Source organism: Haloarcula sp. H-hyl2, assembly GCF_056934385.1.
On record NZ_JBRIIJ010000001.1, the window covers coordinates 497082 to 550811 of the forward strand.

Genomic DNA, 53730 nt, shown 5'->3' on the forward strand with positions numbered 1-53730 from the left:
GACGGGCTCGCGATCGGTGCCGGTGAGATCGATCTCCAGTCGACGACGGAACTGCTCGACCGGCAGTTCGAGGGGACGGTCGTTCTGGAGGTCATGCCTACAGACCAGCGAGCGGGTCGGCATCGGATTCTCGGCTGGCTCCGGTGATCGCGAGCGGTAGCGACGGGTGCAGCCGGTCGCGGTCAGGCTCAGTCCGTCAGCGTCTCTTCGAGCGCCGGACAGCCCTCGACGAGTTCGGGCGGCAGTCTGTCGGCTGCATCCTGGAGGATTTCGACCACGGCACCGACCTCGGTAAAGTTCGGGCCCCGGCGGACCGTGAAGGGATCCTCGTCCCACTCGACGTAGCCCGGATCGGCCAATACGGGGAGATGACAGTGGCGGAGCTGTATCGTCACTGGTTCCCGGTCGGTCGACTCCGAATCCCCGATAGCGGCGTCGGGTAAGGGGAGACGTCTATCCGGTGGCGCGTCCAGTAACGAGATGATAACCTGCCTCCGGGGTCGGGCTGCCAGTCGTTTGAGCACCCGATCCCACCGGTCTGACGCAGGTGTCTCGTCCCCACGACGGTGACTGGTCATTAGATGTTTCTCAATTTTAATGTATACTGTAATCAAACTATCGGGCAGTTACCAAACTTGCGAACGCGCCTCGTGTGGTCGGTGACACACCGTCGGAGAGCCGTGAGATGTTTGCCACTGGCAGTCGATTCTCACGTATGGAAACCGACTTCGACAGGTTCGATCACGACGCGCACATGGCACGCGCGTTCGTCCTCGCACGCGTCGCCGCCGAGCGTGGCGACCGCCCGTTCGGTTCGGTCCTCGTCCGCGACGACGAGATCGTCATGGAGGCATCGAACCGCGTCGTCACCGAGGACGATGTCCGACGCCACCCCGAACTGGACCTCGCACAGCAGGCGCGACGGGAGATGACCGCCGAGGAACGGGCGGCGACGGTGATGTACACGAGCACGGAGCCGTGTCCGATGTGTGCCGGCGGGATCCGCCATGCGGGACTGGGGCGGGTCGTCTACAGCGTCGGCGGTGACGAGATCGGGGAGTTCACCGACCAGTCGGCACCGGTCCGCTCGGCCGAGATCCTCGACGGCGTCACCGAGGTCGTCGGGCCGGTACACAACGCGGCCGGCCGGGAGATCCACGCCGACTACGACTGGTGAGCTACCGCTGCCACTCGTAGAACCACCAGACCGCTCCGAGCAACAGGAGGCCCGCACCGAGTGCCGAAGTGGCGGGTTCGGGGATCACGAACAGGATGAACCCGATCAGTGCCATCGTCGCCGGTCCGATATCGTCGAGATACGCGTCGAGTCCCATGGTCGGTTCTCGTTCCGCCCCGTCAAAGAGCTTCGGCAGACGCGCCGAAATATTAGATGGCAGAGGTGCCCGTACAGATATGACGGGCCGCCTCGACCATCCCCACAGGGCCGACCGGCCCTGTGTACGACTCATGGACTCCGAAGACTTCGTCAACGCCAACGACCCGGCGCCAGGCGGCGATTCGTTCTCACTGGAGAACAGCAAGATACTCGCGATCGAGATCGACGACCCGGTGTTCACGAAGGTCGGCGCGATGGTCGCCTACACCGGCGATATCTCCTTTGGGGGCCAGTCCTCGGCCGAGGGCGGGATCACCGGCTATCTGAAGGACGCGGCGACCAGTGAAGGGACCGACGTGATGAAAGTCGAGGGCAGCGGGACGCTCTACGTCGCGGACGCCGAGAAGGAGATCCAGATACTGGAACTCGGCGCCGACGAGGCCATCTCGGTCAACGGTGAGGACGTCCTGGCGTTCGATTCGGACGTCGACTACGAGATCCGGACCATCGACAGTCTCGCCGGCTCTGCGACCGGCGGGCTGACCAACGTCTTCCTCGAAGGCCCCGGCTACATCGCCATCACGACCCACGGCGACCCGCTGGTTCTGGAACCGCCGGTGACGACAGACCCGGCCGCGACGGTGGCCTGGAGCAGCACCGTCTCGCCGTCCAGCAGTGTCAACAGGAGCCTCTCGGATATGATCGGCCAGTCCTCCGACGAGACCTACCAACTGGAGTTCACGGGCGAGGGGTTCGTCGTCGTCCAGCCCTACGAGGAACGCCAGCCGTGAGGACCTATACGCGACCCGCTGCGGCCGTGAGGTTCGCGGCTAGCCCGAACAGCAACAGGACAGTGCTGGAGGCGTAGTTCGCGACCGGGCTCGCGGCGAAGAGGGTCGGGAGGGCGCCGGTCTGCATCGCGATGAGGTTCGCGACGCCGCCGACGACCAGTACCAGGCCGAGCAGTCCGAGCGAGACGCCCCGGAGCGCGCCGAAGCGACCGCGGCTCTGGCCGAACTCCTGCTCGTCGAACGCCGTGGTGACGGCGCTCTCGACGCGGCTGGCGAGTGTCTCCTCGACGTCGCCAAGTTCGTCGCCGACGTACTCCCGGAGGGTGGTCTCCACCCGGTCGAGTTCCTGGGCTCGTTCGTCCAGTTCTCGCTCGCGTTCGTTGAGCGCCGTCCGGCGATCCTCGAGGTTCTCCTCGAACTCCGCGAGTTCGGCCTCACGGTCCTCCAGTTCCTCCCGAAGGTCGACGGTCTGTTCGCGCCGCTTGAGCGTCTCCTCCTCCTGCTGGTCCAGTTCCCGTGCGCGCTGTTCGAGTTCCTGTTCGCGCTTGTCCAGTTCCTGTTCGCGCTGGTCGAGTCGTTGTTCCCACTGGTTGAGACGCTCCTCGCGTTCGATACTCTGGCCGCCGCCACCCGGGAGGTCGCCGTCGGCCGGTTGGTCGTTCCCGTCGTCGGTGTCCCCCTCACCGAACGGTATCTCGTCGTCCTGGGGACCGTTATCGTTACTCATGACCCTTCAGCACGGAGTCTCGAAGCCGCGACACAAGTAGCTTTTCGCCGGCCCCTGGCGACGATGGCGGGTTACTCCTCGCGGAGGATGACGTCGAGGGTGGCGTCGTCGATGTGACGCCCCTCGCGACCCGCCGTGTAGGTCTTCGCGAGGGCGATGACGCGCCCGGTGTGGGAATCGCCGATATCCGGCGAGAGTTCCGACTCCAGCAGGTCGGTCGTCCACGCGCATTCGGCGTAGTCGATGTCGCCGCGCACGAGGCCGAGACAGAGCGAGACGACGACGCTGTTCATCGCGTTGGTGATGTAGTTCGAATTGGCGCCGCTGACCCCGGACAGCGATTCGATGTCGACCTGCGTCCGGCTCACCGTCGCCGCGAACACGACCGCGCCGGCACCCAGTTCGGCAGCGGTGTACTCTGTGTCGCTCTCAGCGGGGTCGTACCGTTCCAGCGAGCGCAGGCTCTCCTCGTGGACGTCCTCCGAGAGGCCGAGTTCCTCGACGATGGTCTCTACGAACTCGCTGGCGTCGCGCCGGGGAATCTCGACGTCGACCGTCTCGTCGAGTTCGTCGAGCCACTGGTGGACGACGCGCGGTTCGAACTCCCGCAGGTCGGCGACCTGGATGGCGTCGACGTCGCCGTCCTCCATCCGGGAGGCACCGACGACCGTCGCGCCGGCGAGTTCGGCGGCGTCCTCGACGTCGACGTCGTCCGCAGCGTCACTGACCATCCCGCGGGCCAGGAGCCGGGTCGACGCGCCGACGTCGAGTTCCTCGACCAGGGCGTCGATCTCCGTCTCGACGGCGTCGACGGTCAGGTCGGTTCCGACGCCATCCTGTTCGGCTGGTACCCAGACGACCACGGAGCCGGCTCGCTTGCGCTGCAGGACCCCGTCGGCTGCCAGAGACTCCAGCGCGTCGCCGACGGCCTCCTCGTCGGTGTCGTGAGCATCGGCGACGCTCTCGGTCGTGGGCAGTTCGTCCGGGTACATCGACGTGACCGTCTCCAGGTACGCCTCGATGTCGACCTCTGTATCCACGGAGTCGGCGTCGTCGCCCGATTCGGCCCCTTCGGGCTCGGCGGTGCCGGCACCGTCGGCGGCAGTCGACTGGTCGCTCGACGCCTCGGCATCGGCGGTCGTCGCGACCTGATATCGCTCGGCCTGAAGCTGATCCTCGCCGAGCAGTTCCTTGAGTTCGCGACAGCGGTTCCGGACGGTCACCTCGTTCGTCCCGGAGGCCCGACCCAGCGACTCCTGGTCGTACTCCTCGCCCGCGCCGTTGACCAGCGCTGCGAGCGAGAGGACGGCTCCAGCTGTCGCCGCCGGTGAGGGGCCGCCCGCGACGACGGTCGGGTCAGCCTCGAAAGAGTCGTGGAGGAGCCGGTGGCCGACGTTGACGAGTTCGTCTGGCATGTCGACCGCCTCGCCGAACCCCTGGACGAGCGCGTCCGGATGGGGCGGGACGTCGCTGATGTCGAGATACGAACCCACTGCTTCGAGTTGCTGGTGCGAGATAGCGATATCGCCGTCGCCGTTGAGCCGTTCTGCCCACGCCTTCGCGATGTCGTGTTCGCTGACCGGCAGCCCGTCTTCCCGCGAGGAGAGCGCCAGCGCCGCCGCAGCGACATTGTCGAGGCTGTCCGCGTCGACGTCCGGCTCGTTGCTCAGCTGGTTCAGTCGAACCTGTGTGATCTGGAGTGTGTTGTTCGGAATCTGGAGTTGTTCGCCCACGTGGGCCAATCGACTTTCCACGCTATCGTCTGAGGTGCTCGACATGGTAGCACCATTCGAGCGTCACTGTCTTAACTGTTGGATACTCCTCAGGTGACGAGTAGTAGGGAGTGACTACCAGCCCCCCGCTGTCGGTTCCGGCGGGGACAATCGTTCCGCCCTGCGTTCGGCCGTCTGCTGGGGGGCGCTGGCTGTCGTCGGCGGTGGCGGCCGGCGCTGTTTCCCTGCTTCCGGCGACGGTTGCGTCGACTCGGCGCTCGTTCCGCGACCGTGTCAATTGAAACTACCCACACACCGATCGCACTGCACTCGTGTGATCGAGTGTGTATTCGATGGCTACGATAGTCCGCTCGACCCTGTCTATCTCATACCGGGAGACAGTCGGGACGGCGGCCAGAGTGTTCTGTGCCGTATAGCGGTGGGTTTTATGAGCGACTGGAATGAGCTTCGCTCGCATGAAACACATCCGAGCGACCGCTCGCGTCGATCCGGCCGACGCGCCGGAGTTCTTCACGCTCCTGGCCCATTCTTCGGAGGTCGACGAGGCCCGCGTGATCGACGTGAACACCTCTATCGGCGGGACGGAGACGATGCTGATCGCCATCGACGGCGACCCGACGGCGTTCGCCGACCGGGCGGCCGAAACCACCGGTGTCGACTCCGTCGAGGTCGTCGAGAGCGGCGACCGGGCCTACGCGTTGCTCGTCATGCGCCCGCTGGAGACGCCGATGTTCCAGGCGATCCACGAGTCGGGTGCGGAGGCAGGGTTCGTCATCCAGACTCCCATCGTCTATCGCGACGGGACGATGTACGGCCGGGTCGTCGGCGACACGGAACCGCTTCAGGAGTCACTCGACAGGGCGCCAGACTCGCTCGACGTTCGGATCGACGAGATCGGCGAGTTCCCCAGCGCCGAGCGCGAGCCGACGGCTACGCTCTCGGACCGCCAGCGCGAGGCCATCACCGTCGCCCGCGATCTGGGCTACTACGAGCAGCCACGCGAGGTGACCCACGAGGACATCGCCGCGGAACTGGGCTGTGCGCCGACGACCGTCAGCGACCACCTCCAGAAGGCCGAAGCGAAACTCGTCGACGCCGTCCTCGACGAGTTCGGGCCGAGCGTCTGAGGGGCCGGACGGACGGCGACTGTACTGCTCGGGAGCAATTCATAGACGACTGTCCACCAACGGTACCCAGTTGGCGCGGGCTAACTGGGGCCTGCTCCTGTCGGAACTATGTCTGGCCACGCGACGGCGCCGAACGTTCTGCTGGTCGTGCTCGATTCGGTCCGGACACAGAACTGCTCGCTGTACGGCCACCGGCACGAGACGCCGCCGTTTCTGACCGCGCTGGCGACCGAATCGACGGTGTACACGCAGGCACGCGCCCCGTCGAACTGGTGTCTCCCGAGCCACGTCTCGCTGTTCACCGAGAACGGCTTCGTCGCGAGCCACGAGGTCGGACTGAAAGACGCCTTCGAGACGGTCGTCACGGTCCCCGACGACTGTCCCGACGAGTACGATACGGCCGCCCTGAGTCCGGGCCCGGACGGTTTCTATTACGCCGACGCCTTCGAATCGTAGCGGACCGACCGTGATGGGCCGTGGGCTGCTGTGTCAACCTCATGGACGCCCACCGCCCCTTCGAGCCACGCGGGGTGCGTTCGGACGGGCCGCTACAGCTATCGGACAGTCGTCGAATCGGTGATGTGGTACCATCGTGGTTCCGGGCTGGTGGGCCGCCCGCGAATCGCTCCCGCCTGCTCGTGCAACGTGTTTTTCAGTGGGACGATAACGCTCGTGTCCAGACGCGCTCTGCGAGGCTCGGGCCGCCCCGGACGACTACCGGACGCGACTGGCGGCCCAGCTACCGATCCCGGCGAGCAACACCAGGATTCCGAGCAGCGACGTGATCGGTTCGGGAACGAGGAACAGTATCGCGCCGGCGACGGTGAGCACCGACGTCACGGTGCCGCCGGGAAGCCAGTCTGTGACTGTGCCTGACGAATCTGTGGTCTCGGTTGCCATGCGACTATTCGTCCGGGTCTGCTGGGAGTAGGTACGCTGGCTGCGCGTGAAAGCCACTTTTTACCCCCCGGATACGGTGGCACGGTACGACTCACTCTGGAGAGAACGGCCTCGGCACTCATAGGGCTCGTCGTCGCCGGGGAGTCACCTCGGCTCGCGCCCGTACGCTCTCGTCATCGGCCACACGGAGGTACAGGCTCCGCGTGCAAGACGGTTCTCAATCTGGGCGGGATATGGAACAACGCATAAACGGCAGGGGAGTCTCCGGGAGCGTATGAACAGACGGCGCTTTCTCGGACTCGCGGCAGCGAGTGCCGTCGCCGGAGTAGCGGGGTGTGGCGGGAGCGAGAGCAGTGGGGAGTCGATCGCAGACCACCCTGCGGCGGCCGACCTCGACGCCCAGCCACATCTGGGCTCCCTGGACGGACACGTCGTCCTGACGTTCGAGGACCCGTCGTGTCCGACCTGCCGGGACTTCCACGAGAAGACGGTGCCGGAGATCCGGTCGAACATCGTCGAACCGGGCAAGGGCGCCTACGTGGTCCGGAATTATCCGGTCATCTACCCCTGGGGGAAGCCGGCGACGCAGGCACTGGAAGCGACGTTCGCCCGCGACGCCGACGCCTTCTGGTCGCTGCTGGCACACTACTTCGAGACTCAGTCGGCGTTCTCGACGGACAACGTCCTCGAACGGACGGCCTCGTTCCTCGACAGTGAGACCGACCTCGACGGAGCGGCCGTGGCCGAGGACGCCCGGAACGAGGCGCACGACGACAAGGTCCAGGCCGACATCGCGGCCGCGGAGAACGCCGGCCTCGGTCGCTCGACCCCGATCATCCTGCTGTTCGAGAACGGCGAGTTCGTCACGAAGGTCACCGGCAGCGTCAGTTACGAGATCGTCGCCCGAGCGCTCGACGAGGGGAGCTGATGGCACGGACAGACGGGCGTCAGTCACGGCGCGGCCGTCTGCGCGGCGTGATCCGCCTGCCGACCCGCAGGGCCGACTGGCGGCTGATGGCCCGGACGACGCGGCTGGTCCTCACGCTGCCGACCTACGCCGTCGTCGCCGCGTTGGTGTCGATGCTGTCGCTGACCGTGTTCGTTGTCTCGCTGAACGTCACGCTCGTGCTGGATCTGGTCGTCGGCGGCTCGCTCTCGCTTGCCGACAGGGCTATCGTCCTGCTGGAGCTGTATCCCTTCGTCGGCACCTCGTTCCATCCGATACAGGGCGTCCTTCTGGTGGTCGTCGCGCTGCTGACCGGGGTCGACATCGCGCTGGCGACGTACCACTTCCGGGAGCACGGTCTGGCGGTCCGGCAGGGCGGGGCCGGCGCCGCTGGCGTCCTGCTGGGGACTCTCGGTGCGGGGTGTGCGGCCTGTGGCTCGGCGGTCCTGCTGGGGCTGCTCTCGCTACTCGGCGTCTCGACGTCGCTGCTCTTCCTCCCCCTGGACGGTCTGGAGTTCGCCGTCGGCGCGCTGGTCGTGCTGACGCTGTCGATCTACTGGCTGGCCGAGGGGATGCGCGGCGGCGAGATCAACGGCTGTCCCGTCGATATTTAAGCGACCGGCGGCCAACGACTCCGCATGGACTCGGAGCTTCGCGTCCCGCTGCCGGACTCCTCGACGGTCGTCGAGGCGGCCCCGGCGCTGTTCGACTCGCTCGCTATCGACGACCTTCACGTCGCACGGGCGATGGGCAACAACCCCGAAACGTTCGCCGGTCTGCTGGAGTATCTGGACGTGCTGTACGCTGCTCTCGCCCCGCGGACACGGGAGATCGCGATCCTCGCTGCCGCGCGTGCCCTGGACGCTCGCTACGAGTGGCACCAGCACGTCTTCGAGGCCCGCGAGGCCGGCCTCTCGCTGGCGACGATCCGAGCGATCGGACGGGACGACCGGGACGCGCTGGCCGACGACGCCGCGGCGCTGGTCGCGTACGTCCGGGCCTACTGCGACCGGACGGTCACCGACGCGGTCCACGAGCGGGCGACCGACTACTTCGAGACCGACGAACTGGTCGCTATCGCGCTGCTGGTCGGCCACTACGTCGGTACCTGCCTGTTCATCGACGCGATGGGGGTCACACCGGAGACGGCGTTCGTCGGCTGGGAACCGACCGAGGAGGCCGTCGAGGCCGGCGACTGAGAGAAAGATTATGTCGGCGCGGCCGCAACGACCGGATACCCGCGAATGACCGACACCGCCTCCATCTCCGCTACCGACACCGACGAGTACGAGCACCTCCGTCGCAAGAAGAAAGAGACGAAGGGAACCGTCGAGTTGGCCGAGATCGTCGACGTCTGGGTCGGGGCAGACGAGGTCGTCGTCCGCTGTCAGTTCGACTGGGCGGCCCAGGCAATCCGACTCAGCTACGAGCTGGACAGTGACCGTGACGTCGCCAGGCTCGAACGGCTCTGTGAAGCAAACGGGTTGGCCTTCGAGCAGGCCGACCACCTGGAGGGCTCGCTCGTCGAACTCCAGTACAGCGGCGAGCGGTGGATCCCTGCCGCCGAGGCCGGCTACGAACAGGGCCAGGGAACCCTCCGCGAGACGTTCCGTGCGGAACTGGAACTACTGGCCAGAGAACTCGCCGGGTCCCCGGCGTTCCTCCGCCGCGGCATCCAGCGGATCCGCGGGCTCTCGATGACACAGACCATCATCGCCGTCGTCCTCGTAAAGAAGCTCCTGATCGTCGTGTTGATCGCCTACCTCGTGTTGTAGAACGCGCCAACGGCTATCTCAATCGTCGTCGGTCATCGCCTGCGCGCTGCTCGCATCGACGTCTACCATCTGCGTCTCGCTCCCGGTCTCGAACTGCGCCAGTTCTGCTTCCAGCGTGTCGGCGTCCTCGACGAACGATCCGACGGAGTCGACCATCTCGGCGACTGTCCTGTCCTGCTGAGCTGCGGTGTCGGCCACGTCGTCGGCCTCGGCGGCCGTCTGGGCGGCGATGTCTCCGATGTCGTCGATGATGCCGACGACCTGCTGGGCGCTGTCGGCCTGTCGGTTGGTCGCCTCGTCGATCTCCTGGATGCTGTCGTTGACGTCGACGGTCGCGTCGACGACGTCGTCCAGCGTCGTGATCGTCGCGGAGATGGTGTCGCTGCCGCGGTCGACCGCCGACTCCATGGTGTCCATGGCCTCGACGCTGTCGCCGACCTGGCCACGGAGCGTCTCGATGAGTTCCTCGACGTCGCCGGTCGCGTCCTGAGTCTCAGCGGCCAGTGACTTGATCTCGTCGGCGACGACGGCGAAGCCCTCGCCGGCCTCCCCGGCGCGTGCGGCCTCGATGGAGGCGTTCAACGCCAGCATGTTCGTCTCCTCGGCGATGGCGTCGATGACCTCGACGATCTCGGCCATATCCTCGGCGATCTCGTCGAGTTCCTTCACCTCCGCGGCGGCCGACATCGACTGGTGACGGATGGCGTCGACGGCGCTCTGGGCCTCCGAGGAGGACTGCTGGGCCTCGCGTCCCAGTTCGGCGGCCGTGTCGCTCCGGTCGGCGATCTCGGCCACGGAGGAGGCCATCTCCTCGACGGTCGCGGAGAGGTCGCTCAGTTCGTCGGCGGCGTCGTCGAGCTGGCCGCGCTGTTGGCTCGCCCCGTCGGCGATGTCCTGGACCGACTCCGAGACGGTGCGGACCTCTGTGCGGACCTCGGTTCCGGCCTCGGCGACGGTCTCACTCTCCGAGGCGATCCGGTTCGAGACGGTCTGGCCCTTGTCGACGGCCTGTTCGAGGGCTGCCAGGGTGTCGTTGATCGCCGCGCCGACCGCTTCCATGGCGTCACTCATGCTGTCCGTGTCGACGCGGGCAGTCAGGTCGCCGTCGGCGGCGGCCCGGAGCGCGTCGCCGTACTGCTGGGCCTTCAGTTCGAGGTGGCTGCTCAGAGCCTCCATCTCCGTCCGTTCCTGTTCTGCCTGCTGGCGGGCCGCCTCGGCTTCCTCCCGTGCTTCCTCCGCCTCGGCACGGGCTTCGTCGGCTTCCCGTATCGTCTGTCCCATCGATGCTGCGGTCCGCTCGATGGTGTCGTAGGTCTCGCCGATCTCGTCGACGCGGTCAACCTCGAACGCGATGTCGTAGTTGCCGCTGTCGATGGCGACGACCTGCTCGTTGATCTGGATGAGCGCCCGGTAGAGTTCGCAGTACCCGAGGAACCCGGTTACCAGGACGATACCGGCAGCGAACGCCACTGCGGGCAGCGCCGAGGTGAACAGCGTCGCGGCGATCGCCGGTCCGATGACGACGGAGATGAGCGCGAGCGCGAACAGCCGTGCTCCGAAGTTCGCTCTGAGTGGGCCGGGCAGATACGGCTCGACGCGCATCGGGATCACACCGACGGCGGCGAGGAGCTGTCCGAGACGACGTTTTCCGGCCGTCGCCGTGCTCATCTGTCCCCCTCCGGTGGCGACCCAAACACGTGATAGCCAGCTGTGTACCAGTCGGTCATGGGTCCACGTAGCTGACTGACGAGCAAAAAGGTGGGACCCTACGTTATCAGGACTGATACGGGTCGATACCGGACAGAGCGAGACGGCAGGAAGCGATCTCAGTTCGTCGTGGTGATCTCGACGACGTCGCGGTGATCGAGTTCGGTGTCGGCGCCGACCTGGCGACCGGAGCGGACGTCGTGGGCGTGGAGGAAGCCCTCGCCGATGTCGGTGTGCAGGAAGTACGCGAAGTCCTCGGCGGTCGAGCCGTCGGGCAGGACGAAACAGTCCTGCAGGAAGGTGCCGTCCTCCTGGGGCTTGCGGGCGCCGGGGAAGACAGCGATAGCGCCCAGTTCCTCGAACAGTGCCGTCTCCAGGACGTTCTGGACGCCGGTGCCGCCGAATTCGGTGACGAACGCACGGATCTGTTCGAGGCCGGCGGCCTTCTCCTCTGGGAGGTCCGCCGTGACCTCGAAATCGTCGTCGCCGGGGCGGTAGTCCAGTACGCCCTGCTCGTCGCCGTTTTTCAGCGCCTTCTCGGCGTGGGCGGAGACGGGAATGAACGTCAGGTGCTCGTACTCGGGGTCCTCGATGATGGTCTCCCAGTTGGCCTGAGCGGCGGGCGTGTCCATCTTGTTCGCCGCGACGACCATCGGCTTCGTCCGGATGCGGATCTCGCGGGCCAGTCGCTCGCGGTCGGCCTCGTCCCAGGTGTCCGGGTCGAGTTCCAGATCCAGTGCCAGGACGACCTGTTTGATCTCCTCCTCGCTGATCTTGAACGCCGACATCTGCTCGGCGAGGTCGGCCTCGACGTCCTTGTCCTCGCCGTGGTAGCCCGAGCGGTAGCGCTCGATGCCCTTCTCCAGGATGTCGAGGTACCACATGTCCAGTTCGTTCTCCAGGAAGTCGATGTCCTCGCGGGGGTCGTGGTCCTCGGTGGGCTCCCCTTCGAGGTCCGTCTCGCCGGTGAAGTCGACGACGTGGACGAGCACGTCGGCCTCGTTGAGGTCCGAGAGGAACTGGTTCCCGAGTCCCTTGCCCTCGTGGGCGCCGGGGACGAGGCCGGCGACGTCGACCAACTGGGTCGGGACGAAGCGGATGCCGTCCGAACAGTAGCCGTGGTTGGGCGTACAGGAGTGCTCGAACTCCGGGGCTGCACAGTCGACCCGGACGTAGGCCTCGCCGACCGAGGGGTCGATGGTCGTGAACGGGTACGCCCCCTCGGGGACGTCGTTCATCGTCGCCGCGTTGAAGAATGTGGACTTGCCGACAGAGGGCTTGCCGACGAGTCCGATCTTGTAGCTCATTGAGCACCTAGAGACGAATCGGCGGCTAAAACGTTGTCAAAGCGAGCGAGAGCGTGTGTGAGTGCCATGCACGAAACGACGGGTCGACACTCACACCGGACCGAAGACGATCACGGCCCCCTCGATGGCACCATCAGCGTCGTAGAGGGGCGCGCCGTGGACGACGATGTGGAGTTCAGACCCGTCGCCCGTCTCGCCGACGTACTCGACGTCACGGAGCGAGTCGCCGGTGTCGATGACCCGCCGATACGGCAGGCGGTCGGGTGGCACGACCGTTCCGTCGGGTTCCCGGAGGGTCCAGGAGACGTCGGGATAGGCGGCCGCATCGAGTTCGGAGGCCGGTGCGCCGAGGATCGCTTCCGCCCGGTCGTTCCAGCGGGAGACGCTCCCGTCGAGGTTGTGGACGACGATTGCCATCGGTGTCGCGGTGAGTATCCGATCCAGCCGGCGTTTCTCGCGGCCGAGTTGGTCGACGGTGCGACTGTGGTCGACTGCGTTCACGATCCGATTGGACAGCAACTCGAACTGTTCGAGCCCACGTCCCTTCTGGAGGTAGTCCGTGACGCCGGCCGAGATGGCCTCGCTCGCGACCGCCTCGGATCCCTTGCCGGTGAACAGGACGAACGGGACCGCGGAATCGCGCTCCCTGACGGCAGACAGTAGCTCCAGACCGTCCAGCCGTGGCATCTCGTAGTCGCTGACGACGGCGTCGAACGACTCATCCTCGAAGCGTTCCAGCGCGGCCGCCGGATCGGTCTCCGTGACCACGTCGAACCCGTGCTCTGCTGCCAGCGTGGTCTGTGCCAGGTCGAGGAAATCGGGGTCGTCGTCGACGTGGAGGACGCGGATCGAGTCGGTCACGGGCAGTTCACACTCGGTAATCGACGGCCACTGGAATATACTCTCTCCCCGAACCGCGTCACTCGCCGACCCGCTCGCGGGCCGCGGCAACGACCAGCGGGAGCGTGATCGTCGCGTCTGCGTACACCGAGACGTTGCGAGCGTCCTTCTCCAGTTTGCCCCACGATCGGGCCTCGTCCAGCGTCGCCCCGGAGAGGCCGCCGGTGTTCGAGGGGTCCATCGTCAACTGGACGGCGTAGTCGTAGGCGTCCGGCGAGACCAGCATCGTCTGGAGGACGTAGTTCTTGGGGACGCCGCCGCCGACGACCATCGCGCCGGCGCTGTCGGCCTCGTAGGCGATATCCGTGATGTCGGTCATGTCCGCCAGCGCGTCCAGCGTGAAGTCGCTGGTCTGTGAGTACATCCACGCTTGCAGGCCAAGTACCGAGTCCTGCACTGCGGGACAGTAGACCGGCACGTCGTTCTCGTAGGCCGCCGCCAGCACGCCCGCGTCCTCGGCGACGTCCTCGCGGTCGTTGACCTCGCTGTTGGCCCGCCCCAGTTCCTCGGTCATGCGCTGGATGGAGACCGCGCCCTCGGCTTCCAGTTCCGAGAAGACCTCCTCGCGGAGGTGGGACTCGAACAGCGCGAAGTGCTCCTGTGGGAGGTAGACGTTGTAGATGCGGTCGACCCCCTCGTCGCGCAGCGTCTCGTCGTGTTCGCGCTCGGTCGTCTCGGGCGGCGTGACCTCGCCGTGGTGGTGCTTGCCGCCGATGGCCTCGATGCTGTCGTGGGTGCAGTTCGCGCCCGTCGTCACCAGCACGTCGATGTGGCCGTCGCGGATGAGCTCGCTGACGATGGCCCGCATCCCGGTCGGGACCATCGCGCCGGCCAGGCCGAAGAACGTCGTCACGTCGTCGTCGAGCATTTCGGCGTAGACGTCGACGGCCTCGTGGAGGTCGTTCGCGCCGATGCCGGCCTCGCCGTAGCTGTCGGCCAGTTCGCCGACGGTCATCCCCGCGCGGGCCTCGGCATGCCCGATGGGGTCGTGGTGGAACGTCTCGCGGTCCTCGTGGTCTGTCATTACCGGCCTCTCCGCCTGCCGACGCTTTCAACGCCGCGGTTCGGTACGGCGGACTGATCGGCCGCGGGAACACCGTGTCGTGAGGACAAACCACATACGAGTGGGGGCCTACTGGCGACCAATGGGAGTCGAGACTGTCGCCGGTCGCCTCGACGCGGAGACCTGTCGGCGCCTGCGCGAGCGCGTGACGACAGTGGACGACCGAGCGGCGCGCTCGGTCACGGCGCCGTACACCGGGGAACACGTCGGGAGCGTCCCAGAGTGTCAGCCCGCCGATGTCGCAGCCGCCGTCGACCGCGCTCGGGCGGCACAGTCGGCGTGGGCTGCCCGACCGATCCAGGAGCGTGCGGCGGTCCTCGAACGGTTCGCCGACGCGGTCCTGGAAGAGCGCGAGCGACTGCTCGACGTCGTCCAGGTCGAGACCGGCAAGACGCGGCTGGACGCGCTGGGCGAGGTCCTGGACGTGGTCCTCAACGCCGACTACTACGCCCGGAAGGGGCCGTCACACCTGGCCGCGACCCGACAGTCCAGTCGGCTCCCCGGACTCACGCGGGTCCGGACACATCACGACCCGGTCGGCGTGGCGGGGTTCGTCGAGCCGTGGAACTATCCGCTGACGCTGGCGATTTCGGACCTCCTGCCGGCGCTGCTGGCGGGTAACGCCGTCGTCCTCAAACCGGCCGAAGAGACCCCCTTCAGCGCGCTGCTGGCTCACGAACTACTCGTCGAGGCGGGGATTCCGGCGGACGTCTTCCAGGTCGTCACCGGCGACGGGGCCACGCTCGGCGAACCGCTCGTCTCCAGGGTCGACCAGATCACGTTCACGGGCAGCACCGCGACCGGCCGGGAGATCGCCGCGCTGGCCGGCCAGCATCTCGTCGACGCGTCGCTGGAACTGGGCGGGAAGAACCCGGCTCTCGTCCTCGCGGACGCTGACCTCGATGCCGCCGTGCGCGCCCTGGTCTGGGGGAGCTACGTCAATGCCGGACAGCTGTGTATCTCCTTCGAACGGATCTACGTCGAGGAACCCGTCTACGAGGAGTTTCGGGACCGCTTTGTCGATGCCACCGCGTCGCTCTCGCTCGGAGCCACCTTCGAGTACGGCCCCGACGTCGGCTCGCTGGTCAGCGAGGCCCAGCGTGCGACCGTCGAGGCCCACGTCGAGGAGGCCCGCGACCGGGGCGCGACGGTCGAGACCGGCGGCCGTCGCCGCGCAGACATCGGCCCGCTGTTCTACGACCCGACGGTGCTGACCGACCTCCCTACAGAGGCGACGGCTGCGACCGAGGAGACGTTCGGCCCGGTCGTCTCGATCACCCCCGTTCCGGACGGGGTGACTGCGATCCAGCGGGCCAACGCGACAGCGTACGGGCTCCACGCGAGCGTCTGGACAAGCGACCGCGCACGCGGGCGGGAACTGGGACGTCACATCGACGCCGGCACCGTCTCCGTCAACGATGCCTACGTCGGGATGTGGGCCTCGACCGACGCGCCGATGGGTGGCGTCGACGAGTCGGGAATCGGCCGGCGCCACGGGGAACGGGGGATCACGAAGTTCACCGAGCCACAGACGGTCGCGACCCAGCGGGGCCCGCCGTTGGTCCCGTTCGATGTACTGCCGACCGAACTGGTCGCGCGTGGCGCGACGCTAACGGTCCGTGGTGTCCGTCGACTCAGACGCCGCTTGCCCTTCTCGGACTGACCGGTCGCTCAGCCGATTCGCTCGGCGACGGCGCTGTCGAGCGCGTCGAGTGAGACGGTCGGAACTCTCGTAGTCTCCGCGCGCTCACGCTCGGTGAACCCCGTCCCCGTCGCGACGAGCACCACGTCGTCGTCTGGCGCGAAGGCGCCGCGGTCGGCGAGTCGGTCGGCGCCGGCCAGCACCGTCGCGCAGGCGGACTCGACGAACAGTCCCGTCCGCTCGGCCAGCGTCTGTCGGGCGTCCAGGATCGCCTCGTCGTCGACCGCGAGGACACCCCCGTCGGTCGCTCGTGCGGCCGCGAGGACCCGATTCCCGCTGGGTGGGTCCGGATTGGCGATGGAGTACGCCACTGTCTCCGTCGGCGTGACCGGCCTGACAGTGTCGGCACCGCGGTCCCAGGCCTCGGCGATCGGTGCGCAACCGGCGGCCTGGACGAAGAACAGGCGGGGCCGCTCTGGAATCGTGCCGGCCGTTCGGAGTTCCTCGATACCCTTCCAGATGCCGCTGGCGTGGCCGCCACTGGAGACCGGAGCGACGATGGCGTCGGGGACCTGGGGGGCGAACGACGCCAGGATCTCCAGGCCGGTGGTCTTCTGGCCGGCGACCCGCAGTGGAGAATCGGAGTTGACGACCGTCACGCTGTGATCGTCTTCGAGGCGGCGGGATTCGTCGTAGAGGTCGCCGTACGCTCCCTCGACACGAAGGACCGTCGGGCCGTAGCTGTCGATCAGTGTGAGCCGTTCTGTGGGGATGTCCGCCGGGACGAACACGAGACAGTCCAGCCCCTGGCTTGCCGCGTGGGCGGCCATCGACCGGGCCATGTTCCCATGGGAGACGGTGGCGACAGCGTCCCGCGCCGTGGCGACGGCGGCGGCTACACCGACGGCGCTCCCCCTGTCTTTGAACGTCCCCGTCGGGTTCCCACCCTCGTACTTGACGTGGACCTCTGCGCCGACCGACTCGTCCAGCCTGGTGGTCCTGACGAGCGGCGTCCCGCCCGCCGCCGACCCGAGCCCGCTCGGGGTCACGTCCGGTAGGAGGTCGCGGTACCGCCACATCGAACAGTCGCCATCGGTCGGCCAGTCGAACCCTGCCGGCTCGGTGTCCATCCAGAACGGTTCGCCACAGGGACAGCGCTGCCGGTCAGTACCGGTCGCCGTCGTGCCACAGGCGTAACACCGGAACGTCTCGTCCATACAACAGGTTCGGCCTGTCGAACCGTAGCGCTGACGGCGCTCACTCGGCGGTCGGGCTGTCCGACCGCACGGCGAGCGCCAGTCCGAGCGCCAGTATCGACAGCATGATGAGGAACAGTGCGACCGCCGAACGGAACGCCGCCGCCGACGTCTCCGGCGGGGCCACTGCTGGGACGACGAGGTACCGGGCCGCGATGGCCACCACGACGGCGACCCCGAGCACGAGTCCTGTCCCGGTCACGTGGACGAACTCGCTGTCGGTTGTGCCCGCGTCCCGTCCGAGCTGGAGGCCGATGCTACTGGCGTGGGCGCCGGCGTCCCAGACCACCAGTGAGGCGGCCGCGCCGGCGATGACGACGACGGTCGGCACGCCCAGTTCTGCCGCGAGGACGATCGTCAGGAACAGCAGCGCACTCCCGAGCGCGAACCCACCGGCAGGCTGGGGGAGGAACTCCCACTGGTCAAGCATGGGGACTGCCGTCATGACGAGCCCAACCAGCAACACGGCAGTCACGAGGCCGCCGAGGATGATCGCTGCCGGCCCGACGAGCCCGGACATGCTGGTGGTCCCGCCGAGGAGCGGGACGCCCAGCAGCGAGAGGGCCGTCGTGGCGACCACCGTCGTGACGACCGCGACGATGCCGCCGGCCTGCAGTGAGAGCGTCGTCGCCGGGTTGTCACCGAGCCAGTCGACGACCCACCGCTGGAGCCCGCTGGCGGCCAGGATACCGATCAGTCCGACCCCGATCAGCACGAGCGGGATGTGGAGGATCCCACCGAGCAGGATTCGGAGTAGCGGACCGATGACCGGCGTACTGGCGAGGAACGCGTTGAACATGAGCTGTCCCTGGGGGAACAGTGCGACGAATCCCTCGACGGCCAGGACCACCCAGACGGCGACCGGGACGTCGTTTCGCGACAGCCCGACGTCGTCCAGCGCGTCAAGCGGGCGGTTCTCCTCGCCCGGGTCCGGCAGCCAGTCCTCCAGCACCGGGACGACGCGGTTCAACAGCAGGAGCACCGCGACCGCACCGATCTGGAGCGTCACGAAGCCGACGAACGGGGTGATGGCGGCGATGCCGGCGACGCCCAGGACGACTCCGCCGAGGACGTTGTACTGGGCGTTGATGCTCAGGACGACGGCGAGCACGATGCCGACGAGCAGTGCGTTCCCGCTCTCGCGCAGGGCGTCGCTCAGTCTGTTCTCGCCGCCGGCCGATTCCGTGACCGCGTCGACGAGGACGTACAGTGTCCCGATAGCGAGCCCGAGGTAGGCTGCCAGCTTGCTCCCGCCGGCGGCGAACACGACTGTGAGCGCGAACGCAGCCACGCCGGCCATCGTCATGATACTCCCGGCGGCGAGGCGGGCGTTCGATTCCTGCCCGAGCGCCCAGGTCCCACCGGCCAGCAGCACCGCACCGCCAACGCTCGTCAGGACCGGGATCGGGTCTCCGATACTGAGTCCGACGGCGAGCGCCGTCACGACCGCCAGGACGCCGGCCAGACTCGCCGCCGAGCGCGCCGGGCGCGTGTCGAGGCCCACGTCGGTCGTGTCGAAGCCGTCCTCGCTCATGCCGACCACCGTCCCATGGCCTGCAGGAGTGCCTTGGATAGCGGCTGGTCGGGCTGCCAGTCGACGACGCGCACGGCGCTCCGGAGGTCGTCGACGCGTTCGTCCCTGTCGAGCGATTCGAGCGTCGCGCCGGGCGTGTCACCGCCGGTCACGTCCGGAGTCACCAGCGTGACCTCGTGTCCGTAGGCGGCGAAGCGTTTCGCTACGTCGGCGGCCGTGTCGTCGAGGAGTGGGGTACAGAACACGAGTTGGGCCTCGTCGGGGATGGACCGCGTGAGCGTCTTGACGGGTTCGCCGCCGTCGGCGACCCCGTAGCGCTGTTCGATCTCGTCGATACCCTGGAAGAACCGCTGGCCGTCCATCCGGCCGACCGACCAGTCGGCGTCCCTGGTGTGGTCGCGGTAGCCGTCGCTCTGGCCGATCTCGTCGAGCAGGAACTCACGCACGCGGCGTGCCTGCACCCTGTCGGCCGACGGGCGGAGGTACGCACAGGAGTCGTAGACGGCCGCGCCCACGTGGTTCTCCTCCTCCAGCAGCACCGTCGCCAGCCGCTCTGCGGCGTACGTGCAGTACTGGACAGCGTTGGGTGCGCGGGGCTCCACGGCGACCGGATGCCGGGCGTCGACCAGCAGGACGACGCTCGCCGCCTTCGTCTCCTGGTACTCGACGGTCGCCAGTTCGTTCGTCTTCGCGAACCGGTTCCAGTCGATTCGGCTCATCGGGTCCGCGGACTGGTACTCGCGGATGGCGTAGAACGCGACCCCTTCGCCGGCCGCGTCCGCGTCGACGCGGCCCGTCTGGGGCAGCGTCTGTGGCGGCAGTTCGAGCCGTTCGGCCTCCGTCGAGCAGTCCAGGTCCGTCTCGACCGTGGCGGTCGTTCGGTACTCCGCGCCGCCGGTGAGGTTCCGACACACGACCGTCGTCTCGTCGAAGGTGTGTTCGCCGCGTCGGGCGCGGATGGTGTAGCTGTACGAGACCGACTCGTCGACGTCCAGCGTCGTCCCGAAGCGGGGCGACCCGTCGACGACGCGGAGCCGGTCCGGGACGCCGTCGACGAGACGGACGTCGGGGAGGTAGTCGAGGCCGTCGTTCCGGACCGTGACCGTCACCTCGACCGTGTCCCCCGGAAGCGGGGCCGCTGGATCGAGCGACCGCGAGATCGTCAGTTCCGGTTCGGGCACGCTGGCCGCGGCCTCGTAGGCCGCGTAGACGAGGCCGACCACGGCCACCATGAACACCGCCGTGTTGCCGGTGACGACACCGACCGCGCCGGCGACCAGCGCAACCCAGATGCCGATATCCCGCCGCGCACGCTGTCTGTCGCTCACTGGAGATCACCCCGTTCGATCCGCCGGATGGCGTCGAGTGTCGCCTCGACCTTCCGGTCGAAGGACTCGCCGGACGCCCAGTCTCGGAGCTGGATACTCAGCGACGGCTCGGCAACGGTCTCGTCGCCGAGGAACGATGCGGCCCGCTGGTCGTCCGTCCAGCGCCCGTCCGCGATGGCCTGGCTGGCCGTCGCGGCCGGGACGCCGGTGGAATCGACGAGAACTCGTTCGGCGGATTCACGGAGTTCCCGCCGGATATCCGCCGCGTAGCTCGCTTCGAGCCCGTTGTACGGATCGACGCGCCCGTCGATGCTCTCCAGGAGGCCGTCGATGTCGCTCCCGACGACGACCTGTTCGCGTCCCTGGGTGGTCTCGTGGCTCGCGGCCGGGAGCTCGACCGTCTCGTCGCTCTCCCAGTCGATGGCGTCGTGGCGCTCGTAGAGCCCGTAGATCCCCAGTGCGCCGACGACGGCACCCAGGAGCGGTGCGGCCGACCGGATCTGCCTGACCGCGTCGTTGCTCGCCGGGAGTGGGAGCAGACTCGGGAACGTCGCGACGACCACCGCCGCAGCGAGTGCCGCGACGCCGGCGAACGTAAACACCAGCCAGAGTCGGCTGTTGGGTTCCCGTTCGATCGACGCGTCGATGGTCGCCTGTGGCTGGTCTGCCATCGGCGTGGCCTTCGCCGTCGCGGGCTCCCCGGCGGTGTCGAGTCGTTCGTCGTCCGCGACCGTCACTTCCTCTGTCGTCGGCTCGACGACCTCCTCGGTCGTCTGTGTCTTGCTCACTGCTCGTCACCTCCGTTCCGGATGCTGTCCAGTGCGTCGCGGGCGGCCTGGGTCGGGGAGCCGGTCGGGTCCGTGCCGCCGTACTCGACCGCGCGGAACAGTTCCGTGAGCCGACGGACCGGTCGCGCCGGCAATCCGATGTCGATGGCCTTGCGAGCGTACTCCCCGGGCGTCGTCGCGTCCGGGTTACGGACTGGGACCAGTTCGACCATCGCCTCCCACGCTTCCCGTAGCGTCGGGGGCTCGGCCTCGCCCTGGTCCGTCGGCACCTCGCCAGACGCACGCGCGTCCTCCGTCGTGGGATCGTCCGGCTCCATGAACTCCGGCCGAGTGATGCCACCACGCAGCGAGGACAGGAGTCCGCCGGAACTTCCCAGCGATCCCAGCGCCGACAGCGGGGCGCCAGCCAGTGTCCCGAGCGCGACGGGAACGGCGCCGAGACTCCGGCCGAGCATCTGTCCGAGCGGACCGAGCCCGGCAGCGATACCCCGACCGACACCGGTAATGATCGTTCCGACACTGGTTGCGACCCGTCCCAGCAGCGTCGCACCGCCCAACAGGACGGTGGTGGTCACCTGCGGGATCAGCTGGAAGAATCGCCCGAAGGGGATTGGGATCGACGGCAGTGTGAGCCAGTCCAGCGAGAACCGACCGCCGCCGAACTCGATGTCCGACGCTCTGAGCAACACGAACGCGACGTAGAGCAAGCCACCGAGGACGACGAGCCCGAACAGTTTGGGGACGAGTGCGAGCCACGCCAGGTTGGGGTTGGCGTCGCCACTGTCGGCATCGTCGGGCGGGATGGCGGTGTCGGTCGGCGTCGGTGTCGGTGTCGGTTCCGGTGTCTCCGTCGCCGTTCCCGAGTCGGTATCGGAGCCGGTCGGCTCACTCCCGGCTGGGTTCGTGGCGTCAGACCCGACTGTCTCCGGACCCGTCGGCTGGAGTTCCACGTCAAGCGCGGCGGGGAACAATGCGGTTCCGAACACCACAGCGCCGGCACAGAGGAGGGCGAGGGCGGCGCGGATGAGACTGGAAGGCACTATTACACAGTATAGCCTGCCGAATATAAAGTATTGTCATTACTCCGACGCTCGCTGTACCGTCCGGACCACCAGAACTATTTTCACTCACTGACAGCTAGATTCTATACGCCCTATGGGGAGAGATACCCACCTCAATCGACGGATCCTGCTGACGCTCGCGCTCCTGCTGGTCGTCGACCTGGCTGTGGTCGCGACGGCCGCGTACCTCCTGACGCCGTGGCTCGCGCCCCTCCGTGACGCCGTCGCGGCCGTGCTGCCGCTTGGACCGCTGTCCACGGCGGCCGCGTGGTGGCTGGCAGTCCTGCTGCCGGCACTGACGGTGTTCGTGTGGGGGCAGTTACGCTACACCCGCGCGCGAACACTGGCGAAAGTCGACGCCACCGAGGTCAGCCAGCACGAGTACCCCGACCTGAGCGAACGCGTCCGCCGGCTGGCACAGCTCGCAGACATGAAAGAACCCGGCCTTGCCGTCGCGAACTCGTCGGTGCCCAACAGTTTCGCGGTCGGCACGCTCGGCAGTGCGACGGTCGTCGTCAGCGACGGGCTGCTGGAGACGCTGTCGGGCGACGAACTCGACGCCGTGCTGGCCCACGAACTGATGCACATCAAGAACCGCGACGCGACGGTGATGACGCTGGCGAGCTTCCTGCCGGCACTGACCAACGGCGAGCACGGCCTCGTCGACGACATGTTGCCCGGCCAGCGCGGGAGCAAACTCCTCGTCGGCGTCCTCGCGCTGTGTGGCGCCTACGTGTTGAGTGCGCGCTTCCTCGCCGCCCCCGTCGGGAGCCTGGAGTTCACCGCCAGTTTCCTGTTCCTGGCGGGGACCACCGTCGTCCTCGGCGGTGTGTTGCTCGGCGTGTTCACCGCGCCGGTCGTCGTGTTGAGCCGCTCGCTCTCGAAGTACCGCGAGTACGCTGCCGACCGGAGCGCCGCGGTACTGACCGGTGATCCGGCCGCACTCGTCACCGCACTGGAGACGCTCGACAGCGAGATCGCCGCGACCCCCGAAACCGACGCCCGCCGCGCCTACGAGGGCGTCCGTGGCCTCTGTTTCCTCCCCGGCGGGTTCGACACCGGTACCGAGACCGACCGCTTCCACGTCGAGACGCGCTCGCACCCGCCGACCGAGGAGCGGATCGACCGCCTGCGGGACGTCGAAGCCGGTTCCTGACCCCATACCCGACACCGCGCCATTCCAAACCGTTTATGCCACAACAGGGGTAACCCGGCCGTATGGCAAGAGAGCAGACCGAAGTTCGCGAGCTCGACGAGGGTAGCTACGTGATGATCGAGGACACGCCGTGTAAGATCGACTCCTACAGTACGGCCAAGCCCGGCAAGCACGGCAGTGCGAAGGCCCGCATCGACGCCCGAGGCGTCTTCGACGGCAAGAAGCGCTCGCTCTCCCAGCCGGTCGACGCGAAGGTCTGGGTCCCCATCATCGACCGGAAGCAGGGCCAGGTCGTCTCCGTCGACGGCGACGACGCCCAGGTCATGGACCTGGAGACCTACGAGACGTTCACGATGCTGATGCCCGACGACGTCGAACTCAACCCCGACGACGAGATCGAGTACCTCGAGTACGAGGACCAGCGCAAGATCACGCGCACGTAATCGCCCAAAGCAGATGTTTCCCGGTGCGAACGCAGACCGCGACCGTGCCGACTACGCCGTCGTCGGGGCGCCGCTCGACGCCTCGACGTCGTTTCGGCCGGGCGCGCGCTTCGGTCCGCGCCGGGTCCGGCAGTTCTCCGAACAGTTCGACGACTACGACCACCACAGCGGCCAGCACTTTACGGATCTGGCCGTCTACGACCACGGCGACGTCGGCCCGACCGCCGACACGGCCGAGTACCTCACCTTCCTTCGCGGCACGCTCGGTGACCTCGCCGACGAGGGTGCAGTCCCGCTCGTCCTGGGTGGCGAACACACCGTCACAGTCGCCGCCGTCCGCGCGGTCGACCCCGACGTGTTCGTCTGTCTCGACGCGCATCTCGACCTCCGGGAGTCCTACGCCGGCGACACGCTCTCGCACGCGACGGTGACACACCACGCGCTTTCGGTTGCCGAGAGGGCGGTGATCCTGGGCGCACGTACCGGCAGCGAAGCGGAGTGGGAGCGTGCAGCGAGCAACGACGTGACGGTCGTCCCGCCGGCCGAAGTACCGGACTGGGGCCCCGATCTGAACGGCGACCGTGTCTACCTCTCGGTCGATATCGACGCTGCGGATCCAGGGTTCGCGCCGGGGACCGGGACGCCAGAGCCGTTCGGTCTCGACCCGGCGACGATGCACGACGTCGTCCGCGCAGTCGCGCCCCACGCCGTCGGGTTCGACGCCGTCGAGGTCAACGACCGCGACGACGGGCAGGCGGCAACGCTGGCGGCGAAACTCCTCCGAGCGTTCGTCTACGCGCACGCGTCCTCCAGGTGAGGGTCGTAGACCGTTGGATGGCCAGCACGCCTCTCGATCTCGGGACGACGATAGCTGACCGCGCCTCGTTTTAAGACCGCGGGGACGTATGCTGACGTATGGACCGCCTCTCGTCGTGTTACTTCTGCGGTACGGCACTGGATGCGTCGCTGTCGGAGTACCCCGTCGTTCCGCGGGCGCTCCAGACGGGCGACACGAGCGACCGGACCGTCGTCCTCTGTCCGACCTGTCGGCGGAAACTCGCGACCATCGTCGAGTCGGTCGTGGATGCTGCCGGCGACGAGGACGTCGAGGGAAGCGTCACAGGCGACGCGGCGACACTCCCGAGCGGGGCCGACGACGAGGACCTCTCGGGGATGTTCGACGAGTCCGGGATGGAACCACAACCGGACCCGACGGAGATCAGTGACGCGAACGAGACGGCCGACGACGAGGCGCCCGCCGAGGAAGCAGGCGCGGAGGCCGGGACCGGCGAGAGCTCGGCCGGCCCAGGACAGGACGAGAGCAGCGGCTTGGCTGGAGCGAACGGTGAGCGAGCGGCTGACGGATCGACGATGCCTCGTGACACACGGACGGGGGCCGACGAGACGGTCTCCGCGGACGACGGCTCGTCGTCGGAGACGACGGGTGGATCCGCGAGCGGATCAGGGGGAGACTCCTCCCAGTCCGCAGACGACGACGGCCAGTCACTCACTCGACTGGAGTACAACAAGGTGATGCGCCTCCTCCAGAACCGAGAGCTCCCGGTCGAACGCGCTGATATCCGGACCGTCGCGGTCAACGCCTACGAGATCGAGCCCGCGGAGTTCGACACCATCGTGGACGCGGCCATCGACCGGGACCTGATCGCCGAACGGGACGGCCAACTCGTCGCGCCGAGTAGGAAAGACTGACGACCGGGGCGACAGAACCACCGCGCATGGACGCCAGCGACATCGCGACACGGCTCGACGAGCGACTGGCTATCGAGGACTACGCCGACCTGGACGCGAGCCCGAACGGGCTCCAGGTGGGGCCGGGCGACCGGAGCGTCGACCACGTCGCCGTCGCCGTCGACGCCGCCGTCGAGACCATCGAGCGGGCCAGCGACGCGGGCGCGGACCTGCTCGTCACCCACCACGGCATCGTCTGGGGGAACATCGAGCGAGTCACCGACCGCAACTACGACCGCATCGCGCCGCTGATCGAGCACGACCTGGCGCTGTACGTGGCCCACCTCCCGCTGGACGGCCACCAGGAACTGGGCAACGCCGCCGGCGTGGCCGACCTGCTGGATCTGACCGACCGTCGGCCGTTCGGTGCGATGGGGCCGGAGTACATCGGCCAGGCGGGGACCCTCGCCGAGCCGCGCGCGGCCACTGCGGTCGCGGAGACGCTGGACGCGTCACTCGACACGGGTGGCCAGGAGGTCCAACTGCTCGATCTGGGCCCAGAGACCGTCGAGGACGTCGCTATCGTCACCGGGAGCGGCGTCGACTGGCTCGACGAGGCCGTCGACGCGGGCGCGGACCTGCTCGTGACCGGCGAGGGCAAACAGCAGGTCTACCACGAGGCCCGCGAAGCCGGGATCAACGTCGCGCTGGCGGGCCACTACGCCACCGAGACGTTCGGCGTCCGAGCGCTGGCGGGACTCGCAGAGGAGTGGGGCCTGGAGACGACGTATATCGACTGTCCAACCGGGCTCTAGGATGGCGCCGCCGAGCTACGACAGCATCGACACCGACGCGGACCTGATCGCCTGGTCACGTGCGTACTGCCGGACGGTCCGCCGCGAGCGCGGCGTCGACGTCCGGTTCGATCTGGTCGACTGGACGGTCTCGACCCGAGCGAAACGCCGTGCAGCCGCGGTCAAACGGCCGAAACTCCCGGACGCGACGGTCGGGGAGCCGTACGACTGGGACAGCGTACCCGACGCCAGCGGACGGCCGCTACCCTGTACGCTGTCGCTGACGCGCGAGGCCTTCGAGGCGTTCGACCGCGCCGAGTGGGAAGCGACGCTTCGCCACGAACTCGTCCACGTCGAGCAGTACCAGCGCGACGGCACCACCGACCACGGGTCGGCGTTCCGTGAGCGGGCCGCAGCGCTCGATACCGACGTCCACTGCCCGGTGTTCGCGGACCCGAAGTACGTCCTGGTCTGCGAGGCCTGTGGCGGACTGGTCGCGCGCCGGTACCGGGACTGTAAGCTCGTCCACGAGCACGACCGGTACCAGTCCGACTGCTGTGGCGCGGGGCTGGTCGTCGAGGCGGGTCCGGACTGACCCGGTGGCCGACGGTGAGCGCTCGCACTCGGGTGGCCTTTTATTCCACGGGTGCCAACGACGGCGTATGCTGAACGGAGTCAACGTCGTCCTCGGGGTCTCGGGCTCTATCGCGGCCGTGAAGACGGTCGAACTCGCCCACGAACTCCGCCGCCAGGGCGCGAGCGTCCGGGCCGTGATGACCGGCAGCGCACAGGGAATCGTCCACCCCTGGGCGCTGGAGTTCGCGACCGAGCACGACGTGGTGACCGAGGTGACCGGCGCCGTCGAGCACGTCGAACTCTGTGGGACCGAGGGGTGGGGGGACGTCCTGTTGCTGGCGCCGGCCACCGCCAACACCGTCGGGAAGGTCGCCGCCGCCGTCGACGACACGCCGGTGACGACGTGTGCGACGACCGCCCTCGGGGCAGGCATCCCCGTCGTCGTCGCGCCGGCGATGCACGAACCGATGTACGACCACCCCGGCGTGCTGGACGCCATCGACCGCGTGCAGTCCTGGGGCGTCGGGTTCGTCGACCCGCGCGTCGAGGAGGGGAAGGCGAAGATAGCGACCGAAGAAGCGATCGTCACGGAGGTTGCCCGCGCGGCCGGTGACCGCCCGTTGGCCGGCGAGCACGTCGTCGTCACCGCCGGCGCGACGACCGAGTCTGTCGACCCCGTCCGCACGCTCTCGAACCGGGCCTCGGGTCGGACCGGGCGTGCGGTGGCACGGGCCTGCTACGTCCGCGGTGCCGACGTGACGCTCGTCCACGACGGGCCGACGGTCCCGTACGCGGCCGTCGAACGGGTCGAGAGCGCCGCCGAGATGACCGCCGCAGTCACCGAGGTCGCCGACGGCGCCGATGCACTCATCTCCACTGCAGCCATCTCCGATTACACGGTCGAGACTGCCCCGGAGAAGATCAAGAGTGGACAGGCGACGCTGACGCTGGAACTGACGCCGACGCCGAAGCTCATCGACACCGTCCGCGAGGCCCACCCGTCGCTCCCCATCGTCGGCTTCAAAGTCGAGAGCGAGGGCGACGACGACCTCCTCGTCGAGCGTGCGCGGGCGCTCCGGGACCGGGCGGACCTCGCGTTCGTCGTCGCCAACGACGCGAGCGTGATGGGTACGACAGAGACGCGTGCGTTGCTGGTCGACGCCGACGAGACGAGCGAGTACGTCGGCGAGAAATCGGGGCTCGGGTTGCGAGTTGCGGACGAACTGGCCGCCGTCCTCGGATAAGCGGCCAGTGGATTGCGAAATAGTTTTGCGTGTCCCGTTGCTCGAAGGTGGTAACGACAGTAGCGCTCGTCAGACATACAGATTCAGGATTTTCAAGGAACTATCGTGACCGTATCTGACGCCCGCCGTCTACTGGTGCCGGTCGCCGACTCCGAGACGGTCCGCAATACCGTCGCCTACGCCGTCGAACAGGCACAGGTGGCCGCGAGCGAGCAACCGCGACCGGTCGAACTCCACTTCGTCGTCGTCGCGAGCACTCGCGCGGTCGACCCCGACGCCCCGGCGGAACTGGGCGAAGCGACCGAACTGCTCGACCGCGTCGACGTCTGGGTCGAGGAGGATGTCGGCGACGAACCGGTCGACGGCCTCACCATCACGGAGGCGGTACTGGGAGCGGATCGGTACCTCTTCAGTCCCGGTGACTACGCCGACGCCATCATCGACTACGCCGCCGAGAACGGTATCGACCGGGTCATCCTCGACCCCGAGTACCGCCCCGGCGGCGCGGCACCGATGTTGCGCCCGCTCGAAGCAGAACTCGCACGCGGCGAGTTCGAGACCGAACGCGCACCGGTCGAGCGGGCAGCCCGGCCGACAGTACTCGCCCGCGCTGCCTCCCTGCCGAAGTACCTCACGCTCTTTGGTGCCTCGTACGTGTTCTACATGCTGCTGAGCGCGTACACGCTGTTCGACTTCCTCACCGGTGCGATCACCGCGACACTGGTGACGGTACTACTGGCGCCGATCACGTTCAGCCAGCAGCCGTCGGTGACCCGGCTCCCGATCCAGCTGGCCCGACTGCTCGTGTACATCCCGTATCTCCTCTGGGAGATCGCCGTCGCCAACCTCCAGATCGCCTATGTCGTCCTCCACCCGTCGCTGCCGATCGACCCCAAGATCGTCCAGCTCCGTGCCGCTGTCTGGGGGGACGCCGCTGTGACGACGCTCGCGAACAGCATCACCCTCACACCGGGGACGCTCACCGTCAGCGTCTCGGACCAGGCGTTCGACATCCACTCGCTGACCGCGGGTTCGCGTGATGATCTGTTCGGGGGAAGTCTGGAACGGGCCGTCCGGTTCGTCTTCTATGGCCGCGAAGCGGCAGCCATCGCCTCGCCGCGCGAGCGTGGTGACGACCGGGTCGACAGTGCGAACGGGACCCGCCAGGAGGAGGTGATCGACGATGACTGAATTGGCGACGATCATGCTGGTGCTGGCCGGGGCGTTCGTCATCTTCGCCGGTGTCGCGCTGTACCGCGTCTTCGCCGGCCCGACGACCCACGACCGCGTCATCGCGGTCAACGTCGCAGGGACCAACACCGTCATCGCCATCTCGCTGGTCGCGGCGGGGCTGGACCAGCCGGTGTTCCTGGACGTCGCGCTCGTGTATGCCCTGTTGAACTTCCTGCTCTCGATAGCGTTCTCGAAGTTCAACGTCGAACAGGGGGGTGTGCTATGACGCCCCTGGAGTGGGCCGCCGTCGTGCTGGCGGTCCTCGGGACGTTCTTCGGTCTCGTCGCGGCCGTCGGTATCGTCCGACTGCCCGACGTCTACACCCGTGCACACGCCGCCTCGAAGAGCGACACGCTGGGGGCCGTCCTCTCGCTCGGTGCGGTCGCCATCGCGCTCCAGACGGACCTCTCGACGATCAAGGCCGTCTTCCTGCTCGTGTTCATGTTCCTGACGAACCCGACGGCGGCACACGCCATCGCCCGGGCCGCACAGGACCAGGGTATCGAACCCTGGACGACGGACGACACGGAGGGGGAACGATGACGCCGACACTCGTGGAAGTCGCGCTCATCGGGTTCGTCCTGGCGTGTGCGGTCGGCGCAGCCATGCTCAAAGATGTCCTGGCTGCCGTAATCGCTTTCGCGGCATACAGCCTGGGCATCTCGATCATCTGGCTCATCCTGCAGGCGCCGGACGTGGGCCTGACCGAGGCGGCCGTCGGCGCTGGTATCATGACCATCCTCTTCCTGCTGGCGCTGGCCAACACCGTCCGCCCCGACGAGGAGCGACTCCTCGAACCGGTGGGCCTCCGGACAGTCGTCGGCGTCGGCGTCTTCGTCGCCGTGATGGCCGCGACGGTGCCGGCGCTGCCGGCCATCGGCGATCCGAGTGCGCCCGTCACTGGCGGTGAGGTCACCCAGTACTACATCGAGAACGCCTACGACGAGACCCAGGTTCACAACGCGGTGACCGCCGTCCTCGCGGCCTACCGTGGGTTCGATACGCTGGGTGAGGCGGTCGTCGTCTTCGTCGCCGGCATCGCCGCGCTGTCGGTCCTCAGACAGGAGGTGTTCGCATGAGCGTCGACAACGAACCCGGACTGTACGTCGAGAGTACGATCATCATGACCACCGTACGGGTCGTCGCCCCGTTCGTCCTCACGTTCGCGCTGTTCGTGATGTTCCACGGCGCGGATTCGCCGGGTGGCGGCTTCCAGGGCGGGGTCATCGCCGGGTCTGTCGTGATGATGCTCGCCTTCGCCTACGGCATCGAGTCGACGCGTGAATGGGTCGACATTCGGATCGTGGCAGCGCTGGCCTCCGGCGGCGTCCTCACGTTCGCGACCATCGGGCTGGGCTCGATCGCGCTCGGCGGGACGTTCCTCGAATACACCGAGTATACCTTCATCATCAAGAAGGCCAGCAAGTACGGCATCGAACTGGTCGAACTGGGTATCGGAGCCATCGTCGCCAGCGTGGCCATCGGCCTGTTCTTCCTGCTCGCGGCCGGGTTCGGCCACGTCGGCGACGGGCCACAGGGGGGTGAACGATGATCGGCCCGCTCCAGTTGGATCTGCTGGCGACACACTACAACTACTACGCCGTGGTCCTGCTGCTGGGTATCGGCCTGTACATGCTCGTCGAGTCGACCAACCTCGTCAAGAAGGTCATCGGGATGAACATCTTCCAGACGGGCATCTTCCTGTTTTTCATCACGCTGGCCTACCGTGCCGGGGGCAATCCGCCGGTCATCGAGGAGGGGGCTGGCCCGTACGTCAGCCCGCTCCCGCACGTACTCATCCTGACGGCTATCGTCGTCGGTGTGAGCCTGACCGCGGTGGCACTGGCGCTCATCATCCGCATCTACTCGGAGTACGGTACGCTGGACGAAGACACGCTGAAACAGCTCTACTATGATTGAACACGTCCCTGTCCTGCTCGTCGTCCTGCCCATCGTCGGCGGTGCCGTCCCGCTGGTCGCGAGTCTCGTCTCGGACCGCGCCGGGTGGCCCGTCGCGGCGGTGACGCTGGCTGTTCACACTGCGCTGGCAGCGTGGCTGGCTGCGACGGTCGTCACCGACGGCACCGTCAGCTACGTCGTCGGCGGCTTCGTCGCGCCGTACGGCATCGAACTCGTCGTCGACGGCCTCTCGGCGGCCGTCGTCCTGCTCGTCAGCGTCGTCGCGTTCGGCCTGCTCGCGTACGCACGCCGGGCGGGGCCACACGCGAACACCTTCTACAGCCAGTACCTGCTGCTCGTGACGGGTCTCACCGGGATGACCGTCACCGGCGACGCGTTCAACCTCTACGTCTTCCTGGAGATCACGGGGCTTGCGGCCTACGGCCTGGTCGCCAGCGGGCGCGAGGCTAGCGCCGCCGTCGCCGCGCTGAAGTACCTCATCATCGGGACCGTCGGCGCGTCGCTGTACCTGCTCGGGGTCGGCTACGCGCTGGCGGCGACCGGGACGCTCAACATGGCCGACCTCGCGGACAAACTGGCTGCCGTGGGCTACGACTCGACGCTCGTCATCACCGCCTTCGGTCTCATGGTCGGTGGGCTCATCGTCAAGGTTGCCCTGTTCCCCCTGCACACCTGGCAGCCCGACGCCTACGCCAACGCCCCGGACACGGTGAGCGCGCTCATCTCCGCGCTGGTCTCGACCGTCTCGGCCTACGCGCTCGCTCGGATCATGTTCTCGGTGTTCACCGTGGAGTTCCTGACTGCGGTGCCGGCCGCACGCTGGATACTCGTCGGTCTGGCCTCGGTGAGTATCGTCGCCGGGAGCGCACTCGCTGTCTCCCAAGACGACGTCCAGCGGATGCTGGCGTACTCCTCGGTCTCGCAGTTCGGCCTGGTCGTCGCCGGGTTCGCCATCGCGACGCCGACGGCGGTCGTCGGTGCGACGGTCCACCTCGTCGGCCACGCTATCATGAAGGGTGGCCTCTTCGCCGCCACCGGAGTTATCGAGCGTGACACCGGCGCCTCGGCGGTCAACGGGTACGCCGGGATGGCAGAGCGGGCGCCGGTCGCGGCCGGCGGCTTCGCCGTCCTGGCGCTGGCGATGGTCGGTGTCCCGCCGGCGGTCGGCTTCATGGGCAAGTGGTACATCGTCGTCGGCGCCGTCGAGGCCGGCATCTGGCCCGTCGTAGTCGTCCTCCTGGCGAGTACGCTGTTGACGCTGGCGTACTTCGCCCGCCTTGTCGAACGGCTCTACTTCGCCGAACCGACCATCCGCGAGGACGAGGAACCGACCGTTACCGACGGCGGAAGCGCCGTCTCGCCGGGGATGCTCGCCGTCGTCGTCGTCGCTGCGGTCCTGGCGGTCGCGCTGACCGCGGCCGTCCCGACGCTGGAACAGACGCTCGTAGACACACTGCCGCCGCTACTGAACCCATGACTGACGTCGCATCACTCAGACCACTGCTGGCCGTGCTCGTCTCGGCGGTCGCTATCCCGCTGATCCTCTCACAGAAGGGCCGTCCGAACCTCCGTGAGGGCGTCACTATCACCGTCGCCCTCGCGAAGTTCGCTATCGTCGTGAGCATGGTCCCCGCCGTGTTGGCCGGCGACCAGTTCGTCTTCTCGTTTGGCCAGTTCGGGCCGGGAATCAGGCTCGCGCTCCGGGTCGACGCGCTCGCGATCCTCTTTGGCCTGCTCGCGAGTCTGCTGTGGATCGTCACGAGCTTCTACAGCATCGGCTACATGCGTGGGCTGGACGAACACGCACAGACGCGCTACTTCGCCTCCTTCGCCGCGAGTCTCGCGTCGGCCATCGGAGTCGCGTTCGCCGCGAACCTCGTGACACTGTTCGTCTTCTACGAACTGCTGACGGTCTCGACGTACCCGCTGGTGACCCACGACGAGACCGACGAGGCCCGCGCCGCGGGCCGGAAGTACCTCGCCTACACGTTCGGTGGCGGCGTGGCTGTCCTCGGTGGGACCGTCCTCGTGTTCTTCCTGACCGGGACGACCGGATTCACCCCCGGCGGTATCGAGGGACTCGCCACCGCCGACCCGACGCTCGCTCGCGCCGCGTTCGCGCTGCTTGCGGCCGGGTTCGGCGTGAAGGCGGCGCTGATGCCGGCTCACTCCTGGCTCCCGGACGCGATGGTCGCGCCGACGCCGGTGTCGGGCCTGCTCCACGCCGTCGCGGTCGTCAAGAGCGGCGTCTTCGGCGTCGCTCGTGTCGTGCTCGACGTCTTCGGGACAGGGCTGATGGCCGACCTCGGTGTCGATCTACCGCTGGCTGCCGTCGCCGCGTTCACGTTGTTGACAGCGAGCGTCATCGCGCTCCGCCAGGACAACCTCAAGCGACGGCTGGCGTACTCGACGATCAGCCAGCTCTCGTACATCGTGCTCGGGCTGGCGCTCCTGGAGGGTGACGCACTGATCGGTGGATTGCTCCACATCCCCGCTCACGCGTTCATGAAACTCACCCTGTTCTTCTGTGCGGGGGCCATCCACGTCGAGACCCACACCGACGACATCAGCGACATGGCCGGCATCGGGAAGCGGATGCCGCTGACGATGACTGCCTTCGGCGTCGCCGCGGCCGGGATGGCCGGCATCCCGCTGGTCGCCGGCTTCGTCAGTAAGTGGTACCTCGTCATCGGGGCACTCGACGGCGGCGCGGGTATCTTCGCGGCCGCGTTGCTCGTCTCCGGCGTGCTCAACATCGCGTACTTCTGGCCCATCGTCTATCAGGCGTTCTTCGAGTCGCCCGAGGCTCACGACGAGAAGCCACTGATCGAGTCCGCGCTCGGCGGGACGGCCGTCCGCACGGACGGCGGTGGGCACGCCGAGAGCGACGAGGACGTCCCCGATCCTGCACACGTCGACCACCTCGGGAAGCGCCACGAGGACGTCGAACACCACGGCGGCCCACCCGAAGGCGGCTGGGACGAGCGGAGCTGGCTGGGCGGTGAGAGCACCTGGTTCATGCTCGGACCGATCCTCACCGCGGCGACGCTCTCGCTCCTGTTGGGTATCGTTCCCAACCAGGCGGTGTTCCTGCAGGTCGTCACTACTGTCGTCGGGAACCTCCCGGGGGTGGTCGCCTGATGGCGTCTCTCCTGACGCTGGTCCCGCCGGTCGCCGTCTTGCTGCCGGTGGCCATCCTCGTCGCGTTGCTGGGTCGCCGGAGCGGCCACGCGCTCGGTATCCTCGCCTCGGGGGCGGCCGTCGCCTGGGCGTGGTTCGTCCCTGCGGGGGCACACCTTCAGACGACGTTCCTGGGCTTCGAGGCGGTGCTGTTCAACGTCGACGAGTTCTCGCGGCTGATGGGTCTGATCTTCGGGCTCATCGGCGTCGCGGCCGTCCTGTACTCCTACGCGAGTGAGGCCGAGTCGATACAGACTGGCTTCGCCCTCTCGTACGTGGCGACGAGTTTCGGTGCCGTCTTCGCCGGCGACTGGCTCACGCTCCTCTTCTTCTGGGAGCTGATGGCCGTCACGAGCACGCTGCTCGTCTGGCACTACGGCGGGAAGGCGGTCCGCGCCGGCTTCCGGTACGCGCTGTTGCACGGCGTCGGCGGGACGCTGCTGATGGCCGCGATCCTCCAGACCTACGTCGCCAAGGGGACCTTCCTGTTCGGGTCGGTCCCTGGCGGACCGGAGACCGTCGGCATCGCACCCGGCCTCCCCGCGGCGCTGGCTGCCGTCGGCATCGGCGTCAACGTCGGGTTCATCGGGCTCCACGCCTGGCTGCCCGACACCTACCCGCGCCCGCACATCGCCGCGAGCGTCTTCCTCTGTGTGTTCACGACCAAGACCGGCGTCTACGGGATGTACCGCGCGTTCCCGGCCGGCAACGAGGCCATCGCGTACATGGGCGGCGGGATGGCGGTCTTCGGTGCCATGTTCGCGCTGTTCCAGAACGACATGCGGCGCCTGCTCTCCTATCACATCCAGTCCCAGGTCGGATACATGGTCGCCGGCGTCGGCATCGGGACGGCACTCGCCCAGGCCGGCGCGTTCGCGCACGTCTTCAACCACATCCTCTACAAGGGCCTGCTGTTCATGACCGCCGGCGTCGTGGTCTACCGGACCGGCGAGGAGAGCCTGAAGAAACTCGGCGGCCTCGCACGCGAGATGCCGATCACGGCGACGGCGTTCACCGTGGCGGCGCTCTCTATCGCCGGCTTCCCCGGCTTCAACGGGTTCGTGAGCAAGGGGATCGTCATCGCGGGGAGTCACTACGACTTCGCCAAGGGCCCGCTCCCGGTCGCCGGCTTTGGCACCCTGGAGTGGTTGCTCTACCTCGGCGGGGTCGGCACGTTCATGTCGTTCATCAAGTTCGGGTACTACGCGTTCTTCCACGGCGACTACGGTGGCAGCGTCGAGGACGCCAACCGCGGTCAGACGGTCGCGATGCTCGGTGTCGCCGCACTCTGTGTCGGCTACGGCATCTTCGATGGGGCGCTGTTCGCCATCCTGCCGTTCGACGTGACCGACGAGGCCGTCGTCTCGCACGTCTACGTCACCTATACCGTCGACCACCTCGTCGAGGGCCTCGCGCTGGCAGTCCTCGGACTGATCGGGTTTGCGGTCACCAAGCGCCCGCTCAAGCGCCTCGGGCGCGTTCCGGATATCGACTCGCTGTACAATCCGGCCGTCTACTACGGCACTCGCGCCCTGGTCGTCGGCGTGACCGAGCTCTATGCCGCGGTCGATCGGGCGGTCGTCCGTGGCACGCAGGAGCTCGGTCGTATTGTCAGAGAGCCGAACGAAACGCTCGATGACATGCGGGGAACGGCGGCTGAGACGGACAGAACGTCCCGGCCACTCAGAGCAGGAATTGGATTCAGCATCCTTGTACTCGTCGTTTTCGTCACCCTCGCGCTGCTGGCGCTCGGATGATTCTCAATCTCGATAGTTACTCCTGCACATTTATATGCGATGATACCATCCATCAAGTAAGCGCGTCGCCGTGAGAGCAGTCGGTCTTCCGACCGGGTGTGCTCTCGGTGCGTGTCGGACAGAGGCAATCCAACCCATGAAACTCAAACAGCTCTTCGACGACGATGATGCGGTCTCACCGGTCATCGGTGTCATCCTGATGGTCGCGATCACCGTCATCCTCGCGGCAGTCATCGCAACGTTCGTCCTCGGTCTCGGTGACCAGGTCAGTAATACAGCCCCGCAGGCAACCTTCAGCTTCGACTACGAGGAGGGTGCCACGTCGGCTGATGCAGGAACTTCATTCTCAGGAGATGGCGTGCTGACGATCGTCCACGACGGCGGTGATGCGATCAAAGGCAACGAGTTATTCATCCGCGGGGCATCTTCGACCTCCGGTGAGTGGAGTAACCTCGGCGGTGACGTCGGTAGTTCGAATAGCGAGGTGAGGGCCGGGAACTCGTTCAGCATAGTTGTGGACGATGGTGACACCGTCCGCGTAGTCTTCGAGGACAGCGACGGCGGCAGCTCCGCGACGCTCGGCAAGTGGACCGGCCCCGACGCCTGATTCCACACACTGATTACCGAGGTGATCCTCGGCGCGGCATACCCCTATCGTTATTATCATCGACTCACCATCTTCCTTCCACGATGGGTGAATCGGGTCATGGCGATGGGGAGGCGATACGATGAGCAACCAAGCGATGCAGATGCCGGACGTCGACGACTCGCTCTCCAAGGGCGAGATATTCGACGTCCTCCAGAACGAACGGCGGCGACATACCCTCCAGTACCTCCGGGAGAACGGCGGGCCAGTGGAACTCGGTGACCTCGCGTCACACGTCGCGGCCATGGAGTACGACTGCGATTCTGAGAGCGTCTCCAGCGCGCAACGAAAGCGCGTCTACACGACACTCCAGCAGACCCATCTCCCGCGACTCGACGAGGCCGGTATCGTCGAGTACGACAGCGACGACAACCTCATCTCGACGACGCCACAGACACAGGAACTGACTGTCTATCTGGAGATCGTCTCCGCGGGCGAGTTTCCCTGGCGCGAGTACTACCTCTCGCTCAGTGCGGTCAGTCTCGCCATCGTGACGGTCCTGTGGGTCGGCGTCTTCCCCTTCACGCTCATCCCACCGCTGATCTGGGCGACGCTCATCACGGCCGTGTTCGCGCTCTCGTCGGTCTATCACACCTACGCGGGCCGCGAGATGACGCTCAGCGAGTACATGTCGAACCAGCGGAACGACTCCGAGTAGGCGCTCGACGTGTCCTACAGCAGTTCGTGCGGAAAATTTCGTGATGAATAGCTGGATATAAGTATCTGGTTCCGTATAGATGCAAGTAGCACACCACTTGCGAGCGTGGTACGTGCCTCATACGGATTACTGTAGCTGTCGACCGGTGATCGTCCGGCCGTGGATCGGCGATATCGGGAGCGGACTACAGTGATCCGTAGCTTGGGTGGGGCGTTGCTCGCGACACGTGGCTGTGCGCAGGCAAACTATGGATCTGAAACGACTGTTCAACGACGACGACGCGGTGTCGCCGGTCATCGGTGTCATCCTGATGGTCGCCATCACGGTCATCCTGGCCGCCGTCATCGCGTCGTTCGTCCTCGGGCTGGGGGATCAGACACAGCAAACAACGCCGCAAGCGAGTTTCGCGTTCGATTACGACGAGAGCGTTGGCGCAGCCGACGAGGGGACGCTGACAATCACACACGACGGCGGTGACACGGTGGAAGGTTCGAGTGTGTATCTCCGCGGCAGTGGCTGGGTAGATAGCACTGTGTGGAGTAGCGGGAGCGGTGCGGTTGACATCGATGATAACGACAAGAACGATAACTGGGACACCGCTGTCGGTGGAAAAACCGAAGTGAAGGCCGGGAATTCTATCGTGGCTGGTGTCAGCGACAGTTACGAGATTCGGGTCGTCTATGAACCGCCGGAGGGCGACACGTCCGCGACGCTTGGACAGGACAGCGGTCCCGAAGCGTAACGGCTGATTTCGCTTTCACATTTTTTCGACCGCGCTGTAGCATCCAGTGGGTTCCATCTCGTTCCGTGGTCCTGATCTGACCGGGACACGACCACTCGTTCAGAAAATATAGATGTTGGGACAATTGCGCGCGTCGATATCGGGTCGAGAGAACGACCAAGTGGACGAATAGTGTAAACTCGTATATTCTCCGGTTTCAGGCGGCATCAGTTCTGTTTCAGGGAATTCCTGACTCTGTTTCAGGTCGGTCTTGACCCTGTTTCAACGCTGTCTTGACCGGTAAAACGTTGGGCGGGTATAAGTTAGTACATCCCAATGGACTGAAACAGCACACCGACGCGGGATGGGGGCGTGCACCGAGGTGGTCGGTGCAGGTTCCGCTCGTACGTGTACGTCGACGGTGTGTCGAACACACGGAACACAACAATGGATCTGAAACAACTGTTCAACGACGACGACGCTGTATCGCCGGTCATCGGGGTCATCCTGATGGTCGCCATCACGGTCATCCTGGCTGCTGTCATCGCATCGTTCGTCCTCGGACTCGGGGACCAGACACAGAGTACGACGCCGCAGGCCAGCTTCGCGTTCGATTACGACCAGTCTGCCGCCACTGGCTCTTCCAGTAATGGTGTTTTGACGGTCACGCACGACGGCGGGGATACGATTGCTGCTGAAGAGTTGTACATGCGGGGGACTGGATTCGCAAGTGTGACCGCATCTACCACTCCTGATTTCAATACAGCAGGTAGTGGTGGCTCCTGGAGCGGGTCGGGTGCCTACAGTTCAGGTAGCGAAATCAGCGCCGGTTCATCGGTTACTGTCGGTGTCAGCAACGACTACGATATCCGCGTCGTCTACGAGCCGGTTGAAGGCGACTCTTCGGCCACGCTCGGGCAGGACTCCGGTCCTGAAGCGTAACTGACTCACTCTCTTTTCGTATTTTTTCGACCGGGTAGCGACAGCACTATCGCCACGATGGGTTTATTTCCGTCGGCCAAGTGAACCGTACCAATGGACGGTACGCGTGGCCTCGTGATCGGCGTTGCTGCCGTCGTCGTGGTAACGGCACTCGTCTCGGGGCCGCTGGTGCCCGGTGTCACGCTCACCGAGTCACGCCAGGTCACGTTCGGCGAGGGGAACGTGACCGTCGCCAGCGTCGACTTCCCCGACCGAGCGACGATCGAACGGGGTGGCTTTGGCTCGGGGAGCAACTATCTCGTGATTCCGCCGGCGACGGTCCAGTTCGAGACACTGGAGGGCGGGCCGATACTCTCCTATGGGATCGAGATTCCCGCGTTGAACTACTCGCGGTCGACGACACATTTCCTCACCTCCGATATCGGTGACCGCTACGAAGCGACTCTCGAATCTGATTCGCTCCGGAGTGAGCCCGACACCGACCGGTACAACGCGACGCTCGGCGTGTGGATCGAGGATTCGAACGGACGAGAGCGTGTCGCCGGCCGGAACGTCACGGTGGAGGTGGTCTCGTGAGTTCGATTACGCTGGCGGACCGACTGGAGCTACGGACGAGCGACGACGCCTCTGTCCGCGAGGCCCTCCTCGCAGCGCTGTTCGGCGACCGACTGGGAGTTACGATCTTTCTGGGCTGTCTCTCGCTCTTCCTGCTGGCCTGGCGAACCAGTATCTTCATCACCGATACGTACACGCTCGCGAACGGGCTGTACAGTCTCTGGAACGGCCAGCTCTTCGTGACCGAGCCAGTCTATGGCGGGAGCTTGCGAACACCTGGGATGTCGCTGTACGACGGCCAGTATCTCGCCCGGAACTACGGTGTTCTCGTCCTCTCACTACCGTTTCTGGCCTTCGTGGAGGCAGTTGCGGCTGTGACATCACTCCGGATCGGAATCGTCGCGCTCTGGGCGCTGGTGTCGCTCGCGCTGGTCGGACAACTCGGACGATTCCTCGACAGCGACCGCGTCGTTCAGGCGGGCAGTGTGGTCGTGCTCGGCCTGTTCGGCCTGAACGTCGCGTTGGCCACGCCGCTCGACAGCGCCTCGTCGCACCTCTACGCGCTCCAGTTGTTCCACATGACCGTCGCGGCGTTCGGCCCGGTGCTGCTCTACCGTCTGCTGCGGCGGCGACACGACACGCGATTGGCTGTGATTGGTGCAGTCATGTTCGTGGTCGGGTCGCCGCTGATCCTGTGGGCGACCGTCCCGAAACGCCACGTCGTCACGGCGACTGTGGCCCTGGGGATCGTCTACTGCCTGTATCGGAGCCGGGAGGACGAGGACGCTGGCCTCGTCCGAACTCCGACTGGATATCGTGCTTCCGCATACGCCCTTGTGATGCTGTACGCGTGGGTGCATGCTCCGGAGGCGCTCCTCCTCTGTCTTGCACTCGTCGTGGTGGACTTGCCGACGGCCGCGAACAACAGTCCACGGACGCTTGCGGTCATCGTCGGTGCAGCCGGTGTCGCACTCGTCCCGTTCCTCGTCACGAACGTGCTCTTGACTGGCTCTCCACTGCGCCCGCCACGTCTCCTGCCCCGTGCCGTCCCGGTCGAAACTACCTCGTCGGCCGGGGCGATGAGCGGGTCGACTAGTGAGACAACCCAGGGATTCTTGTCAGCTCTTCTCGGACCGTTCGAATCGGCGATTCGGCCACTCGCGGTCTTTGTCAGTCAACTCCTGAAGGGTATCGAGACGCTGGTGACCAACCAGTCCGGGGTCGCCCGGACGTTCCTCCGCTCGGGCTACACGGGAGACACAGCCAACAAGGCGGGGACGGAGGCTGTCAATCTGGCAGTGCTCGAATCTGCGCCGCTCCTGGCTGCGGTGACGGGGATGGTTCCCGCGACATGGCGACGACTGCGGACGGGGTCTGTCCCCGGTCGGGTGCTCTCTGCGGGCGCCGTCGCCGACTTGTTCGCTGCCACCGTGATGCTCGGGACCTCGTTACTCTACATCTCACGGCTCCCGATCCATGCACAGATCACGGTCCGATATCTGTTCGTCCTGTATCCGCTCGGAATCCTCCTCCTCTTTCGGGTTCCAGCGATCCGAACGACACTCTCCGAACACGGTCGGGTCTTCGGTTGGACACTGGCCGGAGCGTTACTCATCGGCGGCCAACTCGTCCTCGCGTTCGTCGCACTCTCGGTCAACGGCATCGGGGAGGCGTTCCAGTTCCACGCGGTGCTGGCGCTCGGGACCGCTGGACCACTTGCGCTCTGGGCGCTTTTCGGCCGGAGCGACGACTGGTTCGGCCCCCTCGGAGCGCTACTGTTCGGTGTCACGACTGCGCTGGCGTCGATCTTCGTCTGGCTGACGATCCTCGAGTACTACGCACTCGGTGACGCACATTCGCTCCCGATGGTCCGCGTTCTCGGCCAGCTCCTCGAACTCTTCTGAGACGGAGTACTGACGCTGTGTACCGGTAATCGTCCGACCGTGGGTAGACGATGCCGGCAAGAGATTTCAGTAATTCGTATGAGCCGCTGACGGAGAATTTTTGTAGACCCTCGCAGTACCGTCGGCATGGACAAGCTGAAGGAGTCGCTCCTCGAGGCACCGATCATCGAGAAGGAGGGCTATCACTACTTCGTACACCCGATCAGTGACGGCGTCCCGATGCTGCGCCCCGAACTCCTCCGCGAGATCGTCATCAAGATCATCCGCAAGGCCGAACTCGACGGCGTCGACAAGATCGTCACGCCGGCGGCGATGGGCATCCACCTCTCGACGGCCGTCTCGCTGATGACCGATATCCCGCTCGTGGTCGTCCGGAAACGACAGTACGGCCTGGAGGGCGAGGTCTCGCTCTCGCAGGTCACCGGCTACTCCGAGAGCGAGATGTACGTCAACGACGTCTACGAGGGCGACCGCGTGCTCGTTCTTGACGACGTCCTCTCGACGGGCGGGACGCTGGCTGCGCTGACGGGCGCCTTGGAGGACATCGGTGCGGACATCTGTGACGTCGTCTGTGTGATCAAGAAGGCCGACGGCCAGAACAAACTCGACGAAGCGGGCTACGACGCCAAGACGCTCATCAACGTCGAGGTCGTCGATGGCGAGGTGGTCGTCGTCGACGAGCACGGCGACGGGTAGTCCGACAGGACGCTGCTAACGGCGGCCGACCGCCTTAGCACGCATACCACGGCTCGATACTGTCTGTTCGGACCCTGATTCCGATGTCCTGTCCGGGACAGTCCAGATCGGGATCGGGTGCGTAGTCCCACTCGTTGGACCGGCCGTCCGGTGTGAATGCCAGGACCGTCGCGGGACGACTATCGACACCTGCTGACTCGTCCGCGTGCCCAGCGTCGAGTTCGTAGACTCGACTCATGAGGACTCTCCCGTCGCTGTCTTCGACTCGAACACCCACTGTCACGGGCGAATCAGTGGTGTTGACCGGGACGATCTCGACTGTGTCGCCCTCACCTTCGGTATCGCTGCGCAGGCTCGAACAGCCGGTGAGTCCACTGACTGCGGCGCCACCGACCGCGGCGAGGAACCGACGTCGTGTCTCGGTTCGTCCCGCTATCCTGGGGACCCTCTCAGGACGCATGGCTACTTGCACGGACGAAGGGACCATACGTGAGTCTTCTGCCCAGATATCTTTGAGGCCACGTTGTCCCATACTGCTGCTCACGGTATCGTTCGCAGCAAAACGATAGCGGGAGGTAGATTTGAACCGGAGCCAGACGGCCGCTCACTGCGCTCGCTCTGTCTGGCAGGGTTCGAAATCTATTCCACACGGATTCGTCGCTCACGATTTCGTGAGCGACAGAATATAGCGGGAGGTAGATTTGAACTACCGATCTGCGGGTTATGAGCCCGCCGGAATCTCCTGGCTATCCCATCCCGCTACTTCCTCGTAACCGAGGCCCCTCATTAAGGGTTGTGATTCACCTGCCGTCCGTGAGTTCGTGACGCGCTACTCGTCCTGATGGACCTGCCAGGTGAAGATGCTCTCGAAGACGTAGTTGACGAGCATCCCAAGGCCGATTCCGCCGCCTTTGGCGACGAGCACCCAGAGATCGATACCGGCGACAGAGAGGGGTACGAACAGCAGTCGGTAGATGACGACGAAGACGAGAAACTGGGTCGTCGAGCCGCCGGCCCGGACGAGGTGGGAGCGGAGGAGCCGTCGGAGAAGCGACTCCGGGTCGCCCTCGTCGGCGAAGGTCCAGCGCTCGTTGATCGTGAACATAATCAGGATCGCAGTCTCGATGCCCACGAGCGTCGCAATCTCCGGGAGGACCCCGAACACCTCCGTCAGGACGAGCAGGACGGTGGTGTCACAGACTGCCCCGATCACGCCGACAGAGACGAACTGGCCGAACCTGACACCCGAGACGAGCGAGTCGAACCGGTCGGGGACGACGCGACGGAGGCGGTCACCGGGGGCCGTCATCGCTCGCGTTTGACGAGCGCGGTCGGTTCGTCACGGCGGGCGGCGATCGCCGTGTGGAGCGTGCTGTCGCTGAGTTGTTTCGCCCGGTGTCGCGAAGCAAGCAGTGCACGGAACAGCGCGATGGAGGTCCGGACCGGCGAGACCGTCGACCCGGGTTTGTCCTCCCACTCGATCGGGATCTCGGTGACCCGGAGGTCCAGGGCGCCCGCGATTGCGACCAGTTCGACGTCCCAGGCGAAGCCGGGCTCGTAGAGGTGGTCACGGACGCGAGCCCAGGCGTCGGCGGCGATGGCCTTGGCGCCACACTGGTAGTCGTACAGGCGCACGCTGAGGAGCTGGCCGGCCAGCCAGGCGAAGCCGTCGCCCAGAAAGCGGCGAGCGCGGGTCTGGTGGCTGGCGACGGTGGCGTCGGGGTGGCGCCGTGAGCCCACCGACAGGTCCGCCGTGCCGTCCACGACGGGGTCGACGACGGCCTGGAGTGAGTCGACCGGTGTCGATCCGTCCGCGTCCGCGAACGCGAGGACGTCGGTCTCCAGGCGCTCGAAGCCGGCGGTGATGGCGGCGCCTTTCCCACGCCGGTAGGGGACTGTCTCGACACGGGCGGGGAGGTCGGCGAGCTGGTCGGGGACACCGCGTTCGGGGGCGTCGAGTTCGACGATGATCGTCGTCGGGGAGAGCGTGTCGTCGATGGCCCGGACGTACTGGCGCAGTTGGGCCACGTCCGGCCGGTAGGCAGGGACGACGACACCGACGGTCGGCGACATTGTGCTACCTTGCACTGCGGGTGAGTAAAAACGGTTCGAAGCTCGCTTCGCCCGCGTGCAAAAGACGTATAGGCCAGCGTCGCGCCCACATCACTGATGGAATACGGGCTCGTCGTGCTGTGGCTCGCCCTGTATCTCCTCTTGCTCTACGCAGGGGCGACAGCCGCGGCCGTCCTCTTTCCACGGTTCGCCGACAAGGGTGTGGCGTTCGGCGTCCCCGTCGCGCTCGCGGTGTTGTGGCTCGTGACCTACGTCGTCGGGCGTGTCTCGCTGACGGCGGGCGTCTGGCTCGGGCTGGCTGTCCTGTTCGGTGTGACCATCCTCGCGACGAGACGGGGCGGAACGGTCGAGGGCAGGGCGTACGCAGAAGCAGCTGTCGTCTTCACGCTCGGGTTCTCGTTCGTCGTCTGGATCCGTGCGGTCGACCCTGCAATCGTCCCCATCGGTGGCGAGAAGTTCCTCGACTTCGGACTCTTGCAGTCGCTGTTGCGGGCAGAGACCATCCCGCCGGAGGACATGTGGTTCGCCGGGGAACCGGTCGCGTACTACTACGGGGGGCACCTCCTGGCAGCGATCCTGGCTCGGCTGACCGGGACGGCCGGCGAGTACGCCTACAACCTCGCGCTCGCCGGGTTCTACGCCACGCTGGTCACTGCCGCCTACGGGCTCGCCGGCGCGATCGCCGCCGACCGTGGCATCCCGCGACGGCTCGCAGCCGGCTTTGGCGCGTTCTTCGTCGGTATCGCCAGCAACCTCTCGACGCCGGCGCGGTTCCTGGTCTGGGCCCTGCCCGACGCCCTGTCGGCGCGCTTGCTTTCGGCGACGGGCTTCCAGTCCAGCGGCCTGGCTGCCGGCCCGCACTCGTTCAGCTACTGGGACGCCAGCCGGGTCATCGAGGACGATCCGGCGGACTTCGGGACCTACGAACCGGCTATCGCGCCCGTCATCGACGAGTTCCCGCTGTTCTCCTGGCTCAACGGGGACATGCACGCCCACATGATGAGCACGGGGTTCCTGCTGTTGGCGGCGGCGCTGTGTTTCAGTTACTACCAGACGCCCGCCGACGAGCGACGGCGCCGGTTGGCACTGCTGTTCGGGACGCTCCCGGCACTGGCCGGTCTCGTCGCGGTCACCAACACGTGGTCGTTCCCCTCGGTGGCAGGACTGACGATGCTGACCGTCGCTGTCGCGCCGGCCGACCCGACGACGCTGCTGCCCGAGCGCTCCGGTCGGCGGCTCAGAGTTGGCGGTGTGGGCCAGGAACTCGTCCGGATCGGGGCGGCACTGACGGTCGCCGGCATCGTGCTCGCACTGGGGCTGGTCTGGTCGCTGCCCTTCTGGCTCGGGCCGGCCAGCGGCCGTGAACTGGCGGTCCTGCCGGACCGGAGTTCCCTCGTGGAACTGATCGCGGTCCACGGCCCGTTCGTCCTCCCGTTCGGCCTGTACCTCTACGCCAGGGTCGAGGGTCGACTCGCCGATAGCCAGTCGCGACTGGCGATGGGTGCCGCTGCCGTCGCCGTCCTCGCGGGCGGGGCCGCGCTGGACGTCGCCGTCGTCGGGCTGGTCGGCCCGCTGCTCGTCGGTGCCTGGTTGCTGGCTCGCGGCCGACACCTCTCGGAGCGCGTCGACGCCATCGCCGCACTGGCCGACGGCGGGGACCGTCCCGTTGGCTTCGAGGCGGTCCTGATCATGGCCGGAGCAGGCCTCGTCATGCTCGTCGAGTTCGTCTTCGTCAAGGAGAACATCGGCAGGATGAACACCGTCTTCAAGACCTACATGCAGGTGTGGATCCTGTGGGCCGTCGCCGTCGGCCCGGTTCTGGGCTGGCTCGGCACCCGCTGGCGACCGTCGTGGCCGTCCTCGGAGCGGATGCGTGCGGGAATGGCGATGGCAATGCGCACGTTCGTCGCGCTGCTGGTCGTCTCGACGTCGCTGTACGGTGTCTTCGCGCTGTCGAACCACGCCGACAGGGCCGGCGATATGACGCTGAACGGCCGGGCGTACCTCGACGACGCACATCCCGAAGAGGCGGCGGCCATCCGCTGGCTCGACGACCGCGAGGGCCGGCCGACCATCGTGACCGCCGCGCCCGCCGGCTACCAGTGGGCGCCCAGCGACGGGAAGGGCGCGAGTGCGCCGGCGAGTCTGACCGGCCTGCCGACCGTCGCCGGATGGTACCACGAGGCCCAGTATCGGAACGACACGGTCTACCAGCAGCGGGTCAGCGACGTCGAGACGATCTACTCCGGCGGTGCGACCGACCAGCGCCGCCTGCTCTCGAAATACGATGTCACGTACGTCTACGTCGGGCCGGCCGAGCGCAACCGCTACGACGGAATCACGGTCGGCGAGCTATCGGGCGTGACGGTCGCGACAGAATCCGGCGGCGTGACGATCTATCGGGTCGACCAGAACGAGCTGTAGCGCCCTCAACTCTCGGCGCTGGGCGGGGCCTTCTCCCGGATGACGGTGACGGCCTCGGCGTCGACGTCCTCGGTGTCCAGGTGCATCGGGATGTACTCCTGTTTCTTGAACGTCTCCTCCTCGTGGGCTTTCCCGACGGTACACCACAGCTGGGGCCGGTCGGGACCGTGCCACTCGCCCTGTCGAGCGACCGCGAACACCTCGTACTCCTCGCCGTCGTACTCGATGCGGCCGCCCTTCCGGAAGCCTGCGTCCCCGTGGACGATGAGTTTCTTCATGCCTGGCCCTTGGCAAACGCCGTACTTAGTGACTTCGAAGGAGGCTACAGCTCTCCGCAGGCTCCGGGTGCAGGGCGGACCGGAGGGGCTTTACGTGGGGAACCGAGAGGAACACGTAGACGGCACGGTCTGACAGCACCTTTCAGCCCACGTGTCGAAACGTGGGTCACCGCTGACCGACCTACCCCGTCTCTCTACATTCCTGAGCGACTGCCCTGTGCAGCGTAGAGAGACATGATGGACCACGTGCGGGCTCGCGGTTGGGGTGGAAATCCGAACCGTCGGGGTTTTAAGCCGGCATATCGAAGCGACCTGTAAGGTCGATATCTATGGAGATGCCGCGACGCTTCAATACGTACTGCCCGCACTGTCACGCCCACCACGAGCACGAAGTCGAGAAGGTCCGCTCCGGTCGCTCGTCGGGGATGAAGAAGGTCAACGACCGCCAGCGCAAGCGGCGTGGGACCGGGATCGGGAACAAAGGTAAGTTCTCGAAGGTCCCCGGTGGAGACAAACCCACGAAGAAGACCGACCTCAAGTACATCTGTTCGGACTGTGGCAACGCCCACCTCCGCGAGGGATGGCGCGCCGGCCGACTGGAGTTCCAGGAGTAATCATGGCTGGAAGCTTCGTTACCGTCGCCTGTCCGGACTGCGAGAACGAACAGACCATCTTCGAGAAGGCGGCCTCCGAGGTCTCCTGTGCCGTCTGTGGCCACACGCTGGCCCACCCGACCGGTGGGAAGGCCGAGATCGAAGGTGAAGTGACCGCCGTCGTCGAGGCGCGATAGGATGAAGTACAGCGGCTGGCCCGAACCGAGCGAACTCGTCGTCGGCAAGGTCGACGAGATCGAGGACTTCGGCGTGTTCGTCGACCTCGAAGAGTACGAGGGCAAGCGTGGCCTCTGTCACATCTCCGAGGTCGCCAGCGGCTGGATCAAGAACGTCCGCGATCACGTCAACGAGGGCCAAACCGTCGTCGCCAAAGTACTGGACGTCGACGAGAGCGCCCAGCAGATCGACCTCTCGATCAAGGACGTCAACGACCACCAGCGCAAGGAGAAGATCCAGGAGTGGAAAAACGAGCAGAAGGCCGACAACTGGATGGAACTGGCCTTCGGCGAGGACATCGACGACGAGACCTACGGTGCCATCGCCAACGCCCTGCTCGCGGAGTTCGGCTCGCTGTACGACGGCTTCGAGGCCGCCGCCATCCACGGCGAGTCCACGCTGGAGGAGACCGACCTGGACGACGACGAGATCGAGGCCATCGTCGAGACCGCCCGCGAGAACGTTTCCGTCCCCTACGTCAACGTCACCGGCTACGTGGATCTGGAGTGTCCGGACCACGACGGTGTCGACATAATCAAGGAGGCGCTCAAGGCCGCCGAAGGGAACGGCGAGGTGCCCGACGAGATCGAACTCGAAGTCACTTACGTCGGTTCGCCGGAGTACCGCATCCAGGTACAGGCGCCCGACTACAAGACCGCCGAGGGCGCGCTCGAAGACAGCGCCGCCCGAGCCAGTACGGTCGTCGAGGATCACGGTGGGACCGCGACCTTCCACCGCGAGCGCCACGAAGACGACGAGTAGCGTGAAATCCGACATCCGCGTCTGTGGGGCCTGGGAGTCCGAACACGACCGGCCCGTGTACACGCTCGGAGACACCTGTCCCGAGTGTGGTGCCGACGCGGTCAACAGCGCCCCGGCGCCGTTCGATCCTGCGGACCCGTACGGCTCGTATCGACGTTCTCTTAAGCGCCGCCGCCGAGAATAGGCGGTATGGACGAATACGACGTCGAGACCGTCGCCGACCCCGACCTTGACGAGCCAGTACTCGTCGAGGGGCTGCCGGGCGTCGGACACGTGGGCAAACTCGCCGCTGAGCACCTGCTGGAGGAACTGGAGAGCGAGCTGGTTCGTCGGGTCTACTCGACGCATTTCCCGCCACAGGTCAGCGTCGACGAGGGGCGCGCCGAACTGGCCGCAGCGGAGTTCTACGCCGTCACGCCCGAGGACGGCCAGGACATGCTCGTCCTCTCGGGCAACCACCAGGCACAGGACACCCAGGGGCACTACGGCCTGACCGATACGTTCCTCGACGTCGCCGAGAGTTTCGGCGTCGAACACGTGTTCGCGCTCGGTGGCGTTCCCACGGGGGAACTCATCGAAGAGTACGACGTCCTCGGTGCGACCACGACCGACGAGTTCGCGGAGACGCTGACCGACGCCGGCGTCGAGTTCCGCGAGGACGAACCTGCCGGCGGTATCGTCGGCGTCTCGGGACTGCTCCTGGGACTGGGCAAGCGCCGTGACATCCCCGCAGCCTGTCTGATGGGCGAGACCTCGGGCTATCTGGTCGACCCCAAGAGCGCACAGGCAGTCCTGGAAGTGCTCCAGACGGTCGTGGGATTCGAGGTCGACTTCGGCTCCCTGGAGGAGCGTGCCGACGAGATGGAGGAGGTCGTCCGGAAGATCCAGGAGATGGAACAGCAGAACGCGCCGGCGCCCTCCGACGAGGACCTGCGCTACATCGGGTAGCGAGAATTTCTTTAGGGCTCACCCCCAACACGAGGCCGTGCAGGCCCAGGTGATCACGCTCCCGAACTGGTTCGTACTCGGCCTGATACTCGGCGCTATCGGGAGCGTCGTCGTCGCGGGCCTGTTCGTCGCGGCGAACCGGCTGTTCCCCGCCGAGCAGGAGGCCCGGCGGATGCGAGATGGTGGCGAGGAGCGACGCCGCACGGAACTGCGGGAGTACCTGCAGGCCATCGACGAGCAGTTCGCCGAGAACCACTTCGTCGAGGGGCAACACGTGGCCTTCTATCTGCCCAAACGCGACGTGGCTATCACGTTCGACGCCAGGGCCTACTACCGGATCGAACGCTCGCCGACGCACCCAGTACTCGTCGAACACGAGATGCCGGGCATCCATCTCGGCACCCGACTGCCCTTCGAGGTGCCGGAAGTGACACTCGAGCCCGATCCGGATCGGTCGGGTGATCCGGCATTACGGGCGTTCGAGGAACTCGGACTGGAGTACGGGGCCAGCACCCACGAGATCAAGTCGGCCTACCGCGAGCGGGTCAAGGAGGTCCACCCGGACCACGGCGGCGACGAGGACGAGTTCAAACGGGTCCGGGAGGCCTACACGATGGCCAAACAGCACGCGGCGGCCTAGATGCCCTGGCTCATCAGGTGACTCCGGAGCAGGTCGGCCTCCTTGCTGCCGGCGACGGGATTGACGAGCACGACCACGTCGTCGTCGGCGAAGGCGCCCCTGTCGGCCAGTTCGCGAGCGCCAGCGACCGCAGTCCCGCCGGTCGCACCCACCTCGGGACCGAGTTCACAGCCGTCGACGGCGCCCTGGAGGATGGCTTTGTCGTCGACGGTGGCCGCGCCGCCGCCGGAGGATTCGACGGCGCCGAGGGCGGCATTCCCGGCGGCAGGGTCGGGGACTTCCAGGGGACCGACGATGGTGTCGGGATGTTCGACGGGCACCGGGTCGGTCTCGTCGCCGATCCACGCGTCGGCGACGGGCGCACAGTCCTCGGGCTGGACGGCGTACAGTTCGGGTTCGTGGTCGACGAGGCCGGCCGCGGCGGCGCCGGCGAACCCGCGTTCCAGCCCGACGAGCGTCTCGCCGTGTCCGGTCGGGTGGACGACGGCGTCCGGCGCAGTCCACTCAAGGTCGGCCACCGTCTCGACGGCGACGGGTTTGGCGCCCTCGACGCGGAACGGGTGCCCCGGCGCGACGCTGTAGCGGTCGCCACTGCTCTCTTCGAAGGCCGCGACGGCGTCGTCGTAGCGGCCCTCGACGACGCGCATGTCGCCGCCGTGGACGTTGACCATCGCCTTGTTCAGGAACGGACACCGCGAGGGGACGTAGCCCTTCGAGTCGACGTCGGCACGGGCGGCGTAGGCGGCGGCAGCCTGTGCGGCGTTGCCCGTCGATGGCGTCGCTACGGCGTCGGCGCCCGATTGAACGGCAGCGGTCACGGCCGCCGAGAGCTTCCGATCGGCGAGCGAGCCGGTGGTGTTGCGGCCCTCGTCTTTGACGTAGGCGGCCGCGACGCCGAGTTCGTCCGCCAGATTCGGGACGGCGACCAGCGGGGTCCCGCCCTCGTCGATGCTGACGAGCGTCTCGGTGTCGAACGGGAGCAGCGCCGTCGACCGTGCGGTCCTGCCCGAGAGGGCCGCGGGCGTCAACTCGGATGCGTCGTAGTCGCCGACGAGGATGCCGCCACAGTCCGGGCACCGTGTCGCGTCGGTGTCGGCCGAGTGCCCGCACGCGGTACAGCTGAGGCCACGGAACGTCGCTGTCGTCTCCATGGTCGACACTGTGGCCGGGAGCCACAAATACTGTCGGTCACGGTCCAGCACGCTCTTGTCCGGCGGCCCACAATGGCCGCCAATGACAGACGTCGTCGTCGCCGGTGGCGGACTGGCTGGACTGGTCGCCGCGCGCCACCTCGCCGAGTCGGGACAGGACGTGACCGTCTTCGAGGACCGCGAGGCCGTCGGTGGACGGGTCAGAACTGCCCACGAGGGCGGGTACACGTTCGACCGAGGGTTCCAGGTGCTGTTCTCGGCGTATCCGGCCGTCCAGCGGGAACTCGACGTCGAGGCGCTCTCCCCGCGGCCGTTCACGCCCGGCGCGACAATCGCGCGTCCGAACCACCGCTCGGTGCTATCGGACCCGCTGCGGAAACCGACGGCGGCCGTCGAGACGCTGTTCAACCGGGACGTCGGGACCGCCGACAAACTCCGCCTGTTCACGCTCCAGCGGAAACTGGCTCGACGTGACACGGAGTCGATCCTGCAAGGCGGCGGGAAGACCATCGCGGACTACCTCGCCGACGAGGGGTTCTCACAGCAGTTCGTCGACCGCTTCGCCGCGCCGTTCTACGGCGGCATCACGCTGGACCGGTCGCTGGGCACGGACAGCCTCGTCTTCGAGTACACCTACAAGATGCTGAGCGAGGGCGAGATATTCGTCCCGGCCGAGGGGATGCAGGCGATGCCCGAACAGCTGGCCGACCGTGCGCGGGCGGCCGGCGCCACCATCGAGACCGACCGCTCGGTTGCGACGGTCTCCGGCGACGACGGCGAAGCCACCGTCGAGGTGGGCGGCGAGACGATCACCGCCGACGGTGCCGTCGTCGCGACCGACCCACAGACGGCGGCGGACCTGACCGGCGTACCGGGTATCTCGACGGACATCCTCGGCTGTGTCACCCAGTACTTCGCGCTACCGACGAACCGCGCACCGGACATGGGCAAACGGATCGTGCTGAACGCAGCGGACGACCGGCCCAACACGGTCGCGCCGATGTCCGCCGTCGCGCCGGAGTACGCGCCCGAGGGGATGGAACTGTACAGCGCGACGTTCCTCGGGTCGCCTGATGACGACGACACCGACCTCGCGGCCGCGGTCGGTGAGGCGCTGGGGTCGTGGTACCCGGCGGCGAGTTTCGACGACCTCGAACTGCTGCGGACCGACCGGGTTCCACTTGCTCAGTTCGCCCAGCCGCCGGGGTTCCGCACCGGTCTCCCGGACCCCGACGCGCCGGAGGGGCCGGTCGTTCTGGCCGGCGACTACACCCGCTGGTCCTCGATTCAGGGCGCACTGGAGAGCGGGCGGGTCGCGGCCGACCTGCTCACTGCGTGAGGTCGAAATCGTAGCTACCGCTCAGAAAATGGTTGTCGCCGTCGAGAACGCCGGCGGCGGTCTATACGACCGGACCGCCGCTATTCGTGTTTCCCTCGTGGTCGTGGCCCTCCTCGGAGGTCAGCACTTCCGAGACGTACTTGATCGTCGCGAAGTACAGTGCCAGCAGCGAGAGCAGCGTAATCCCGATGAGTGCCAGTGCAGCACCAGTCTGAACCATGTTCGGCTGTCCACCGCGATTCCTCAAATACCTACCGTTACAGCATTCGGCGGAACTCCCCCAGCGGCGGGAACGAGAGGGTCTCGCGGCGACCCTCGTCCCAGACGACCGGTTCCAGCCCGTCGGCGTCGGTCACGAGCGGCGACTGGAACTCCGCGGCGTGCATCTCGTTGACGACGACGCCGGCGTTGAGCGCGTTGAACGACGGGAGCATCACCACTTCGCTGCCGCGGTACTGCGCGGCCCCGACCAGATAGCAGGGCCGGCGCTGGCCCTCGATGACGATGGTCGGGTGGTCGTGGCCGACGACGTATCGGTCTGCTTCGACGCCCGGCTCCTCGTGGCCGTGACAGACGACCGTCTCGCCGATCCGGTAGGTCGACTCGGTGGGACCGTCCCAGACCTGGTCGAGCATCGTGTCGTGGTTCCCGGGGACGACGACGAGGCGGGCGCCAGCGTCCCGGCATGCGCGACGGAGGCCGACGACGGTGTCGTCGACAGTTCTCGGAACGGTCTGGAACGAGTGCAGCAGGTCCCCGGCGACCACCACCTCCTCGGGGTCGTGGCGCTCGACCAGCGACGTGAACCGGTCGACCATCTCCGTGTTCGACCCGACCGGCAGTTCCAGGGAGCCGCCGGTGCCCCGGCCGACGTGGAGGTCCGCGACGACGAGCGTCCCGTCGAGCACGAGCGCTCGGTCGTCGTACGTGATGGTGGCGGGTGCCGGCATACGGTCGGTCTCGGTGGCGGGGGCACAAAGCCGTGACGCACCCGCTGTCGGTGGGGTTTTAGGCACCGCCGTCCCTTGGACCGGTATGGTCGACGTCCTCGAGAACAAGCGAGCCGCCACCCGGTTTCGGGTCCTTGTCGCCATCGCACAGCGACAACCCGCGGTCAGTCAGGGAGAAGTCGCAGAGGCCGTCGGCGTCACGAGTCAGGCCGTCAGCGAGTACATCCGGGACCTGGTCAGCGACGGCCTCGTCGAGAAGGAGGGGCGCTCGCGCTACCGGGTCACCAAAGAGGGGGTCGA

At 66.7% G+C, this 53730-nt stretch carries 63 protein-coding genes and 1 tRNA gene (2 of these 64 running past the window's edge); 42 read left to right on the forward strand and 22 right to left on the reverse strand.

The window, feature by feature from the left end:
• Nucleotides 1-147: the end of a sugar phosphate isomerase/epimerase family protein gene (locus Hhyl2_RS02560; protein WP_483549155.1), read on the forward strand. 510 nt of this gene lie to the left of the window's left edge; 147 of the gene's 657 nt are visible here — the last part of the coding sequence; its start codon lies off the left edge, out of view; its stop codon occupies nt 145-147.
• Nucleotides 148-188: 41 nt separating this feature from the next.
• Here Hhyl2_RS02560 and Hhyl2_RS02565 read toward each other — a convergent pair whose 3' ends face one another.
• Nucleotides 189-578: a DUF7344 domain-containing protein gene (locus Hhyl2_RS02565; protein WP_483549156.1), complete on the reverse strand. Its 390-nt coding sequence runs from the start codon at nt 576-578 to the stop codon at nt 189-191.
• A gap of 137 nt (nt 579-715) precedes the next feature.
• On the opposite strand from Hhyl2_RS02565, the gene Hhyl2_RS02570 reads away from it, so the two are divergent.
• Nucleotides 716-1177 (forward strand): nucleoside deaminase, encoded by a 462-nt coding sequence (locus Hhyl2_RS02570; protein WP_483549157.1) that lies wholly within the window; start codon nt 716-718, stop codon nt 1175-1177.
• Nucleotide 1178: 1 nt separating this feature from the next.
• Here Hhyl2_RS02570 and Hhyl2_RS02575 read toward each other — a convergent pair whose 3' ends face one another.
• Entirely contained in the window at nt 1179-1334 is a 156-nt protein-coding gene (locus Hhyl2_RS02575; protein WP_483549158.1) for a hypothetical protein, read from the reverse strand.
• A 133-nt stretch (nt 1335-1467) separates the two neighbouring features.
• Here Hhyl2_RS02575 and Hhyl2_RS02580 point away from each other — a divergent pair, with 133 nt between their 5' ends.
• Nucleotides 1468-2127, forward strand: a complete 660-nt coding sequence (locus Hhyl2_RS02580; RefSeq protein ID WP_483549159.1) for an AIM24 family protein — start codon at nt 1468-1470, stop codon at nt 2125-2127.
• A gap of 4 nt (nt 2128-2131) precedes the next feature.
• On the opposite strand, the gene Hhyl2_RS02585 is transcribed toward Hhyl2_RS02580, so the two are convergent.
• Nucleotides 2132-2854, reverse strand: a complete 723-nt coding sequence (locus Hhyl2_RS02585; protein ID WP_483549160.1) for a hypothetical protein — start codon at nt 2852-2854, stop codon at nt 2132-2134.
• Nucleotides 2855-2925: 71 nt separating this feature from the next.
• Nucleotides 2926-4632, reverse strand: coding sequence for a cyclin family protein (locus Hhyl2_RS02590; RefSeq protein ID WP_483549161.1), 1707 nt, complete (start codon nt 4630-4632; stop codon nt 2926-2928).
• Between the two features lie 410 nt (nt 4633-5042).
• Here Hhyl2_RS02590 and Hhyl2_RS02595 point away from each other — a divergent pair, with 410 nt between their 5' ends.
• Nucleotides 5043-5714, forward strand: coding sequence for a helix-turn-helix domain-containing protein (locus Hhyl2_RS02595; RefSeq protein WP_483549162.1), 672 nt, complete (start codon nt 5043-5045; stop codon nt 5712-5714).
• A 108-nt stretch (nt 5715-5822) separates the two neighbouring features.
• Nucleotides 5823-6170: a sulfatase-like hydrolase/transferase gene (locus tag Hhyl2_RS02600; protein WP_483549163.1), complete on the forward strand. Its 348-nt coding sequence runs from the start codon at nt 5823-5825 to the stop codon at nt 6168-6170.
• A gap of 258 nt (nt 6171-6428) precedes the next feature.
• Here the strand turns inward: Hhyl2_RS02600 and Hhyl2_RS02605 are convergent, their stop codons facing one another.
• The gene (locus Hhyl2_RS02605) at nt 6429-6614 is read right to left on the reverse strand and encodes a hypothetical protein (protein WP_483549164.1); all 186 of its coding nucleotides are present in this window, start codon (nt 6612-6614) and stop codon (nt 6429-6431) included.
• 274 nt (nt 6615-6888) lie between these two features.
• Here Hhyl2_RS02605 and Hhyl2_RS02610 point away from each other — a divergent pair, with 274 nt between their 5' ends.
• Genes Hhyl2_RS02610 through Hhyl2_RS02625 form a run of 4 tightly spaced genes read left to right on the forward strand, consistent with a single transcriptional unit; the run spans nt 6889 to nt 9335 of the window.
• Nucleotides 6889-7542 (forward strand): DsbA family protein, encoded by a 654-nt coding sequence (locus Hhyl2_RS02610; RefSeq protein WP_483549165.1) that lies wholly within the window; start codon nt 6889-6891, stop codon nt 7540-7542.
• A complete protein-coding gene (locus Hhyl2_RS02615; protein WP_483549166.1) occupies nt 7542-8174 on the forward strand; it encodes a hypothetical protein in 633 nt (210 codons plus the stop codon). Before Hhyl2_RS02610 ends, Hhyl2_RS02615 begins: the two co-directional genes overlap by 1 nt.
• 24 nt (nt 8175-8198) lie before the next feature.
• Nucleotides 8199-8759 carry a carboxymuconolactone decarboxylase family protein gene (locus tag Hhyl2_RS02620; RefSeq protein ID WP_483549167.1) on the forward strand — a complete coding sequence of 187 codons (561 nt, stop codon included), beginning with the start codon at nt 8199-8201 and terminating at the stop codon, nt 8757-8759.
• Nucleotides 8760-8804: 45 nt separating this feature from the next.
• Entirely contained in the window at nt 8805-9335 is a 531-nt protein-coding gene (locus tag Hhyl2_RS02625) for a hypothetical protein (RefSeq protein ID WP_483549168.1), read from the forward strand.
• Nucleotides 9336-9353: 18 nt separating this feature from the next.
• On the opposite strand, the gene Hhyl2_RS02630 is transcribed toward Hhyl2_RS02625, so the two are convergent.
• The 4 genes from Hhyl2_RS02630 to Hhyl2_RS02645 all read right to left on the reverse strand — a co-directional run bounded on the left by Hhyl2_RS02630 (nt 9354) and on the right by Hhyl2_RS02645 (nt 14273).
• Nucleotides 9354-11003, reverse strand: a complete 1650-nt coding sequence (locus Hhyl2_RS02630; protein WP_483549169.1) for a methyl-accepting chemotaxis protein — start codon at nt 11001-11003, stop codon at nt 9354-9356.
• Nucleotides 11004-11161: 158 nt separating this feature from the next.
• Complete coding sequence (locus Hhyl2_RS02635) at nt 11162-12349, reverse strand: redox-regulated ATPase YchF (protein WP_483549170.1); 1188 nt, start codon at nt 12347-12349, stop codon at nt 11162-11164.
• Nucleotides 12350-12439: 90 nt separating this feature from the next.
• Nucleotides 12440-13210 carry a response regulator gene (locus Hhyl2_RS02640; protein ID WP_483549171.1) on the reverse strand — a complete coding sequence of 257 codons (771 nt, stop codon included), beginning with the start codon at nt 13208-13210 and terminating at the stop codon, nt 12440-12442.
• Nucleotides 13211-13268: 58 nt separating this feature from the next.
• Nucleotides 13269-14273, reverse strand: a complete 1005-nt coding sequence (locus Hhyl2_RS02645; RefSeq protein ID WP_483549172.1) for a deoxyhypusine synthase — start codon at nt 14271-14273, stop codon at nt 13269-13271.
• A gap of 121 nt (nt 14274-14394) precedes the next feature.
• Here Hhyl2_RS02645 and Hhyl2_RS02650 point away from each other — a divergent pair, with 121 nt between their 5' ends.
• Nucleotides 14395-15975, forward strand: coding sequence for a succinic semialdehyde dehydrogenase (locus Hhyl2_RS02650; protein WP_483549173.1), 1581 nt, complete (start codon nt 14395-14397; stop codon nt 15973-15975).
• A gap of 8 nt (nt 15976-15983) precedes the next feature.
• Here Hhyl2_RS02650 and thrC read toward each other — a convergent pair whose 3' ends face one another.
• Genes thrC through Hhyl2_RS02675 form a run of 5 tightly spaced genes read right to left on the reverse strand, consistent with a single transcriptional unit; the run spans nt 15984 to nt 21900 of the window.
• Nucleotides 15984-17171: a threonine synthase gene (thrC, locus tag Hhyl2_RS02655; protein ID WP_483549174.1), complete on the reverse strand. Its 1188-nt coding sequence runs from the start codon at nt 17169-17171 to the stop codon at nt 15984-15986.
• A gap of 40 nt (nt 17172-17211) precedes the next feature.
• Nucleotides 17212-18744, reverse strand: a complete 1533-nt coding sequence (locus Hhyl2_RS02660; protein ID WP_483549175.1) for a DUF7519 family protein — start codon at nt 18742-18744, stop codon at nt 17212-17214.
• Nucleotides 18741-20072, reverse strand: a complete 1332-nt coding sequence (locus Hhyl2_RS02665) for a DUF58 domain-containing protein (protein ID WP_483549176.1) — start codon at nt 20070-20072, stop codon at nt 18741-18743. The genes Hhyl2_RS02660 and Hhyl2_RS02665 overlap by 4 nt, the downstream gene beginning before the upstream one ends.
• Nucleotides 20069-20860 (reverse strand): DUF7269 family protein, encoded by a 792-nt coding sequence (locus tag Hhyl2_RS02670; RefSeq protein WP_483549177.1) that lies wholly within the window; start codon nt 20858-20860, stop codon nt 20069-20071. The genes Hhyl2_RS02665 and Hhyl2_RS02670 overlap by 4 nt, the downstream gene beginning before the upstream one ends.
• On the reverse strand, nt 20857-21900 hold the full coding sequence (locus Hhyl2_RS02675) for a DUF4129 domain-containing protein (protein ID WP_483549178.1): 1044 nt from the start codon (nt 21898-21900) through the stop codon (nt 20857-20859). Before Hhyl2_RS02675 ends, Hhyl2_RS02670 begins: the two co-directional genes overlap by 4 nt.
• A gap of 115 nt (nt 21901-22015) precedes the next feature.
• On the opposite strand from Hhyl2_RS02675, the gene Hhyl2_RS02680 reads away from it, so the two are divergent.
• The 23 genes from Hhyl2_RS02680 to hpt all read left to right on the forward strand — a co-directional run bounded on the left by Hhyl2_RS02680 (nt 22016) and on the right by hpt (nt 42035).
• Nucleotides 22016-23077 carry a M48 family metalloprotease gene (locus tag Hhyl2_RS02680; protein WP_483549179.1) on the forward strand — a complete coding sequence of 354 codons (1062 nt, stop codon included), beginning with the start codon at nt 22016-22018 and terminating at the stop codon, nt 23075-23077.
• A 62-nt stretch (nt 23078-23139) separates the two neighbouring features.
• On the forward strand, nt 23140-23520 hold the full coding sequence (locus Hhyl2_RS02685) for a translation initiation factor IF-5A (protein ID WP_483549180.1): 381 nt from the start codon (nt 23140-23142) through the stop codon (nt 23518-23520).
• A 13-nt stretch (nt 23521-23533) separates the two neighbouring features.
• Nucleotides 23534-24337, forward strand: a complete 804-nt coding sequence (gene speB / locus Hhyl2_RS02690) for an agmatinase (protein WP_483549181.1) — start codon at nt 23534-23536, stop codon at nt 24335-24337.
• Between the two features lie 98 nt (nt 24338-24435).
• Nucleotides 24436-25230: a hypothetical protein gene (locus Hhyl2_RS02695; protein ID WP_483549182.1), complete on the forward strand. Its 795-nt coding sequence runs from the start codon at nt 24436-24438 to the stop codon at nt 25228-25230.
• A gap of 26 nt (nt 25231-25256) precedes the next feature.
• The gene (locus Hhyl2_RS02700) at nt 25257-26024 is read left to right on the forward strand and encodes a Nif3-like dinuclear metal center hexameric protein (protein ID WP_483549183.1); all 768 of its coding nucleotides are present in this window, start codon (nt 25257-25259) and stop codon (nt 26022-26024) included.
• Between the two features lies 1 nt (nt 26025).
• Nucleotides 26026-26598 (forward strand): transcription elongation protein SprT, encoded by a 573-nt coding sequence (locus Hhyl2_RS02705; RefSeq protein WP_483549184.1) that lies wholly within the window; start codon nt 26026-26028, stop codon nt 26596-26598.
• Nucleotides 26599-26665: 67 nt separating this feature from the next.
• Nucleotides 26666-27823, forward strand: a complete 1158-nt coding sequence (coaBC, locus tag Hhyl2_RS02710; RefSeq protein ID WP_483549185.1) for a bifunctional phosphopantothenoylcysteine decarboxylase/phosphopantothenate--cysteine ligase CoaBC — start codon at nt 26666-26668, stop codon at nt 27821-27823.
• Nucleotides 27824-27928: 105 nt separating this feature from the next.
• Entirely contained in the window at nt 27929-29014 is a 1086-nt protein-coding gene (locus Hhyl2_RS02715; protein ID WP_483549186.1) for a monovalent cation/H+ antiporter subunit E, read from the forward strand.
• The gene (locus tag Hhyl2_RS02720) at nt 29007-29282 is read left to right on the forward strand and encodes a cation:proton antiporter (protein WP_483549187.1); all 276 of its coding nucleotides are present in this window, start codon (nt 29007-29009) and stop codon (nt 29280-29282) included. The genes Hhyl2_RS02715 and Hhyl2_RS02720 overlap by 8 nt, the downstream gene beginning before the upstream one ends.
• Nucleotides 29279-29599 (forward strand): monovalent cation/H(+) antiporter subunit G, encoded by a 321-nt coding sequence (mnhG, locus tag Hhyl2_RS02725; protein WP_483549188.1) that lies wholly within the window; start codon nt 29279-29281, stop codon nt 29597-29599. The genes Hhyl2_RS02720 and mnhG overlap by 4 nt, the downstream gene beginning before the upstream one ends.
• Nucleotides 29596-30135 carry a DUF4040 domain-containing protein gene (locus Hhyl2_RS02730; protein ID WP_483549189.1) on the forward strand — a complete coding sequence of 180 codons (540 nt, stop codon included), beginning with the start codon at nt 29596-29598 and terminating at the stop codon, nt 30133-30135. Before mnhG ends, Hhyl2_RS02730 begins: the two co-directional genes overlap by 4 nt.
• Entirely contained in the window at nt 30132-30608 is a 477-nt protein-coding gene (locus tag Hhyl2_RS02735; RefSeq protein WP_483549190.1) for a Na(+)/H(+) antiporter subunit B, read from the forward strand. The genes Hhyl2_RS02730 and Hhyl2_RS02735 overlap by 4 nt, the downstream gene beginning before the upstream one ends.
• Complete coding sequence (locus Hhyl2_RS02740) at nt 30605-30976, forward strand: cation:proton antiporter subunit C (RefSeq protein ID WP_483549191.1); 372 nt, start codon at nt 30605-30607, stop codon at nt 30974-30976. The genes Hhyl2_RS02735 and Hhyl2_RS02740 overlap by 4 nt, the downstream gene beginning before the upstream one ends.
• Nucleotides 30969-32453 carry a monovalent cation/H+ antiporter subunit D family protein gene (locus tag Hhyl2_RS02745; RefSeq protein ID WP_483549192.1) on the forward strand — a complete coding sequence of 495 codons (1485 nt, stop codon included), beginning with the start codon at nt 30969-30971 and terminating at the stop codon, nt 32451-32453. The genes Hhyl2_RS02740 and Hhyl2_RS02745 overlap by 8 nt, the downstream gene beginning before the upstream one ends.
• Nucleotides 32450-34117, forward strand: coding sequence for a cation:proton antiporter (locus Hhyl2_RS02750; protein ID WP_483549193.1), 1668 nt, complete (start codon nt 32450-32452; stop codon nt 34115-34117). Before Hhyl2_RS02745 ends, Hhyl2_RS02750 begins: the two co-directional genes overlap by 4 nt.
• On the forward strand, nt 34117-35913 hold the full coding sequence (locus Hhyl2_RS02755) for a Na(+)/H(+) antiporter subunit D (protein WP_483549194.1): 1797 nt from the start codon (nt 34117-34119) through the stop codon (nt 35911-35913). The genes Hhyl2_RS02750 and Hhyl2_RS02755 overlap by 1 nt, the downstream gene beginning before the upstream one ends.
• A gap of 136 nt (nt 35914-36049) precedes the next feature.
• Nucleotides 36050-36520, forward strand: coding sequence for a type IV pilin domain-containing protein (locus tag Hhyl2_RS02760; protein WP_483549195.1), 471 nt, complete (start codon nt 36050-36052; stop codon nt 36518-36520).
• A gap of 121 nt (nt 36521-36641) precedes the next feature.
• Nucleotides 36642-37217, forward strand: a complete 576-nt coding sequence (locus tag Hhyl2_RS02765) for a DUF7344 domain-containing protein (RefSeq protein ID WP_483549196.1) — start codon at nt 36642-36644, stop codon at nt 37215-37217.
• Between the two features lie 247 nt (nt 37218-37464).
• Nucleotides 37465-37959: a type IV pilin domain-containing protein gene (locus Hhyl2_RS02770; RefSeq protein ID WP_483549197.1), complete on the forward strand. Its 495-nt coding sequence runs from the start codon at nt 37465-37467 to the stop codon at nt 37957-37959.
• A gap of 426 nt (nt 37960-38385) precedes the next feature.
• Entirely contained in the window at nt 38386-38880 is a 495-nt protein-coding gene (locus tag Hhyl2_RS02775; RefSeq protein WP_483549198.1) for a type IV pilin domain-containing protein, read from the forward strand.
• Nucleotides 38881-38973: 93 nt separating this feature from the next.
• Nucleotides 38974-39456 carry a hypothetical protein gene (locus tag Hhyl2_RS02780; protein ID WP_483549199.1) on the forward strand — a complete coding sequence of 161 codons (483 nt, stop codon included), beginning with the start codon at nt 38974-38976 and terminating at the stop codon, nt 39454-39456.
• Nucleotides 39453-41339, forward strand: a complete 1887-nt coding sequence (locus Hhyl2_RS02785) for a hypothetical protein (protein WP_483549200.1) — start codon at nt 39453-39455, stop codon at nt 41337-41339. Before Hhyl2_RS02780 ends, Hhyl2_RS02785 begins: the two co-directional genes overlap by 4 nt.
• Nucleotides 41340-41465: 126 nt before the next feature.
• The gene (gene hpt / locus Hhyl2_RS02790; protein ID WP_483549201.1) at nt 41466-42035 is read left to right on the forward strand and encodes a hypoxanthine/guanine phosphoribosyltransferase; all 570 of its coding nucleotides are present in this window, start codon (nt 41466-41468) and stop codon (nt 42033-42035) included.
• 34 nt (nt 42036-42069) lie between these two features.
• On the opposite strand, the gene Hhyl2_RS02795 is transcribed toward hpt, so the two are convergent.
• From Hhyl2_RS02795 to Hhyl2_RS02810, 4 genes are all read right to left on the reverse strand, one after another.
• Nucleotides 42070-42495, reverse strand: a complete 426-nt coding sequence (locus Hhyl2_RS02795) for a hypothetical protein (protein WP_483549202.1) — start codon at nt 42493-42495, stop codon at nt 42070-42072.
• 226 nt (nt 42496-42721) lie between these two features.
• A tRNA-Met gene (locus Hhyl2_RS02800) sits at nt 42722-42796 on the reverse strand.
• Between the two features lie 68 nt (nt 42797-42864).
• Complete coding sequence (locus Hhyl2_RS02805; RefSeq protein WP_483549203.1) at nt 42865-43344, reverse strand: GtrA family protein; 480 nt, start codon at nt 43342-43344, stop codon at nt 42865-42867.
• Nucleotides 43341-44108 carry a glycosyltransferase gene (locus Hhyl2_RS02810; RefSeq protein ID WP_483549204.1) on the reverse strand — a complete coding sequence of 256 codons (768 nt, stop codon included), beginning with the start codon at nt 44106-44108 and terminating at the stop codon, nt 43341-43343. Before Hhyl2_RS02810 ends, Hhyl2_RS02805 begins: the two co-directional genes overlap by 4 nt.
• Before the next feature lie 96 nt (nt 44109-44204).
• Between Hhyl2_RS02810 and Hhyl2_RS02815 the strand changes: the two genes are divergently transcribed.
• Entirely contained in the window at nt 44205-46532 is a 2328-nt protein-coding gene (locus Hhyl2_RS02815) for a DUF2298 domain-containing protein (protein WP_483549205.1), read from the forward strand.
• A 5-nt stretch (nt 46533-46537) separates the two neighbouring features.
• On the opposite strand, the gene Hhyl2_RS02820 is transcribed toward Hhyl2_RS02815, so the two are convergent.
• On the reverse strand, nt 46538-46810 hold the full coding sequence (locus Hhyl2_RS02820; RefSeq protein WP_483549206.1) for an HAH_0734 family protein: 273 nt from the start codon (nt 46808-46810) through the stop codon (nt 46538-46540).
• Between the two features lie 329 nt (nt 46811-47139).
• Between Hhyl2_RS02820 and Hhyl2_RS02825 the strand changes: the two genes are divergently transcribed.
• The 6 genes from Hhyl2_RS02825 to Hhyl2_RS02850 are packed head-to-tail and all read left to right on the forward strand — an operon-like array spanning nt 47140 to nt 49990.
• Nucleotides 47140-47424: a 50S ribosomal protein L44e gene (locus Hhyl2_RS02825; protein WP_483549207.1), complete on the forward strand. Its 285-nt coding sequence runs from the start codon at nt 47140-47142 to the stop codon at nt 47422-47424.
• Between the two features lie 2 nt (nt 47425-47426).
• Nucleotides 47427-47600 carry a 30S ribosomal protein S27e gene (locus Hhyl2_RS02830; RefSeq protein ID WP_276180804.1) on the forward strand — a complete coding sequence of 58 codons (174 nt, stop codon included), beginning with the start codon at nt 47427-47429 and terminating at the stop codon, nt 47598-47600.
• Nucleotide 47601: 1 nt separating this feature from the next.
• Entirely contained in the window at nt 47602-48402 is an 801-nt protein-coding gene (locus tag Hhyl2_RS02835) for a translation initiation factor IF-2 subunit alpha (RefSeq protein ID WP_483549208.1), read from the forward strand.
• Nucleotide 48403: 1 nt separating this feature from the next.
• Nucleotides 48404-48586 carry an RNA-protein complex protein Nop10 gene (locus tag Hhyl2_RS02840; RefSeq protein ID WP_483549209.1) on the forward strand — a complete coding sequence of 61 codons (183 nt, stop codon included), beginning with the start codon at nt 48404-48406 and terminating at the stop codon, nt 48584-48586.
• Between the two features lie 5 nt (nt 48587-48591).
• Entirely contained in the window at nt 48592-49350 is a 759-nt protein-coding gene (locus Hhyl2_RS02845) for a proteasome assembly chaperone family protein (RefSeq protein ID WP_483549210.1), read from the forward strand.
• A gap of 37 nt (nt 49351-49387) precedes the next feature.
• The gene (locus Hhyl2_RS02850; protein ID WP_483549211.1) at nt 49388-49990 is read left to right on the forward strand and encodes a J domain-containing protein; all 603 of its coding nucleotides are present in this window, start codon (nt 49388-49390) and stop codon (nt 49988-49990) included.
• Here Hhyl2_RS02850 and Hhyl2_RS02855 read toward each other — a convergent pair.
• Entirely contained in the window at nt 49987-51141 is a 1155-nt protein-coding gene (locus tag Hhyl2_RS02855; RefSeq protein ID WP_483549212.1) for a threonine synthase, read from the reverse strand. The two genes, Hhyl2_RS02850 and Hhyl2_RS02855, sit on opposite strands and share 4 nt — an antisense overlap.
• An 82-nt stretch (nt 51142-51223) precedes the next feature.
• Between Hhyl2_RS02855 and Hhyl2_RS02860 the strand changes: the two genes are divergently transcribed.
• Complete coding sequence (locus Hhyl2_RS02860) at nt 51224-52480, forward strand: NAD(P)/FAD-dependent oxidoreductase (RefSeq protein ID WP_483549213.1); 1257 nt, start codon at nt 51224-51226, stop codon at nt 52478-52480.
• Between the two features lie 61 nt (nt 52481-52541).
• Here the strand turns inward: Hhyl2_RS02860 and Hhyl2_RS02865 are convergent, their stop codons facing one another.
• Together Hhyl2_RS02865 and Hhyl2_RS02870 are read right to left on the reverse strand one after the other, a co-directional pair.
• Nucleotides 52542-52700, reverse strand: a complete 159-nt coding sequence (locus tag Hhyl2_RS02865; protein WP_483549214.1) for a hypothetical protein — start codon at nt 52698-52700, stop codon at nt 52542-52544.
• A gap of 37 nt (nt 52701-52737) precedes the next feature.
• Nucleotides 52738-53430, reverse strand: a complete 693-nt coding sequence (locus Hhyl2_RS02870) for a metallophosphoesterase (RefSeq protein WP_483549215.1) — start codon at nt 53428-53430, stop codon at nt 52738-52740.
• Between the two features lie 85 nt (nt 53431-53515).
• Here Hhyl2_RS02870 and Hhyl2_RS02875 point away from each other — a divergent pair, with 85 nt between their 5' ends.
• Nucleotides 53516-53730 carry the start of a DUF7839 domain-containing protein gene (locus Hhyl2_RS02875; protein ID WP_483549216.1) on the forward strand. It continues 556 nt past the right edge of the window, so only the first 215 of its 771 coding nucleotides appear in the window; it begins with the start codon at nt 53516-53518; its stop codon lies off the right edge, out of view.

Coding starts and splice junctions, on each gene's coding strand:
- Hhyl2_RS02565 (WP_483549156.1), bottom strand. CDS start 578: ATGACCAGTCACCGTCGTGGGGACGAGACACCTGCGTCAGACCGGTGG.
- Hhyl2_RS02570 (WP_483549157.1), top strand. CDS start 716: ATGGAAACCGACTTCGACAGGTTCGATCACGACGCGCACATGGCACGC.
- Hhyl2_RS02575 (WP_483549158.1), bottom strand. CDS start 1,334: ATGGGACTCGACGCGTATCTCGACGATATCGGACCGGCGACGATGGCA.
- Hhyl2_RS02580 (WP_483549159.1), top strand. CDS start 1,468: ATGGACTCCGAAGACTTCGTCAACGCCAACGACCCGGCGCCAGGCGGC.
- Hhyl2_RS02585 (WP_483549160.1), bottom strand. CDS start 2,854: ATGAGTAACGATAACGGTCCCCAGGACGACGAGATACCGTTCGGTGAG.
- Hhyl2_RS02590 (WP_483549161.1), bottom strand. CDS start 4,632: ATGTCGAGCACCTCAGACGATAGCGTGGAAAGTCGATTGGCCCACGTG.
- Hhyl2_RS02595 (WP_483549162.1), top strand. CDS start 5,043: ATGAAACACATCCGAGCGACCGCTCGCGTCGATCCGGCCGACGCGCCG.
- Hhyl2_RS02600 (WP_483549163.1), top strand. CDS start 5,823: ATGTCTGGCCACGCGACGGCGCCGAACGTTCTGCTGGTCGTGCTCGAT.
- Hhyl2_RS02605 (WP_483549164.1), bottom strand. CDS start 6,614: ATGGCAACCGAGACCACAGATTCGTCAGGCACAGTCACAGACTGGCTT.
- Hhyl2_RS02610 (WP_483549165.1), top strand. CDS start 6,889: ATGAACAGACGGCGCTTTCTCGGACTCGCGGCAGCGAGTGCCGTCGCC.
- Hhyl2_RS02615 (WP_483549166.1), top strand. CDS start 7,542: ATGGCACGGACAGACGGGCGTCAGTCACGGCGCGGCCGTCTGCGCGGC.
- Hhyl2_RS02620 (WP_483549167.1), top strand. CDS start 8,199: ATGGACTCGGAGCTTCGCGTCCCGCTGCCGGACTCCTCGACGGTCGTC.
- Hhyl2_RS02625 (WP_483549168.1), top strand. CDS start 8,805: ATGACCGACACCGCCTCCATCTCCGCTACCGACACCGACGAGTACGAG.
- Hhyl2_RS02630 (WP_483549169.1), bottom strand. CDS start 11,003: ATGAGCACGGCGACGGCCGGAAAACGTCGTCTCGGACAGCTCCTCGCC.
- Hhyl2_RS02635 (WP_483549170.1), bottom strand. CDS start 12,349: ATGAGCTACAAGATCGGACTCGTCGGCAAGCCCTCTGTCGGCAAGTCC.
- Hhyl2_RS02645 (WP_483549172.1), bottom strand. CDS start 14,273: ATGACAGACCACGAGGACCGCGAGACGTTCCACCACGACCCCATCGGG.
- Hhyl2_RS02650 (WP_483549173.1), top strand. CDS start 14,395: ATGGGAGTCGAGACTGTCGCCGGTCGCCTCGACGCGGAGACCTGTCGG.
- thrC (WP_483549174.1), bottom strand. CDS start 17,171: ATGGACGAGACGTTCCGGTGTTACGCCTGTGGCACGACGGCGACCGGT.
- Hhyl2_RS02660 (WP_483549175.1), bottom strand. CDS start 18,744: ATGAGCGAGGACGGCTTCGACACGACCGACGTGGGCCTCGACACGCGC.
- Hhyl2_RS02680 (WP_483549179.1), top strand. CDS start 22,016: ATGGGGAGAGATACCCACCTCAATCGACGGATCCTGCTGACGCTCGCG.
- Hhyl2_RS02685 (WP_483549180.1), top strand. CDS start 23,140: ATGGCAAGAGAGCAGACCGAAGTTCGCGAGCTCGACGAGGGTAGCTAC.
- speB (WP_483549181.1), top strand. CDS start 23,534: ATGTTTCCCGGTGCGAACGCAGACCGCGACCGTGCCGACTACGCCGTC.
- Hhyl2_RS02695 (WP_483549182.1), top strand. CDS start 24,436: ATGGACCGCCTCTCGTCGTGTTACTTCTGCGGTACGGCACTGGATGCG.
- Hhyl2_RS02700 (WP_483549183.1), top strand. CDS start 25,257: ATGGACGCCAGCGACATCGCGACACGGCTCGACGAGCGACTGGCTATC.
- Hhyl2_RS02705 (WP_483549184.1), top strand. CDS start 26,026: ATGGCGCCGCCGAGCTACGACAGCATCGACACCGACGCGGACCTGATC.
- coaBC (WP_483549185.1), top strand. CDS start 26,666: ATGCTGAACGGAGTCAACGTCGTCCTCGGGGTCTCGGGCTCTATCGCG.
- Hhyl2_RS02720 (WP_483549187.1), top strand. CDS start 29,007: ATGACTGAATTGGCGACGATCATGCTGGTGCTGGCCGGGGCGTTCGTC.
- mnhG (WP_483549188.1), top strand. CDS start 29,279: ATGACGCCCCTGGAGTGGGCCGCCGTCGTGCTGGCGGTCCTCGGGACG.
- Hhyl2_RS02730 (WP_483549189.1), top strand. CDS start 29,596: ATGACGCCGACACTCGTGGAAGTCGCGCTCATCGGGTTCGTCCTGGCG.
- Hhyl2_RS02735 (WP_483549190.1), top strand. CDS start 30,132: ATGAGCGTCGACAACGAACCCGGACTGTACGTCGAGAGTACGATCATC.
- Hhyl2_RS02740 (WP_483549191.1), top strand. CDS start 30,605: ATGATCGGCCCGCTCCAGTTGGATCTGCTGGCGACACACTACAACTAC.
- Hhyl2_RS02745 (WP_483549192.1), top strand. CDS start 30,969: ATGATTGAACACGTCCCTGTCCTGCTCGTCGTCCTGCCCATCGTCGGC.
- Hhyl2_RS02750 (WP_483549193.1), top strand. CDS start 32,450: ATGACTGACGTCGCATCACTCAGACCACTGCTGGCCGTGCTCGTCTCG.
- Hhyl2_RS02755 (WP_483549194.1), top strand. CDS start 34,117: ATGGCGTCTCTCCTGACGCTGGTCCCGCCGGTCGCCGTCTTGCTGCCG.
- Hhyl2_RS02760 (WP_483549195.1), top strand. CDS start 36,050: ATGAAACTCAAACAGCTCTTCGACGACGATGATGCGGTCTCACCGGTC.
- Hhyl2_RS02765 (WP_483549196.1), top strand. CDS start 36,642: ATGAGCAACCAAGCGATGCAGATGCCGGACGTCGACGACTCGCTCTCC.
- Hhyl2_RS02770 (WP_483549197.1), top strand. CDS start 37,465: ATGGATCTGAAACGACTGTTCAACGACGACGACGCGGTGTCGCCGGTC.
- Hhyl2_RS02775 (WP_483549198.1), top strand. CDS start 38,386: ATGGATCTGAAACAACTGTTCAACGACGACGACGCTGTATCGCCGGTC.
- Hhyl2_RS02780 (WP_483549199.1), top strand. CDS start 38,974: ATGGACGGTACGCGTGGCCTCGTGATCGGCGTTGCTGCCGTCGTCGTG.
- hpt (WP_483549201.1), top strand. CDS start 41,466: ATGGACAAGCTGAAGGAGTCGCTCCTCGAGGCACCGATCATCGAGAAG.
- Hhyl2_RS02795 (WP_483549202.1), bottom strand. CDS start 42,495: ATGCGTCCTGAGAGGGTCCCCAGGATAGCGGGACGAACCGAGACACGA.
- Hhyl2_RS02805 (WP_483549203.1), bottom strand. CDS start 43,344: ATGACGGCCCCCGGTGACCGCCTCCGTCGCGTCGTCCCCGACCGGTTC.
- Hhyl2_RS02810 (WP_483549204.1), bottom strand. CDS start 44,108: ATGTCGCCGACCGTCGGTGTCGTCGTCCCTGCCTACCGGCCGGACGTG.
- Hhyl2_RS02815 (WP_483549205.1), top strand. CDS start 44,205: ATGGAATACGGGCTCGTCGTGCTGTGGCTCGCCCTGTATCTCCTCTTG.
- Hhyl2_RS02820 (WP_483549206.1), bottom strand. CDS start 46,810: ATGAAGAAACTCATCGTCCACGGGGACGCAGGCTTCCGGAAGGGCGGC.
- Hhyl2_RS02825 (WP_483549207.1), top strand. CDS start 47,140: ATGGAGATGCCGCGACGCTTCAATACGTACTGCCCGCACTGTCACGCC.
- Hhyl2_RS02830 (WP_276180804.1), top strand. CDS start 47,427: ATGGCTGGAAGCTTCGTTACCGTCGCCTGTCCGGACTGCGAGAACGAA.
- Hhyl2_RS02835 (WP_483549208.1), top strand. CDS start 47,602: ATGAAGTACAGCGGCTGGCCCGAACCGAGCGAACTCGTCGTCGGCAAG.
- Hhyl2_RS02845 (WP_483549210.1), top strand. CDS start 48,592: ATGGACGAATACGACGTCGAGACCGTCGCCGACCCCGACCTTGACGAG.
- Hhyl2_RS02855 (WP_483549212.1), bottom strand. CDS start 51,141: ATGGAGACGACAGCGACGTTCCGTGGCCTCAGCTGTACCGCGTGCGGG.
- Hhyl2_RS02860 (WP_483549213.1), top strand. CDS start 51,224: ATGACAGACGTCGTCGTCGCCGGTGGCGGACTGGCTGGACTGGTCGCC.
- Hhyl2_RS02865 (WP_483549214.1), bottom strand. CDS start 52,700: ATGGTTCAGACTGGTGCTGCACTGGCACTCATCGGGATTACGCTGCTC.
- Hhyl2_RS02870 (WP_483549215.1), bottom strand. CDS start 53,430: ATGCCGGCACCCGCCACCATCACGTACGACGACCGAGCGCTCGTGCTC.